Source organism: Mixta hanseatica (genome assembly GCF_023517775.1).
Classification (GTDB): Bacteria; Pseudomonadota; Gammaproteobacteria; order Enterobacterales; family Enterobacteriaceae; genus Mixta; species Mixta hanseatica.
In genome coordinates this window covers 1-57,671 of the sequence record NZ_CP082905.1, presented here as the reverse complement: position 1 = coordinate 57,671, position 57,671 = coordinate 1, and the positions used below count along the sequence as shown (strand labels likewise).

The following is a 57,671-nucleotide window of genomic DNA, read 5'->3' as shown; positions in this document are numbered from 1 at the left end:
CTTCTGCGCCAGCTTCGCGAGCGCGGCGATCGCGTCATCGTGTACGACAAAGGCAATAACTTTATCCCGACGTTTTACCGTCAGGATAAAGATCTCATTCTCAACCCGTTCGATGCGCGCTGCGCACCGTGGGACCTCTGGGAAGAGTGCCGGACGGTGGGCGACTTTGAAAACTTCGCCACCTCGCTGTTGCCCGACAGCAGCGGCAGCAGTGATCCGTTCTGGGTGCTGTCGGCCCGTTCGCTGTTTGTGGCCACCGCCCGGCGCATGGCTCGCGAAAAGAACCGCAGCATCGGTGAGCTGCTGAAAAAGCTGATGTCCATCAGCCTGGCGGACCTGCGCCAGTTCCTGGAAGGCACAGACGCGGCGAACCTGGTGGACGGCAGCATCGAGAAAACCGCGATGACCATCCGCACCATTCTCACCACCTACGTTCGCTCGCTGCGTTACCTGCAGGGGCTCGATCAGGGCGGGCGCCGTCCGTTTAACATCCGCGACTGGCTGCACACCGAAGACGCAAGCGGCGTCAATCCGTGGATTTTTATCTCCAGCGACGGCCAGAACCACAATGCGCTGAAGCCGCTACTGAGCGCGTGGCTCTATATGACCATGTCCGGCATTCTCGGCCTGAAGGCCGACCGCAATCGTCGCATCTGGATCTTCCTGGACGAGCTGCCGTCCCTGCACAAACTGCCCATTCTGCCGGAGTTCTGCGCCGAGGGCCGTAAGTTCGGCGGCTGTACCGTCGCCGGCCTGCAGAACTTCCCGCAGCTGGAAGAGACGTACGGTACCAATGCGGCTAAATCGATCTGGGACCTGCTGAACACCCGCGTCTTTTACCGTGCGCCCAGTGGCTCGATTGCGGACTGGGTACAGAAGGAGATTGGCGAGCAGCGCCATAAGAAGTTCAAGGACCAGTACAGCTACGGCATCGACATCATTCGCGACGGCGTGCAGTTCTCCAAAGACGAGGTGAACGAGTTCCTGGTCAGCTATTCCGACGTGCAGAGCCTTAATGACCTTGAGTGCTACATCACTCTGCCGGGCGAGTGGCCGGTGGTGCGCATGAAGCTAACCTGGAGAGCCTACCGCGAAATCGCTGAGGGGCGTATTCCCCGCGATGTGGAAGATGTGTTTGACCCGGACATCGAGGCGACGCTGGCGGGCGAAACCAGCGATGACCAGGCGGGCCAGATTGTGGGCAGGCTGTTTGGCGACGCGGCAGCAACCGCTGCAGACGAGCAGGGAGCCGAAAGCGCTCAGGCCGCAGCGGGAGCGCAGAGCGCAGCGGCGCCGGCTGAAAGCGCGACAAACGCCGCCGAAACGGCCTCAGCGCAGTCAGCGCCGGACGAGAAGGGCGGCCGGGTTACCGCCTTACCGCCGCCTGTTGCTGATCCCACACGTGCTCCTGCAGCCGACAGCCCTGCGCCAGCACCGGTTTCAGAGCGCGAAACTGAGCGGCCGCTGCAGGTTATGGATGTGGTTAAACATAAACACGCGGATTTTGGTCTGGACCGCAACTGAGGTGAATCATGCTGTCAGTCTCTTCAGTCAAAAACGCCGGCAAGGCCGGCGCCTACTATACCAGTGAAGATAACTATTACTTTCTCGGCGAGCAGTCCACGGAGTGGTACGGCACCGGTGCGGAAAACCTGGGCCTGGAAGGCCCGGTAAACCGCGATACTTTCGTGGCGGTGCTGGAAGGTCAGCTGCCGGACGGCACTGACATGCGTCGCATGGAGGGCGGGATTAATAAACACCGCCCGGGCTATGACCTGACGTTCTCGGCGCCCAAAAGCGCGTCGGTACTGGCGCTGGTAACCGGCGATACCTTCCTGGTGGATGCCCATAAAGAGGCGGTGCGGCGCACGCTGGACGAGGTGGAGAAGCTGGCCACCACGCGCACCATGACCGACGGCATCACCGAAATGGAGAAAACCGGCAATCTGGTAATTGCCACCTTCATGCACGATACCAGCCGCAACCTGGACCCGGCGATGCACACGCACGCGGTCATTGCCAACGCCACGCTCTCGGAAAACGGCTGGAAAACCCTTTCCACCGATATCAACGGCAAACAGGGCTTTACCGACGTGGTGTGGAACGAGCAGGTCAGCATCGGCGCGCTCTATCGCGGCCATTTCCGTTCCATTATTGAGCCGGCGGGCTACCAGACGGAAGACACCGGCCCGCGCGGCGAATGGGACATCACCGGCGTGCCGGTAAAGCCGTTTTCCTCGCGCCGCCAAGAGATAGTCGATCTGGTCGGCGAGAACGCCACGGCGAAGCAAAAGAGCATGGCTGCGCTCGACTCCCGGCAGGCCAAACATTTTGAAGATCCCGAAACGCTGCGCGAACACTGGCAGTCAGTGCTGAAGGGTACCGGTTTTGATGCGGAGACGTTCAGGCAGGAAGTGGCGGCGCGCCGCCAGACGCTGGAGGCAAAAAGCGCCAATGAAGAGAAAAAGGTGGCCACACCTTCCTTGCTGGACGGTGCGGTGCGCGAGGCGATTGATCGCCTGTCCTCAAAAAGCGTGCGCGTGACCTACGACGACGTGATGACGAGCGTGCTGAATCACGTCCCGGTTGAGCCGGGTGTGTACGGTCAGGCCCGCAGTGCCATTGATAATGCCATCGGGCGCGGTCAGCTGATCGCCGTGGACAAGAACCAGACGCTGTTCACCACCGCAGCCCACGTCCGCGACGAGGCGCGCCTGGCGCAGCTGGCCGCAGGTCTTGCGGAGAAACGCGGCGGGCTTCTGGCACTGGCGGGAGAAAAGGGCGTGCTGGTGCAGGTGGCTGACGGCGATCGTGCCGTGTCGCTCATCGATGTGCGCGGCGGCACGCAGTTCATCAGCGATCTGAACCGCAGCATCATGGCGATGGCCGGCGAAAACAAACGTCCGTTAATCGTGGTGGCGGCCGACGGAGCTGCGCGAAAGCGCCAGCAGGCCACCTTCGGGGATAAACCCGGTGTGATGCTTATGACGGCGGAGGAGATGAAAACCGCTGAGCTGCCGGCACGTCCGCTGGTGCTGGTCGCGGAGGCTGAGCGGTTTAATACCTCCGGGCTGCACGACGTGCTGAAAGCGGCCGCGCAGCAGGAGGGCACCACGCTTGTGACCGACACGCACGCCAGGCGAACGGCGGGCTTTGCGTCCGAAGTGCTGAGCAGCGCGGGCGTGAAGCAGTTCACCGCCACCCCGAAAACCGAAAACGTACGCGTGACGATGGTGCAGAAGGACACGGTAGAAGACCGGCTCAGCGTGGCGGCGCGCTACTACGCCCAGGAAAAGGCGCTGGGGCGTCCGGTATCGCTGCAGGCGGGCAACGCGCGCACGCGCGACCAGCTCACGGCCCGCACCCGGGAAATCCTGACCGATGAGGGCCAGCTCGGACGGGTACTGGGTGAGGCCACGGTACGGGTGCCGGTGTGGCTGGACGCCACCAACCGCAACGACCGCAGCGTGTACCGCGCGGGCATGGTGCTGGAGCAGCACGAGGGGCCGGGGCAGAAGTCGGTTTTTACCATTACCGGCGTCAGCGAGCGTCACAACCTGCTGACGGTGTCGGACGAAAAGGGCCAGAAACATGGGATCAGCATCAGCAGCATTGACAGCCATTACCGGCTGTTCCGGGAGAAAAAGCTGGAGCTGCGAGAGGGCGAGCAGCTGCGCGCCACGGCTGAGCTCGGCAGCCGTGCCGGCAGCGGCGAGCGGCTGACCGTCACCGGTGTGAAAGAGGGACGCTGGCTGTTTAAGGACGTCATCCTGATGGAAAACGCAAAAGGCGAGCGCGTGAAGCTGGACCGCAACGCGCCGCTGTACGCCGATTACGCCTATACAGAGTCCTTTGGTGCCACGCGGCGCACGGAGGGCAGCGTGGTGGCGGTGCTGGCGGGCAAAGAAGTGAACGACGCGACCGTCAACATGCTGCGCCGCAGCGGCTCAAATGTCATCGCCTTCACCCCGCTGGACGAGGTCACCATCGGCCGCCGGCTGGAGGAAAACCGCCCGGTGGTGAGCGTGACGCAGGGCATTAAGTCGCTCTCGGGCGAAAGCGACCTGACCGACGCGCTGCGCGAGCTGGAATCGCGCAGGATGTCGCAGCCGGAGCGCGTAATGCGCCTGGCCATTGAGAAAGCCGCCGGCACGGACGTCACGTTCACGGGGGTCCGGGTGCTGGCTAACGTTATCAGTACAGACCGCAGCATAACCCCCGATCGTGCGCAGGAGGAGCTGTCACGCCTGGTGCAGCGCGGCGAGATTTTTGAACTCAGCGCGGAGCAGGGCGCGGCAGGCAGATACATCTCGCGCGAAAACTTTGAAAACGAAGTATCTATCCTGCGCCACGTCGCCGAAGGAAAAAACAGCGTGAAGCCGCTGCTGACAGGGGGGCTGAGTGAGGAGAACGCGGCTGGCCTGACGGAGGGGCAGCGCGGGGCGGGCAACCTTATCCTGACCACGCGCGACCGCTTCACCGCCATCCAGGGTTACGCCGGGGTGGGGAAAACCACGCAGTACCGCACCGTGGCGGCGGCGCTGGCAGCCGTGGCGGACGGCCCGGAAATTCGCGGCCTGGCACCCACGCACCGCGCCGTCAGTGAACTTTCCGACGCGGGCATTCCTTCGCAGACCATCGCCAGCTTTCTCAGCGAAAGCAGCCAGTGGCAGGCCGCCGGGCAGGCGCGTGACTTCCGAAACACCCTCTTTGTCATCGATGAATCGTCCATGAACGGCAACGCCCAGATGGCCTCGCTGATGAACGTGATCGCCGAAGGCGGCGGCCGCGCCGTTCTGAGCGGTGACCAGGACCAGCTGAAATCGCTGGAGTCCGGTGCGCCCTTTGCACTGGCGCTTGAACGCAGCGCGGCCGATGTCGCGGTGATGAAGGAAATCGTGCGTCAGATCCCCGCGCTGAAGCCTGCCGTGGAGGCCGTTATTGCCGGCAACGTGCGTGAGGCGGTACGGATAACGGCCGAAACCAGCCCGCAGAGCGTGCCGCGCCAGCCGGGCGCCTACGTGCCGGAAAGCAGCACGATGGACGGCAGCAAAATGGAAAAAGAGGAGACCGGTCCGGATGAGAAAACGGGCCCGGACCTCATCGGCCTTATTGCGGACGATTACAGCGGGCGCACGGCGGAGGCGCGTGACAACACGCTTATCGTGACGGAGCTCAATGCCGATCGCCAGGCCATAAATGAGGCGGTGCATGCGCGCCTTCGGGAGCAGGGCACGCTGGGTGACGGTGTCACGCTGCCGCTGCTGATGCGCATTAATAACAGTAATGCCGACCTCGGGCGGCAGGCGTTCTGGGAAGAGCAGGAGGGGAAAGTGGTTAAGCGGGGCGAACAGTATTACCGGATCGGCAAAACAGACGCAGAAAGCGGCGTGGTGCGCATGGCCGGGCTTGACGGAGCCGCTGACCGCTGGGTCAGACCTGCCGAACTGCGCAAGGAAGAGGTGGCGGTATTTGAGGAGGTGACGAGGGAAATCAGCCCCGGTGAAAAAATCCGCCTGACGGCCACCGACCGCGACCGCAACCTGCGCGCCAGCGACATGGCCGTGGTGTCAGGCATTGCGGCGGACGGAAAAATCACGCTTGATACCGGCGACCGTCAGCTGTCATTTGAGCCGGCCGCGCGTTACGCCGACCGTCATCTGGACTACGGCTACGGCGTCACCACCTACAGCTCGCAGGGCGCGTCAGTAAAATACCTGATTGGCCTGTTCGGGGAAGAGGGGGCGCGCAAAATGATGGCCGCCCTGGACAGCACCTATGTGCAGCTCTCAAGGGCAAAAGAACACGTTCAGACCTACTTCGACAACCTGTCCGGCTGGGCCGACCGGGTTGAAAGCAAAAGCGGGCGGCGCCAGACGGTGCACGACGTGCTGATGCGGGCGGAGGACGTGCGTGCGGGACGGGAGGTGCAGGCATGGGAGAAAAGCCTGCCGGTGTCCGGGACGCGACTGGCGGACCGGGTTGACCAGGACCTGACGGCGGATGCGCGGTTTATGGCGGGTAAAACGCCGGAGATGCTCTGGCCGGTTATTAACGAGCACGGAAGACAGCGGGGCAACTGGCACGTTCCCGTTTCGCCCTCAAGCGGGGAAGTGGATTTTTCTGCCGCTCACTATGAAGGGGCAGCGGACGGCAGCCGCATCGTGCTGCAGCGTGGGGAAAAGCACGGAAAGGTGCTGGAAGCCGCGGATATTGCTGAGGCGCTGCAGCTGATGAAGGACAACCCGGACAGCCCGGTGGTGCTCGCGGCTGAACACAGTGAGCGTCACGATGACAGGAATGCGCCGGCAGCTGCAGAGTCGGGGGGTGAGGAGCTGGATCGTCGCGAGGCCGAGGCGCTGGAGAAAGCCGTTAAAGCGGCACAGGAGCAGGAGGAGAAAGAGCCGGAACCCGTCATGCCCGATGAGGCGCGGAGCGCACCGGATGACAGGGACAGCGAACGCGAGGCTGCGCTTGCGGCGGCACTGGAAGAGCTGCGTGAAGAGGAGGCATTCGATTACCGCGACTATCACCTGTCGCCGGAGCGGGAAGACCGCGCCACGATGATGAACGATGGAGTAAACGTCATGCGCCATGAGCGCAGCGAACCCGAGCCGGAGTTTGGCCATAAACCCCAAAAAACGCTGGAGTAGACCCTATGACATTACTGCTGATTGCGGCCACTGCGGCCGTTTCCCTGATGATGCTGATGGCCTGGCTGCCTGAATTCAGGGCTAAAGGCGCGCTGCTTCGACGCTGGAGTAAGGGGGGGGCGAGCCCCGCTGCAGTGAGGTCGTGCAGAGCGTGGTGGAGGCATTTATTCAGGACTTTTCAGGTATACATAACCTGACGGACGCCGAAACGGCACGTATCCGGGAAATGAAAAGCCGCCCCGGGATGATGCCCGTGACCCTTCTGCTGCACCCGCAGCTGGTGAGACGTGAAAAAGGACGCTTTGCTCGCGGACGAAACCTGACTGCTGTGTTTGTGGCCACGGGTGTGAGCGCGCTTATCATGCCACCGCTGGCCGGCATGGCCATGCACAACATGAGCCTGTGGCTGCTGCCCTTTCTGAACACGGCAGTGTTCTTTGCCGGCCTGCAGCTGCTGCGCTACGCGTATTCAGATTTAGGGCTGATGAACGTGCTTGTAACCGGCAAAGCAGAATGAACAAACGGCCTGCCGCCCTGCGGTTGGCCGGTCCCTCACGGTCAGGATTGAAAATCCTGACCATTCACGACCATTTTAAAAGAATAAATTCTTTACTCCGTAAGCTCATCCTGTCCAGACGCCAGTGGATAGCTGGGCAAAATTATGTAAACCCACTTTTTTAAAGCTGTGTTATCCTGCAGAAAATCTCATTCTGGAGGTAGCGCTAATGCCGCGTGATCAAACGGTTACTTCCTCTAAAAAAGTCAGACGGATGACGGATTCTGAAAAGCAGCTTGCCGCTGTGGCCAGGAAACGGCTAACGCATAAAGAAATAAAGGTTTTTGTGCGTAACCCGTTAAAAGATCTGATGATAAATGAGTGTAAACGGGAAGGCGTTAATCAGGCTCAGTTTGTTGAAAAACTTATAGAGGACGAGCTCAGAAAGCGAGGCCTTTTAGAGTAAAGCCTTTACTGAACTGAGTTTGAAGTGGTAGATTACGGATAAGCAGGATTTACTGGTTGGCCACGCCGTAAGGTGGCAGGGAACTGGTTTAACAGCATTTTAGCTGAGCCAGAAAAGCAAAAACCCCGATAATCTTCATGTTTCTTGGCGGAGACGAAAGATTAACGGGGTCCACTTAACTGTATAGAAGCTGTTGCTCTATACGGGGAGTATAGTTTCATGCTCAGAAAAAGACAACACCTTCTGTGCTCACTCCTTCTGTGCAACATAAGCGCAGGAAGGAATGGCTGACGCGCAAAATTCATTCTGGAATTCCGTCCAGAAAAACACCCCTTCTCTACGTTTCATCGGTTCTGCCAGGCGTGAAGGAATTCTGAATCGATTTCTTTCCGATCATGATGTCGTTCGTCACTATGCTCAGCATGGTAAGGAGCGGCTAAATGGCTGATAAAAATCACGCCTCTGTGCACTGGAGTCAGCTTGATGAAGAAGCGCAGGTACGTTTCTGGCAACGCGTAGATGCCGGAGAAATTACCTCCTTTCTGGTTTCTGAAAGCGGCGATTCCGTTCACTTACCGCTGAAAAAACCAACGAAGCGCCGGCGGGGTAATCATTCCACGAAGCCAAAGTGTGAAAATCCACGCTGGTTCCGGCCATCTCATTACCGCACGCTGGGTGGTCAGCTGGGTTACGCCTATAACCGGCTCGTAAAAACGGATAAAGCGACCGGTACCACGCAGATTCGCATTCATATGTCCCGCCATCCAATCTATGTTCAGGGTCGCATTGAAGCGGGGCGTAAATACGCATTCCGTCCCGAAAAACAGCGCCTGCTGGATGCTATGTGGCCTGTTCTCATCAGTTTCTGTGATGCCGGTAAGCATTCTGTCGGTATGTGTGTTTCGCGACTGGCCAGAGAACTCAGCCCAAAAGACAGTAAGGGTAATGTGATTAAAGATCAGGAGATCACGGTTCCCCGGATTTCACGCCTTCTCAAAGAGCAAATCAGGTTTGGTCTGCTTGATGTATCGCGTGAGCTGGAATGGGACCGTGCAGCTAAACAATGGTTACCAAAATACGTCTGGATCACAGAAAAAGGTTTCCGTGCACTCGGCGTCGATCTGGTCAAACTGGCAAAAGAGCAGGAAAAAGCACTGAGAAGAAGCGAAGAACGACATCAGCTGATTGAAATGGGCCTAATGACGGAGGATGAAGACATTTCTCCACAGGCTGCACGCCGGCGCTGGGCAGAAAAAATGACGTCTCAGGCACTCAAACGCCGGCGCGAGCTGGCTGCAAAGCGTAAACGGGCCAACAGACTGGCGAAGTTACCGTGGGACGCTCAGGTCCATGAGATGGCCACACATATTCTTAAATCCATGTCGGCAGATGAAGCCTATTATTGCTCATCCGATCGGCTGGAAAAGCTGGCCATTCAACAGCTGTACCAGATGGAGCTTTTCCAGTCAGGCGTACCGCCAGCGTAGCTGTTCACTAAAGACTTTGTCTAAATCATGCCCCTCTTTGGGGCTTTTGGCGTTGGTTCTGGTTCATAAAAATGGCTGTATTTTGAGCTTACGAATGTTTCACAGTAGTAAAAAAGGAAATACGGGACGCGACAGCGTCTTTTTTTAGGCCTCCATTCCGGTTATCCACATAAATCCGCAATCTAATAACTGGACAAAGCTGGAAACAGAGAACACATAACCCGCAAAACCTTCCTAAACCCTGTAGTTAATCCCCTGCTTACTTACGTAGCATGGTGATCCTTTATCTTCGGTAAGATTGTGAATAAAAAAAAGTAGCCTTCGCTTGCAGTGGCCTGACGGCCGCGCCGCTCAGATATTAAGTTCCTCCCACCGCTTCGCGTTGGGCATGATATTAGTTACAACATAAGAAGAGAAGCCTGTTAACTGGATCGGAAATATCGGTAACATCAGCGTATCCCTACCCATTAAAAGCCCCGCCCGCCCGGGCCTTCGGCCCGGAACAGGAGTGGCTTTAATGAATGATGTAACTAAGCCTCTAGCCTCTGACGGCCTTAAACGCCGTCAGAGGACAAGACCCCGGAAATCACGCCCTTAACGTCGCTCTGCGCCGTTAAGCCCGCTCACCGGGGCTAAAGGGCTTAGATAACCTGATTTATCGCGATAAGCCCGTCAGGCTTTGCAGGGAGTGGTGGGAGTTGTGCAATTTATAGCTTTGTGGCGCCTGCGGCGCGTCTCCAGGGACGTTCGACATCAGCGTGACATGAAACAGCCTTTGTCCCTTCCCATGCGCTACGCGCATAAGGTAAAGCCTGTCAGAAACGTAAAAAATAGCGACATGCACAAGAACCAGGCGCTCGATCAAATTCTAAAGTTTTTTTTTCAAACAATTGACTTAGTTAGCTGGCTTTATGAAACGTGGACTTAGGGAATTAACCACCTTGCGATCACGAATTCTTTGCGAAAATCAAGGCTTGTTTAGACGCGATTAATTACTAGAATACTCACTATGTTGTTATTTTATAAACAACAAGCACAACATATAGCGCTTATGCCCGGAGTGGTTATCAACAAAGCAACCTTATACGTATAAAAAAACCCGCCGTAGCGGGTTTAGTTCAAAGCCTGGCTGGGGAACCGGCTTTGTTTTAGACATCCCATCAATCAGGTGTGACGTCTGTAGGTGCATTAAAGGATAACGAATCGCAAACTGGCTTTCAAGAAAGGCAAAATAACGCGTAAGGCTTCCGGAAGAAACCTGCTGATATTACTAGGGTAAATAAATTTTTTTGTTATTAGGAATAAATCCCAGAACAGGTAACTGGTGGGGACCGGTGAACTGTTCCAGCCTGAACCAGGTATGTCAGGTGTGACGTCTGTAGGTCCGTTGCACCAGGCGCGAAGGGTAACCCAGAGGCACTCGCGCAAGGACCTTACCCGGCAAGAGATGAAAAAATGCTCAATAAGCTTTTATTCTTCTTTAAGCTGATCCATCCGATAATGGCCATCATCATTATCGTTCTGGAACGCTTAAAATAAGCCCCGTCTCACGTGCCTGTGAAACGCTGGTGATTCATGAGGTAGCCTGAACTGGTCTTAGTTAAATAATATCCACTGTACCGGGTATTACGCCCGGTATAGTGGATATCCATTATACCGGGTGCTTTATAATTTTGTGTTACGTTTGAGAATGTTCAGAACGTAATCTTTTCCTTCTTTCTCGACCGTATATTCCAGAAAACCAATTTCATTAAGTTGCTGCAGCGCTTTGCGAACCGTTGCGTTCTGGTTACCCAGGTGAGAGGTCAGTTGCAGACGCTCACGTAGGCGATCAAAGCCAATCCGGTAGAACGTTGGTGGCAGTTCAGCCAGATACAAGTACAGTGCCTGGGCTGACTCTTTGCGCGAAAGCTTTTGTAGGGCCTTCAGATACAGTCTGGTTTTACCGTCCACCCTGTACAGTGTATTAAGCCTTGAGTTAGGAACAATGACTATCTGTCCCGTGCTACTGTCAAAATAAGTGTTTTCGACCAGATGCATGTTAATGGTTATTCGATCATCTGTACCGGGTATGGGCTTCACAAAGCTTATGTTGGTGCGGGATATCCGCGTCAGAGATGCATCGAAACGCATTTTAAGCTGCCGATCGATACGTTTGGTATCGAAGCCACAATATTTTGCAAAATCAGCAAAATTAACCATGAGCTGGTTTTCACTGTCGACTTTTAGCGTAGACAGCGCATAGATTATGCCGACCCAGACCTTAAAATCGGTATCCATATCGAGGCGTGGACCATAAATCTGGATCTGCTCATAACCTTCACCCTCTACAATGGACAGGCGTGAAAGTGATTCTGTTGCGTCAATGCTGTGGTTTTTTCTGCCACCCTTTCCAGTAGATTTAAGTGTTGGAACAAACACACCTAAGCGCAACAGGACTTTGGGCTGGATAGTCTGACGTAGTGTAGGTATCAGGTGAATAACTTCGCCTGTATCTTTAGTTTTTTCTTCTATAACCAAAGCTAACTTATTGTTATCCATATATTTATTCAACATTAGCGCCGGTGTGGACAGTATTATCATACTACCCGTGACAGTGGAGCAGTTCCACCCGGTATAGTGGACTATCTACCCTGTACAGTGGATGTATTACCCTTTCCAGTGTATCGGTCACCCGCTATAGTGTATTGAGTTCCCCTGAGAGGGGCATTCCTGCTGGGTTCAGTCAGATCTTATTCTTTGTTGATCTACACTTATGCCTATATGATCCTGTTGTTATTCTATCCAGTGGATAACGAAACGGCTGTATAACTGTAAGGGGACATTGTGAGCTCAAAATTTTCCCGTAAAAATTTGGCACTGCTTAACCAACAGTTAGAAAAGGACCACATAGCTGGCGTGGTAGGATTTGCGCTGTTTGATACGGAAAGACGCTCCTTTATTGCCTTAAATGAGACCGAAAGACGAGAGCCTATCTATTCATCTGATGCTGAATATGCTGAAGAGTTTGCTAACCGAACGGAGGCGTATCAGGCTATGCTGGATCTGGGGCTGGATACTAATATAACTCATATTATTCCACTGGTTTACAACGATTTTTTTGGCTTATTCCCTTTACCTGGTGCCCTTGATGGCAGAACGGATAGAGTTGGTTTTTTTAATATCAATGAAGACGCAAAATCATGAACCGTACTGAAACTGGCCATAATCTTGCCGCCCGTACCAGTGAAGAACGGGATAAAATCAATGTTGACCTGGCAGCCTCCGGAGTGGCTTATAAAGAACGTCTGAATTTGCCGGTAATTCCACAGCAGACAGAAATGGAACAGCCTGCTGGACTGCGAGAATATTTCCGTGAAAGGCTGCAGCACTACCGATCTGTCGCGCTGCAGTTCCCAAAAGGTACCGATTCGGTCTATCAGAAAGAAGAGAGTAAATAAGCCCGGGGATTTGAATGAAATTCCCCTGCCACGGGCTGACTTATTTTATGAGCTGGCTATCAGGAAACGGCGGGATGTTATTAGCAGCACCTGCCGTGTAAGCGTCCCAGCACCACCAGTTCCCCTCGCCATATTCTTCGCGATAATGTGCAAGCTTGACCGCCTTACGCGCGAGATAATCAGGCGTGTTCATACCAAATACTTCGAGCGGCACAATCTCCCTGCCCGGCACATCTTTCAGCAAAAAATCAGGGAAAACGTCCGCCTCGCCGTCATAACGCAGAGGCTTGATGAAATGCCGCTTCTCCTGCCAGAGTTTTTCTTCGATCACGCCCTCCCAGGAGGAGTCGAGAGGAATAAACCGGGCACTGACGGTCATCAGGGCCGCATCGATAACCCTGCAGGTGCTGTACGGCACAGGTTTCCCGTCACGCTGTCTGAATTTTTTCACCGGCGGATCGGTTTCGGCAATCAACATGACTTTCTGTCCGCGCCGCCAGTCGCCAAGCTCACGGGCAAAACTCCGGTTCAGGCGACTGATTAAATCTGCCGGTACGTCCAGAGCCGGAAAACCTGCGGCCTGACCGAGCGGCAGCGTGCCGCTGAGGTGACCTTCCTGGGGTCCGCTTGGAAAACGGAAATTATCCTACGCTAAGCCTGTTTTTTGTACACATTACTATTCACTGAGCGTAATGCGCGGTATTTACCCTGTCCCAGTTTGAGGTTCGTTCTCCAGACGTAATCCCCGCTCAGGTTGATATGTTCCCATCCCAGTGGTGACAGATGGGTAATCAGTTGCTCATTAATCGGGATCCCTTTTCGTCTCAAAGAATCTATCGCTCTTTCTATATATACCGTATTCCACAGTGAGATCGCCGCAGTCAGCAACGTCAGACCGCTGGCTCGATAGCTCTGATTCTCCAGCCCCCGATCTCTGATTTCACCCAGCCGATGCATAAAGACCGCTCGCGCAAGGGCATTGCGAGCCTCACCTTTATTCAGCCCCGCCTGTACGCGTCGACGCAGTAAAGGATCCCTGAACCAGTCCAGCATAAACAATGACCTTTCGATGCGGCCAATCTCTCTCAGCGCCTTTGCCAGACCATTCTGCTTCGGATAGCTTGCCAGCTTTTTCATCATCAGTGATGCTGTTACCGTTCCCTGCTTTATGGGGGCCGCTTGGAAAACGGAAAATATCCTACGTTAAGCCTATTTTTTGAGCTGGCATGACGGGCAGCTATGAGCGAAGTATAGTCATTCGCTCTATCTCTTTTGTCGCACTTTCAACAAGGGGGTCGCTTGGAAAGCGGAACGAGGTCAGTCTCCGCCCGGACTGGTCAGCTCTTTAAACAGCAAAAGAGAGGCATCTTATGAGAAGGGATTGTTCAGTATGTCAGGGCAGACTGCTTTTTCATCCGCAGGTACTGAGGGTAAATGCTCAATTCCGGTACGATTCTTACTCTATAGCCAGACAGAATTCAGCATTGTGCTGAACCCGAATCTTTTTTTACTCTGACAGGCCTGTTCATCAGAACCCTGAAAAAACAATTTTCCCGTTCACATTTTTATTTTCCATGTCCTCATGAGCCCGGCGAAGTGCTTTAGCATTCAGCCTGCCATACTCTGCCAGCAACGGAGGTTTGAGCTTACCGGAATCCAGCATGCATGAGAGTTTGTTAAGAATATCATGCTGTTTAGACATGTCCGCAGTAGCATGCATTGGGCGGGTAAACATTGCCTCCCAGTGAACAGAAACGCTTTTAAATTTGATCAAACGCAGATCCAGTGGTTCAGGATCGTCGATGAGTCCGATACGGCCTTGTGGGGCAATGATTTCTGCCATATTTTCCCAGGCAGATGACGTAGTATGCGTCGAGAAAATCCGGGTAATGGGAGGGAGTCCAGCAAGGCTGGCAACCTGTGGCGCAAGCGCGCGAGAATGGTCCAGAACATAATGCGCACCAAATCCGCGAACTGCTCTGGCGCTCTCCTGCCGTGACGCTGTCCCGATGATGTTCACCCGACTCAGGATGCGCGCAAGTTGTATAGCCATACAAGAGACACCGCCCGCACCACCAAGCATCAATAGTGTCTGATCAGCCTCGCCGTTCACTGACAACTGCAGACGATCAAATAACATTTCCCAGGCTGTCAGACCGGTCAGGGGAATTGACGCGGCAGTTTCAAAACTCAGTGCTGCCGGCTTGATCCCCGTAATACGTTCGTCAACCAGCTGAAACTCTGCGTTGGCTCCCTGACGATCGAGCACACCGGCATAGAAAATGTGATCACCAGGCCTGAACAACGTTACATCCGGGCCGGTTGCTTCGACAACACCGGAAGCGTCGTATCCCATAACTACCGGGTTGCCTGCAACAGGGCTTATGTTTCGCCGGCTTTTCAGATCACGTGGATTAACCGCGACCGCTCTGACTCTGACCAAAAGATCACGCCCCACGGGCATGGATGGGTTGGGAAGCCTCAAATCTTCAATTAGGGGTCAGTTTGGATATCGAAAATTACTGTACGTTAGGCTCATTTTTTGACCATCAAAGAGAGCCAATATCTGGCGAAATTTAACAGAACTGTCTACGCACCAAATTCCGTATCCGTAGATATCATTTTAGTAGCAACTTTCCTTCCGACCGGATCACAGCCAGTAATTAACTAACAATATGATTTATATCATAAATAAAAAACGCTCAGTGTTTTTTCTCTGCCCCACCCTTTATACTATGGTGGGGTATATGTTGACGAAAAGCACATACCCCACTATAGTATCTAAGATCAAAAAAGATGAGGTAAACAATGCCCAGTACTCCTGAAGAGAAAAAAAAGGTCCTTACCCGGGTTCGCCGCATTCGGGGTCAGATTGATGCTCTGGAAAGAGCGCTTGAAAATGGCACTGAATGCCGTTCCGTTCTTCAGCAGATAGCTGCCGTTCGCGGAGCAGCTAACGGTCTTATGGCAGAGGTGCTGGAGAGCCACATACGGGAAACCTTTGACCAGAATGACAGCTACAGCCATGAAATCAGTAAATCCGTTGACGATACGATTGAACTGGTTCGTGCCTATCTTAAATAGCTAAGACATCACATTGAGGAGAAATTACATATGAAATCACGTGCTGCCGTTGCATTTGCACCAGGGAAGCCCCTGGAGATTGTTGAAATTGATGTCGCACCACCTAAAAAAGGCGAGGTGCTGATTAAAAACACCCACACCGGTGTCTGCCATACTGATGCCTTTACCCTCTCCGGGAACGATCCTGAGGGCGTTTTCCCGGTGGTTCTCGGCCACGAAGGGGCCGGTATCGTCGTGGAGGTCGGTGAAGGCGTGACCAGCGTGAAGCCGGGAGACCATGTTATTCCGCTTTACACCGCCGAATGCGGGGAGTGTGAATTCTGTCAGTCCGGTAAAACCAACCTCTGTGTATCTGTTCGCGAGACTCAGGGCAAAGGACTGATGCCTGACGGAACCACCCGCTTTTCTTACAACGGCCAGCCTCTTTACCACTACATGGGATGCTCCACGTTCAGTGAGTACACGGTAGTGGCCGAGGTTTCTCTGGCAAAAATTAACCCGGAGGCAAACCATGAACACGTCTGCCTGCTGGGCTGTGGCGTAACCACAGGGATTGGCGCTGTTCACAACACAGCGAAAGTACAGCCTGGAGATTCTGTCGCTATTTTTGGTCTTGGCGCAATCGGTCTGGCTGCCGTTCAGGGGGCTCGCCAGGCAAAAGCAGGACGCATTATCGCTATCGACACCAACCCGGCCAAATTCGAACTTGCCCGTCAGTTCGGTGCAACCGACTGTATCAACCCGAACGACCATGACAAACCGATTAAAGATGTGCTGCTTGAAATCAACAAGTGGGGCATTGACCACACCTTTGAATGTATCGGTAACGTCGACGTTATGCGTGCGGCGCTGGAAAGTGCTCACCGTGGCTGGGGCCAGTCCATTGTCATCGGCGTGGCCGGCGCCGGGAAGGAGATTTCCACCCGTCCATTCCAGCTCGTTACCGGGCGCGTATGGAAAGGTTCTGCTTTCGGCGGAGTGAAAGGCCGTACGCAGCTTCCGGCCATGGTCGAAGATGCCATGAAGGGCGAGATTGAACTGGAGCCATTTGTTACCCACACCATGACGCTGGATGAAATCAATGATGCCTTTGACCTTATGCATGAAGGTAAATCTATCCGGACGGTGGTTCATTACTGATCCCGCCCTGACCTTAACAAATACAAACTGAAGGAAATGAATCATGGCAACACCTGTAATTTCTGGTAATGACATCTTTTCTCACGTGTTCATCGGTGCATCCGATGTCGAAACATCTGCTGCTTTTTACGATGCTGTACTCGGAACGCTTGGCATCAACAACCTCGGCCCGTTTGGCAACGGCTGGGTACTCTATGGTCGCGAAAAGCCAGCCTTTATTATTGCACGTCCGGGCAATGGCGAAGCGCCATCGGCCAACGGCGTGACTGTTGGATTTGCAGCTGCAAGTCCGGAAGAGGTTGATGCTTTCCACGCAGCCGGCCTTGCCGCCGGAGGGAAAGATGAAGGCCAGCCTGGCCCGCGCAACCATCTCCTTGGAGCCTATGCAGCCTACCTGCGAGACCCTGCGGGTAACAAAATCACGGCTTATACGTTCATCTGACGTCCGGCTATAAAGATACTTCCCCTGACTCCCTGTCAGGGGAAATAACCATGAGACTGAACCGCCCCGGTAATCCTGGAGACTACACTCTTTGAGAGAGGTAACCAGGATGACAAAACATAACCGATTTCCCCCTGAAGTTCGTCAACGCGCTATTCGTATGGTTCTGGAAAACCAGAATACCTACAACTCACAATGGGCCGCTATCTGCTCCATTGCCCCTAAGATCGGCTGCACTCCCGAGACATTGCGTATCTGGATCCGTCAGCAGGAGCCCGTTGATGATGAGCAGAATGCGCTGACTGCCAGCGAACGCCAGCGTCTGAAAGAACTGGAGCGGGAAGTCCGCGAGCTGCGCCGCAGCAATGATATTCTGCGTCAGGCTTCAGCGTATTTTGCCCAGGCGGAGCTCGACCGCCACTGGAAAAAATAATGCCGCTTCTGGAAAATCTGAGCGGTGAACACGGGGTCGGGCCAGTCTGTCATGAGCTGGATATTGCTCCGTCAACGTACTACTGGCATCAGCAACGCCGGAAGTGTCCTGAACGACGCAGTAGTCGGGATAAACGCGATGCCGTGCTGATACCTGAGATACAGCGCGTATACGAAGAAAACTACAGCGTTTACGGTGTGCGTAAGGTCTGGCGACAGCTAAAACGTGAAGGTGTCGGCGTTGCCCGCTGCACCATTGAGCGCCTGATGAAAGCCCTGCAGCTACGTGGGGTGACACGCGGCAAAAGTGTCAGAACCACCCGCAGCAACAAAGCCGAAACACCGCAGGATCGGGTGAACCGGCAGTTCGTGGCTGAACGGCCCGATAGTCTTTGGGTGGCCGATTTTACCTACGTCAGCACCTGGCAGGGGTTCGCATATGTGGCCTTCATCATTGATGTGTTCGCCGGTGTTATCGTGAGCTGGCGGGTCTCATCCACGATGGAAACGTCGTTCGTGCTGGATGCACTGGAGCAGGCGCTGTGGGCCAGACGCCCGAGCGGTACCATCCATCACAGCGACAAAGGTTCGCAATATGTGTCACTGGCGTACACGCAACGGCTGCAGGACGCGGAGCTGCTGGCTTCAACAGGCAGCACGGGCGACTCATATGACAATGCGATGGCAGAAAGTATCAACGGGTTGTACAAAGCGGAGGTGATCCACAGGCAAAGCTGGAAAACCCGACAGGATGTTGAGCTGGCTACGCTGAAATGGGTGGACTGGTACAATAATCACCGATTGATGGAACGGACCGGATATATCCCGCCAGTGGAGGCAGAAAAAGCCTATTACGCTTCGCTGAATGACCGGGATGTGGCAGCCTGATCACTCAGGCAAAATACTCTCCAGGAAAACCGGAGCGGTTCAACCCATATCCAGGGTGCCAGGCTCAGCGAGGCCAGGGTTTTAGCGACCTCTGTATCTAACGGGAAGTGCCTCTCTGAGAAGGTTCTGGCAGTGAATCAGGCAAAAACTGGCCGGGTGTAAGGTAAATCATCTTTCTGATAAATCGGGTCTTTACCTTCAGGCTGCGTCTGAGATTGCTGCCGATAATTGATAACTGTTTTACGCAAATATTCCCGCAACGCTACCGGCTGCTGCCGCTCGGCTTGATGCGGCATGATCCTGACCTTTTCCCGGCTGTCTTTGACCGTCATCCCCGGCCAGCATTCCTCAACGTATCCGATAAGAAACCTCCCGATTGCCTTGCTGTCGATTGCGTTATCAATCATGGCAGCTAAACTTAGTTGACACTTACCCGGTAGGGCAGCCACACCTTTCCGGCCGCAAGCAGGAGAAGATCATGAAAGCAGTTATTTACAACGGTCCCTATGATGTAAAAGTTAAAGACGTGCCGGATGCAAAAATTGTTCGCCCCACCGATGTGCTTGTCCGCATTACCACCACCAATATTTGTGGATCGGATTTGCACATGTACGAGGGTCGGACCAGCTTTGAGCAGGGACGTATTTTGGGGCACGAAAACCTGGGTGAGGTGGTTGAAATTGGCTCAGGAGTGGAGCGTGTTAAGGTCGGTGACTATGTCTGTCTGCCATTTAATGTCGGATGCGGTTTTTGCGAGAATTGTGAAAAAGGTCTGACCGGTTTTTGCCTCACCACCAATCCCGGTGCTGTGGGCGCGGCCTATGGTTTTGCTGAAATGGGCTCCTGGGAGGGTGGTCAGGCGGAACTGCTTCGGGTCCCCTTTGCAGACTTTAACTGCCTGGTGCTTCCGCCTGACGCAGTAGAAAAAGAAGATGATTATGTGATGCTCTCTGACATTTTCCCTACCGGCTGGCATGCGACAGAACTCGCCGGATTAAAGCCTGGCGAAAGCGTAGCCATTTACGGCGCGGGGCCGGTGGGTCTGATGGCCGCACACTCAGCCATGATAAAAGGCGCTTCACAGGTATTTGTAGTGGATACACACCAGGACCGTTTAGCGCTGGCAGAGAAAATGGGGGCGACGGGCATCAATGCGACCGGCGATGAAGCCGTGCAACGAATTCTCGACTTAACTGACGGACGCGGCACTGACTGTGGCTGTGAATGCGTGGGCTATCAGTGCTGTAACAAACATGGCCATGAAGATAATTCGGTCACTATGAACAGCCTCGTTGCATCAACCAAAGCAACCGGGGGAATTGGTGTGGTTGGCGTGTTTATCCCGCAGGATCCGGGAGCTGCATCAGACCTTGCCAAAGAAGGTAAGATGCCGTTTGATTTCGGCAGTTTTTGGCTTAAAGGACAGTCAATCCGCACCGGCCAGGCGAACGCCAAAGCCTATAATCGTCAGCTGGCCCGTCTGATCCATCAGGGTAAAGCCAGCCCGGGCGGCATAATCTCACACCGTCTTTCACTTGCTGAGGCGCCTGAGGGATATAAGCACTTTGACGATCGCGATGAGGGATGGACGAAGGTTATCCTTAAGCCTTAACTGACGCTGATCGGTTATAAAAGTTAAATCGGAACAATTAAACCGGAACAATGTAGAAATATCGACGGGATACCATTGCGTATCCTGTCATAATATTTATCTTCTGCTGCCAGGCTCGCCCCTGTATCTATTGTGATGTTTAATGACGCATTATGAATATTATCAGGACCTGTGAATAGCGCCCGATCTTCTTCAGGCATAAACGAAATAAACGCTATTCATGTAATAACGATGAGAGTGGGTGAGAATGAAGTGCGATATTATAAGGATTCTATGTAACATCATGTCGGGATAGATCCAGAGTCAAAGCCACCTGAGTATTACAGGTGGCTTTTAAACGATTCTGAGCTGCGTTTTTACCTTAAGCTGGTTTTGAAAAACTGTTCAAACCTGGCAAAAGGGATCTTACCTGCAGCGTTGTCGTATAAGTCCACGTGGTTTGCGCCGGGGACGATCACAAGCTCTTTTTCAGTGCTGCCAACCGCTTTGTAGGCATCTTCTGCAAAATAGCGCGAGTGCGCTTTTTCACCTGTAACAATCAACACAGGAATAGTGATTTCATTTGCGTAGCTAAGCAGCGGCATATTCATAAACGACAAGGGCATCGTTGCATTCCATGCGCCATTAGAGTTAACAGAACGCCCATGGAAGCCGCGTGGCATTCTGTAATAATCAAAAAACTCTTTCAGTACCGGGTGTGGATTCGCGGGTAATGTTTCCGGCAGAATTCGCTCAGAAGCGCTTACGCTGCCATTCTTATCCACATTAATATCGTGACTACCGCGGGCGATAGTTCCGCTTTCAGCATCTTTCCAGCGCTGCTCGTTCAGGTACTGTAATACGGCACGGCGATCGGCTGTTGAATAACGGTCTTTGCCATCACCAACGCCATGTCCCATCGCCCGGCTCATGTCGTACATCACGCTGGTTGCAACTGCTTTTACGCGTGTATCCATCGCCGCCGCATTGAGTGCCATGCCTCCCCAGCCGCAAATACCGAGTAATCCAATACGATGGCGATCCACCTCTTTTTGTAATCCAAGGAAATCAACCGCCGCGCTAAAGTCCTCAGTGTTGATATCCGGAGAGGCGACATTACGCGGATAGCCACCACTTTCACCCGTGTAAGAAGGATCGAATGCCAGCGCAACAAATCCCTGTTCGGCCAGGGTCTGTGCATACAGGCCGCTTGATTGCTCTTTGACCGCACCGAAAGGACCACTTAATGCAATCGCAGCCAGTTTACGTTCGCCCCGGTTTTTGGGGATGTAAAGATCCCCTACTAATATGATCCCGTAACGGTTCTGGAATGCCACCTTGCGATGATCAACCTTATCGCTCTCTGCAAAGGTTTTATCCCATTTTTCTACCATTGAAACAGGCGAGTTCGGATTAGATGTGTCAGCATAACTCATTGTCGTAACTCCACTTAATGATACGCATAGCAGCGTAGCGGGTAGCGCGGCTGTCAGCTTTCTGGTGAAAACATTCATTTAAATTCCCCTGAAAAAGAAAAGTGAGGTACCGGTTTCATACGGAGAGTACTGCTGTGCTTTGATGCAATGCGCTCATTATAGGTAGCAGAAATAGTGCTGATTAGAGGGTAAAAATTGCTAGGATTAATAGCATATTGTTATAAATGAAGGGCCGCAGCAGACATCATTTGCGGCCAGATATTCTGAGGACGCGCAAATGGCAAAACGGGAAAACTATAATGAGCTCTACTTGTTTATGCAGGTGGTGCGGGAGGGCAGTTTCACTGCAGCGGCACATCGTCTTGGACTTGCACAATCAGGCGTTAGTCGTTCTGTCCGTGAACTTGAAGAAAGGCTGGGTATACAGCTTCTGGTTCGCACTACGCGCAGGCTGTCGTTAACACAGGCAGGTGAGCAACTGTATCAGACAACAGAATCCGGATTTGATGCTTTAGATACGGGTCTTGCCACGCTGGCGTATTACCGGAATACCCCGTCCGGTACGGTACGCATCAATGCCAGCCAGCATGCTATTGATAAAGTTCTTTTACCGAAGCTGGCGCTATTTAAGCACCGTTACCCCGATATCAGGCTTGAACTCATCAGTGAAAGCCGGTTCGTCGATATTATCGCTGAGCGGTTTGATGCCGGCGTGCGGCTGGGGCCGGAGGTAGGACAGGGCATGGTCGCGGTGCGTATTACACCTGACATGGAGATGGTTGTTGTAGCTACGCCCGAGCATTTTCGTCGCTATGGCTTTCCACAAACACCGGCTGATTTAGTGATTCATCCTTGTATAGCCTACCAGTTTGCCGATGGTAGCCTTTATCAGTGGGAACTCCTTCAGGACGGTAAAAAAATAACGCACCGACCACAAGGACAGTGGGCCTTTTCTGACAGCTACATGGAAGCAAAAGCAGCCAGACTGGGGCTGGGGCTGGCTTATGTCCCGGAGGAACTGGTCGCTGATGATTTAGAGCAAGGCAATCTTATCAGGGCGTTGCCACGTTACAGCCAGCGCCTGGAAGGTTCATTCCTGTATTATCCTCACCGCAATGTGTCGCCGGCACTGAGAGTCGTCATTGATATACTGAAAATCTGAAGTTTAGCTATTTATATTCTTCGTTGTTCCGCTCTTTGTTATCGGAATAACGTCCGCTTATGGCACAAAGCGGACATACGCAGAAAAGCAACTCATGAACGAGCATCAGCGTCTTCCATTATCGCTTTCACTCTTAAAATGGTCTGCCGTGTGGTGTCAAATTCGCGGGCGATCGCGCTGATACTCTTCCCTTCACTAAGACGCAAGAACACCGCTTTCTTTTGTTCGTCATCCAGAGCCGGCGGGCGGCCGAAACGCTTTCCGGATGCCTTAGCCCGCGCAATACCAGCATGTGTACGTTCAAGTAGCAGATCGCGCTCAAATTCAGCAACCGCCGAGATTACCTGCATTGTCATCTTTCCGGCCGGACTGGTGAGGTCTACCCCTCCCAGCGCCAGGCAGTGTACCCGTATTTCTGACGCAGAAAGTAGCTCAACGGTTTTTCTGATATCCATGGCGTTTCGCCCGAGGCGATCCAGCTTCGTTACGATTAAAACGTCCCCGTTTTCCATTCGATCAAGGAGACGCATAAATCCAGGGCGTTCAGCAGCCGCGACTGAACCACTTATGTACTCTTCAATCAGTCGCTGGGGTCTGATGGCAAAGCCGGCCGCTTCGATTTCACGACGCTGGTTTTCAGTGTTCTGTTCGAGGGTCGATACCCTGCAGTAGGCAAAGACTCGTGACATGTAGTTATTTTGTGTACGAAATAGGTGTACTTATTATAGCGCATGTCCGAAATTAAAAACACTAACTTTCGGACAGGCTATATTCTACATGTACGAAACCGACCGTATTAGTACATGTCATAAGGGCTCACCTGATAATCCTAATAGGATTAGTGCTTCTCGACATGATTCTGAAAAAAGACAAGAAGAAAAACTCCGCTGGCGGTAAATCGCATTCGGTTAAAGCCTCCGCTGCCGGAGTTTTACCGAACGGCGCAGCGGGAAAACCGGCGCGGCCTGCCCCGGCGATGACCGTCAGACCACTATATCTCGTATGTCTGCCAGCTGGGAAAAGCACAACATATAGTATTCAGCGCCGCAGCGGGGCGATTCGGTAATATAAGGGTTTTACCGAATGCCCGGAGAAGGGCGTAAAAAAACCGCCTGGCGGCGGTTACCGGTTGTTGTTTCAATTGGCTGCTTTCAGTTCTTTCAGGAGTTCATACTGCCAGTTACTCGTTGGGATAGTTATTAGCCCGGAGAGATCACCAGGTATTTCAACACCGTCACTTTTAAGGGCAGCCACGCGTTCTCTGCCAAGCTTACAGATTAAATACCCATGCTCAAAAACAACGTTCTGACGCGCACGGGATTTCAAATCAGCCTCTTTAAAAGATTTACCTTGATCACATGCTGTATATAAAATCACGGCGAACGAAACGTCTGCAATATTCTCTTCAAGCTTTTCAATGATGGTTGATCCCTTATTTGCCTGAAGATGGAGTATTATGGGTTCATAGCCTTCCTGACTCAGAAAAACATATACTTCATTTTTTAACAGCTCATCATGGCCATGAACTATAAACACCTTCTTTTTACTTTCCACGTCTGGGCTTCCGGCATTAGACATACCCAGCTTTAACTCTTCCTGACGAATGTTGTCACTTGTCGGTTGCTTAGATGGATAAGAGACATTACCCTGGTGTTCATAAGAGGATTTATGTGAATTTTCAGCATGCTGTGATAAAAGCAATGATCCCGCGTCTTGATAAGAAGGTGAATCAGACTTAGCTGCTTTAAAAGCATCAGCCATTGCTTGCGAAAAGTTAGATGATCCCGCGTCTTGATAAGAAGGTGGGGCAGACTTAGCTGCTTTAAAAGCATCAGCCATTGCCTGCGAAAAGTTAGATGCTACAGGATTTCTATAGGTTTGCAGAATGGTGTCCATTACTGAGTGGAGATAAGTTCGTCTCCTGGCCCAACTTCCCGCCCCCCCCTGAACATGTAAGTCAACATGAGACTTTAAAAGAGGAATACTTGCAGCGGCTAAAATCCAATTAGGGAGCATTAACTCGTTATCCAGCCCCAAGACTTGTTGCCGGGAAAATTGATAGGTTAGAACGTGCTTTTGATAATCTGAAGAATCTTCAGTCACAATTGCAATACAAAGAGTAAAATAATCGCTCAATATTTCTGCAACTTGTTCTTTTGATTTATGCATGGACACGTTTTGCTCTGTGTGTTGGCCTTAGGTAGATGAAGATAATCATATCAGTTTGTGGAGTTTTTCAAATTACTAAATGTAGCCCCGACAATAGCCTTGAAAAACAGAACCAACAGGCCGCAGCGGGAACCATCCGGCAGGATTGAGGTATTACCGAACGGCGGGAAAAGGGCGTAAAAAAACCGCCTGGCGGCGGTCAGATGGCAGAAACCCCGCTCTAGGGCAGGGTTTCTTACCGTTACGTCAGTTTCGCAGGCTGGCATAACGGTGTGGTTAACTTCATTCTTAGCTCTTTCAGTGTACGTCATATGACCTACCTTATCAAATCCCGCTTTGATAAGTCGTGCTTACGCTTTATACTTCCGCATCGCTAAGATGAATCCATATAGTGCTTCAGTAAAAAACCGCGCAACACTGCGGTAATCAGTCATTTTAATCTCCTAAGTTAGAACTGATTTTTTGGTAACAGAGGGAACGAGCTGTAAGGAAGGAGTCCCAGACGAAGGGGGTCGCATCCCTGGGCCGGGGGCAATATATGTGTGGTTAACTTCATTCTTAGCGAAAGCGGAGTTCCGAAACCTTCTGGGCGAATATACGGCGGGAGGTAGGTAAACGCCACGCATCAGCATGAGGATGCGGGTTATGATCGAGCTTATTACGGCAGTGATTAATCTGGTGACAGTTATACTGTCCCTAATCGAAAATTTTCTTTAATCGGAGATGAAGTCCCCCTGGGGACATAAAACAGCTTACCGTTTTAGGCCGTCCCACTGGGGCGGATTTTTTGTTTACATGGCAAATTCGGTTTTATAGGCGTTTTACCGAATGCCCGGAGAAGAGCGTAAAAAAACCGCCTCGCGGCGGCTTATCCCCAGATAACCCTTAGAACCATCGAGAGTCCACTCTTTAGGTTTGCTATGTGTAATATTGCCCCCAGCACGAACAGAAGCATCAATCGCGTTACGGCAGTCTTCGGTGCCACGCGGATTCGAGGCTTTCTTACACTCTTCAACTTTTGCGTTTCGCTCCTTATCATGCGCCTTATACCATTCAAGGCTCTGCGCGCCTGCATCGCAGCCGGTAAGCAGTACGGCGGCCAGCAAGCTCAGTGAAATTAATCCCGTTTTCAAGATTTGTTCCTTTTAGTGAATGAATCGCGACAGCAATTATAGCCGGCAGCGTGCGCCGTTTCACGGTTCGGCAGAATTGGCGTTTTACCGAATCCGGAGAGATAGGTCAGCTTTGGTAAAAGCTAAGCAGGCCATCCTGTCGTACAGTATAAACTGTAGGGTAAGAATACTTGCAGCATGGGCGAGGGTTTCAGTGGAAAAGGAAACATGGACATTACTGGGGGCTGCGGCTGCGATAGCAGTACCCCTGATTTTTAATGCAGTCAAAGAGCTTGTCTGGGAAACAAAAAAAGGAAAAAAAGAAGAGAGATATATTATTGTTCAGCTTGTTTTTATTCTTGATAAATATATTTCCGAGTGTGAGTTTCTTGCGAGCAATGATGGTATATATAGCCAAGAGTTGGAATATGTGTCAATGAAATATAATAAACCAGAGCTAAAACTCTCAGCGGTAAAAGGCGAATTTAAATACCTTAATACTAATATGCTGTACCGGCTGCACAGCATCGAATCTAAACATATTCAGGTCATCAACACACTCGACAATCTTGATGATGAGTATTTTGAAGATCCCCCAGATTTTTCGGCTTACTTCGCAAAGAGGCGGGAGTTGTATGCGAAGCATGGCCTTTATGTGGTCGAGTTGTCAGAAGATATTTGCCGGACGTTTAACATCAGGCATACCTCATGGGAAGAGGGGTTCAATCCGGCAGAGGCCATCAGAAAACGCTTAATAGAAATAAGAGCATCCGAATCGGCAGCAGCGATACGCCGTAAGGAAAGATACGCAAGCCGTGTTGCAGCACGGGCACGTAAATCAGCAGCTGAAGATCAGGCGTGATGAGACAGGCATTGTACAGTGCTGCGGTTCGGTAATATAGGCGTTTTACCGAACAAGGGCGAATAGGCATAAAGATCTCTTGACCGGTTTGGTTCATTCCCAATACCGGTATCGGATATCCTCCTGGCTCGGGCTGAAAGAAATAAGTTCTGATCCTGGCGGGATGGTCATCCAGCGGATTTCTGTTTCAGACCAGAACCCCGCACGGGATTCATCCTGTGTGAAGATAATACGAGTGCCATATCTCCCATTTTCCTCATCTTGCTGAAGCCATTGTTTACTTTTAGGATTATAAATCTTGAACCATTTCAATTGAATAAACCTCTCTGAGAGCCACCGGTGCAGGCTACCACATGGGCTATGTTAAAGACTCAGATAAAAGCTACCCGAAGGGACATGCTGCCGGAAAGGGCTTCGGTTTTATGGGCGTTTTACCGAATTGCGTATAAAAGCGTAAAGAGACGCTAAAAACCATCGGTGAAAATTAGGGGAATAAACAGAATGCGTATAGGATCTGAGTTGTGCCGGAAATGGCATCTTTGAGGCGAAAAAAAACCCGGTCTGGTAAACCGAGTTAATTTTCTGTACCGGACGCGGCTGGTGACCGCTGCCTGTACGGTGCTGCTTGTACCTGCTAACTGTGTTCAATATTAACGCTGATTGACGATATCGTCAACGTTGCGGCCCATGCTGCACGGCTTTATACTCGTCGCAGTTGGCAGCTCTACGCTGTTGCAGCCTCTCAGAAGTGGGTATGGGCTTAGTCGCGCAAGTTTTTACCCCGACCGGAAACAGGTGGTGCTGTCCGGTTTGCTTCCACTCAAAAGAGTGCTGCTTGTACCTGCTAACTACTGGTACGCGCCGTATGGGGAACCCATAAGCACGTACGGCGTGTGGCGCTCTCCTGATAAAAGGAGGCTGCCAAGTGATAAGTCTGACTACTATCCTTGTGGCGTTGAAGATAATTCACGTCACATTGCAGATTGTCGTTGTCATCAAGCAACTGACCGGACGCCCGTAAGGGTTGAAGGAACTTGAACAAAGGCGGGGGTTAACCACCCCGCCTTTTTTCGTTTTTGCGCGGCGGTCGGCAGAATGCGGGTTTTACCGAATTCGTACAGGCAGGCATAAAATAAAGAATTACTGTGATTCGTCACATTATTGCCAATGAATTACCGTGATTCGTCACATATAATATACTCATCATTATTCAGCTGGAGTATGTTATGAACGATACCGGCATAAAGCGGCAGCGTGGACGCCCCCGTACCGGAAATGCCCTGTCACCGGCAGAACGGGCGCGGCGCTATCGCGAAAACAAAAAAATCCGCGAGGCGGATCATCCCCAGCCTTCCAGGGCGGAGCTGCTTGCCCTGCTTGAGGCTGCACACAATCGTATTCGCCAGCTGGAATCACAGCTAATGTCATTCGTTGCACCAGATAACGACTCTGGAAAGCCCTGGGCAATACAGGATCGTAAGGGAAATGCCCGCTGGCAGACCGTACAGAGGGGACTGACAAAAGCAGATGCGGAAAAAATGCTCGACAAGCTGGCTGCCTCAAAGGGGACGGGGAATTACACGTACCGCATGATTGAAGAATAATAGTGATGAGTCACGATAATTTGTAACCAGCCATTCGGCAGAATGGGCGTTTTGCCGAATGCCCGGAGAAGGGCGTAAAAAAACCGCCAGGCGGCGGCTCGTCTGGTTTTCACCAACTCTTATTTGGGCTCTTTGTATAAGAGCCGCTACGGAAGCTGGCATCAATAAGCGTATTGCCGGTGACATCGGCTGGGCGCTGTAAGGTGACAGATTGTGCCAGGGCGGCTGGGTAAGTATCAGATGTTTTCCACATAAGCCATTCGCCGGAAAACAACACAATGGCTCCCAGTAATGCTATCGGAAATATAACTCTCAGTACGCGTGAGCGAAATTTCATTGTATGCCTGATCCTTGTCTGACAGAACAAGGTGCTGTTCTGCGTCCGCCAGCTACAGTGCCACATTAAACCTGCCAGCAAAAGTCTCAGAGCCATTTTCTTCGTTTTATCCATTCAACAGTTGCCATTGTTGTAATCATCCTAAGGCTCTGCTTAATAAAGACATTACGGGTGGTGCAGCGGACCGGATGCGGTAACAGGACGGTAGTAAAGAAGGTTAGAACTGAGATTATGGCGAGGTTTGCCAGCCGTATGCTTTCTTGACGACAAATGCTTACCGGTGCTTCATCATGAAACGAGCAAAATAGCCTGAAGTGGTTACCTGTTGTGCTTCGTACAAAAAAAGATAAAGACATATATGTGTTGCTTATACGTCATGTTTATAGGAATTAGATGATGCTTAACTCGTGTTTCGCTCATTTGGTTGTCTTTATGTGATATATATATGTCATTAAATTAGAGTGTAAGAGTCGGCATCTTTGCTTTACAGGTGGGTTTATACCTGGTACTATCGAGTTCGTGTTATATATATTTCAATTTCATGATACGTTGAAATCTCTGCTGAACTTTAACTTTTAACCACTTCTGTGAGGTTTGCGATGCGCATTTTTGTTGACGACGGCTCTACTAACATCAAGCTGGCGTGGAAAGAAAATGGTGAGGTTAAAACCTTCATCAGCCCTAACAGCTTTAAACCAGAATGGTCGTTGAATCTGTTTGATGATGGTCAGTCTGCAAACTATGAAATCGAAGGTGAAAAGTTCAGTTTTGATCCAGGCAGTGCCGACGCAGTCGTGACAACAGAAACACGCTATCAGTACAGCCAGGTAAATACGGTGGCAATCCATCACGCACTGCTGCAGTCAGGCATCGAACCACAGGTAGTAGATGTTGTGGTGACGCTACCGCTGTCTGAATATCTGAATGCTGATTTCCAGCCTAAGACTGAAAATATTACCCGCAAGAAAAAAAGCGTTAAGCGTGACGTTACTCTGCAGGGAAACAGGCAGGGTTTCACTATCGACAAAGTCACTGTTCTGCCTGAAAGCATTCCGGCAGGCTTCAACGTCCTGACCGGGCTGCAGGACGATGATTCACTGCTTATCGTGGATTTGGGCGGTACCACCCTGGACGTTTCACATGTTCGGAGCAAAATGTCCGGCATTACGAATACCTGGTGCGATCCTAAAATTGGCGTATCCATTATCACTAACGGTATTAAAAACGCACTCGCCGGGCATACGCGCATCAGTTCTCTTCAGGCAGATAACATCATCGTTCACCGTGAAGAAAAGGACTGGATTGAACATCGCCTTCCGGATGCCAGATTGCGTCAGGCCGTGATGAATACGATGGAAGAGAAAGAGCGCATTCTGACTAACCGCGTGGTGGATACGCTCGACCGTTTTACCGGCTATACGCATGTAATGTGCGTAGGCGGCGGTGCAAAGCTGATTGCCGATGCTGTAAAAAAAGCAACTAACGTGCCCTCAGATCGCTTTTTCACGAGCAACGATCCACAGTTTGATCTGGTGCTGGGCATGCTGGAAATGAAGGAAGGCAGCGCGAATGACTGACAAATCCTCACCACGCAAAATCGCGTTTAACCTGTATCCGGATGAGCAGGCCGGGGACAGGTTAGCGGTCGATTTGCTGGATGAAACGCGCCTCAAAGAGCGGGGGCGCGCCATGCGCGCCTTTCTCCTCACCGGTGCCGCACTGGCGTCCATTGATCGCCGGCTCCCCAATCTGATCGCTGAGCTGGCAACCGAAAACGTTACGCTGCAGGACATCCAGCGTATTATCAGCAGCGTGATCCCGGATGCATTCACGCCGGACGATTCGGTGATACGGGCATTACTGACCAGGCTTGGTCCGGCTGCCGGTGCGACAGATTCTGCTCAGGCAGAAAAACCGGTGCATCAGGAAGATAAAAACGTCGCCGATACCCGCGCAAACAGCTCCAGGATGTTTCCGGACGACGAATGATGGGCCTGTTTTTTTCCACATGATTAAAACAGGCGCCGGGCTGCACTCAAAGAAAATCTCCTTCACTGCAGTCCGGCAGCCTGACGCTTAATGTGAAAACTTTAACCTCTTCATGAACTGAGTGGCATCCCTTAAGATATCCAGTAAACATCCTTAACACACTTTTGCTACCGGTATATCTTTCCAGTTCGTCGTCCAGGCCTGACTTAGCATTTCGCGCTTCATCTTCCATTCTGGGTCAATGCCTTTGCCCGCAAAACCAATGCTGTAACGACCCGACCGGTTCATGGTATCCAGCAGGTTCATCAGGGCCTCGCTGCCGGCACGCGATGCCTCATCATCAAACAGGTTCAGCTGCGCCACGCCGTTCGGCCGCAGCTCGCTGAGCATGATGCCGGCTTTCGCATAGCGATAGCCCGGGCGCCAGATAGCGTCCAGGGACTTCACCGCCGCCTCAGTAATGTTTCGCGTGTCCTGCGTGCCCACGTGCAGCTTTACGAATGCTGTGTTGCTGTATCCGGCCTGGGTGGTGTCGAAGGGCGACGTACGGATAAAAACCGAGACGTGATGACAGAACTGGCGGTCCTCACGCAGCTTTTCCGCCACACGCTCGGCATAGGCGCAAATTGACTGACGCATCGCATCGTATTCCGTGATGCGCTCGCCAAAGCTGCGGCTGACCACTATCTGCTGCTTTGGTGGGGGCGCATCCTCCATCGGGATGCAGGATTCGCCATTGAGCTCACGTACCGTGCGCTCAAGCACCACGCCAAAGTTTTTACGGATAATGGAAGGGGAGCTACGCGCCAGATCGAGCGCCGTGGTCACACCAAGCAGCTGCAGGCGTTTTTCAAGCCGGGAACCCACGCCCCAGAGTTCCCCCACGGGCTGACGAGACAGTAGCTTTTCGGTCCGCCTCGGATTCCCCGGCGTGAGCGCCAGCACCCCGCCAAACTGCGGCCATTCCTTCCCGGCCCACTGCGCTGATTTCGCCAGCGTCTTCGTCGGGCCCAGCCCGACGCCGACCGTCAGCCCGGTGCAGGTTTTGACATGGCTTCGGATCATGCGACCAAAATCTTCATAAGGCATGGCCATCTCCATACCGCGGCAGTCGCAAAAGCCTTCGTCCACCGAGTAGACTTCCAGGCGTGGCACAACCTCCTCGATACAGGACATGATCCGGGTGCTCATCGAGTGGTTTATGTGGAATAGAAATTCAACACGAGACTTAAATCTTTCTGAGAGGATGTACACTACAAATTTGTACATTAATTATACAGGACTTATCCCCCGTTTTTGTGGATAAGGCAGAGGGCATATGTACCGACCGGCTGCAAAAACACGCCCGGGTTTTTACGATATTTAATACAGGGGGATGTCAGTTTAAAAAAGCCTGAACAGGGACGCGGCATTTCCCTTCTGGCTGTATAGCGGGCAGTCCGGATAAGAACGGTGATTTTTACCACCCTGACGCCGGGTGTATGTATCAAAAATCACCGGCTGGAATGAGACAGGCGGTACTTTCCGGAAGCTGCGACTGGACAGCTTCCATTTGCTGTCACGCTGCCATTTTCCGGCATTCTTCAGCACAGCGGTAACAGGCTTCAGCACATTTCTTACAGTGCTCGTGCTCATGTTTCGCGCACTCATCACCGCATTTCTGGCATGCTTCTGCGCAAACCTTACAAATCTGAGCAGCGAATTCACTGTCCATTGTCATCAGCTCAGCTGCCAGGCGGCAGATGCTGGCGCACTGCATGTCCGCCCGGATGCATTCGCGCATCATCTCAATATTTTCTTCTTTCAGGCAGGACGTTGCGCAGTAGTCACAGGTTGCAGCGCAGATATAACAGGCCTCAATGCAGTTGCGGTATTGTTCAGACATAATTTCTTCCCGTAATCGTTAAATGCAAAGAAGTGGTAAGCATGGAACAAAATGTTGATTGCTGCAAAAGCGTTTTATACAGACGGTAACAGGAGAGGGGTGAAACAGGGTTTTAAAAAGAAGCCCGCCACAGTCAGACGGGCCGGCTGATTACAGCCTCAACAAAGTTTTTCAGATAACTCAGTGTAATGAGGGTTAATGCACAACACATTCTGTAACAACAGTAACCAGGACAAAATCCGGGTGATTTTTGCCCGCGTTTTTTCAGCTAAGGCTACGGGCTGTCATCTGCGTTTATTTATCTTCCTGCATCATCTTGCGGTGCGTTTCAATAATGTTCTGATGTGCGGCAGAACTGCTGTTATTCATGCTCTGATGTGCCTGAATCGCCAGCTCATGTTCATTCATGGAGGCCGCCGGGGCTTTCTTGTTCATGCAGCAGGGCATGTCCATGGGGGCTGGTTGAGCCTGAGCGGCTGAAACGGACAGAAGGACCGCAGCGGCGGCAAGCATAATCTTTTTCATTCATAATTCCTTACGTTTAAAGGATAAAAATAGCAGTTAATTCTGGACCAGGACCTTACCGGCCTCAGTGACTTTCATCGTATCCGAAAAAAAACAACGTGAACGAAAATGACAAAAATGTAATTCAAAAACAGCAGGTTCTAACATGACATAAATGTAATCAAGTCGGGGTTCCTGTTGTGTTAGCTTGCCGGTAACAAAAATAAAGTTCCTGACCGGACTGCATTATTAATACTTCCGGTGTGGAGAAATTTTCTCCCGGGATGATCTGCATTTTTCCGGAGCACAGTTATGCAGCTTAAAAGTTCACGACGCAATTTTATCAAAGGGATCGCAGCAGCCAGCGTTGCTGGCGGTCTTGGTATAAAGACGTTCAATGCTTTCTCGGCGGTAAGTCTGGTACAGCCCCACATGCTTACCGGTAATGATTTCGACCTGTTTATCGCCGAAACGCCACTTAATATCACCGGCAACATCCGTTATGCCAAAACCATCAATAGCGGCCTGCCGGGGCCCCTGCTGCGCTGGAAAGAAGGTGATACTGTCACGCTGCGGGTTAAAAACCGTCTGAAAGAAACAACCTCCATTCACTGGCATGGCATTATTCTGCCAGCCAACATGGATGGCGTTCCCGGCCTCAGCTTTCACGGTATTGAACCCGATGATACTTACGTCTATTCATTTCGCGTAAAGCAGAATGGCACCTACTGGTATCACAGCCACTCCGGCCTGCAGGAGCAGGAGGGCGTTTACGGCCCGATTATCATTGATCCCGCTGAGCCCGAGCCATTTAAGTATGACCGGGAACACGTGGTAATGCTGACCGACTGGTCAGATGAAAATGCCTCTGCCATTCTTGCAAAACTGAAAAAGCAGTCCGACTACTACAACTTCGCCAAGCCTGCTGCTGGTGACTTTTTCCGTGATGCCCGGGATAAGGGACTGGGAAATACCCTGGCCGACCGGAAGATGTGGGCGGAAATGAAGATGAATCCGACTGACCTTGCAGACGTCAGCGGTGCGACTTACACCTATCTCATGAACGGTCAGGGCCCGGGTAAAAACTGGACCGGGTTGTTCCGTAAAGGCGAAAAAATCCGCCTACGCTTTATCAACGGCTCTGCCATGACCTACTTCGATGTGCGCATTCCCGGCGTAAAGATGACCGTGGTGGCTGCTGACGGCCAGTACGTCACCCCCGTCAGCGTGGATGAGTTCCGTATTGCCGTGGCTGAAACCTACGATGTCATTGTGGAGCCCGTCCAGGATGCCTGCACCATCTTTGCCCAGTCCATGGACAGAAGCGGCTATGCACGGGGCACGCTTGCCATTCGTGAAGGCATGACTGCCCCGGTTCCTTCCACCGATCCTCGTCCCTGGCTCACCATGGATGATATGGGAATGGGGGGTATGGATCACGGCAGCATGGGGGGTATGGATCACGGGCAGATGCAGGGTATGGACGGCGGTAGCATGCAGAGCATGGATGGTTCAGCTGTGGAAAGCGCCCCGGCAGGCAGTATGGCTGGCATGGATCACAGCAGCATGGGCGGCATGGGTGATATGCAGAAGCATCCGGCATCAGAAACGAACAACCCCCTGGTTGACATGCAGGCCATGATGCCCACCCCGAAGCTCAGCGATCCGGGTATCGGGCTGAGGAACAATGGCCGCAGGGTTCTGACCTACGCTGACCTGAAAAGCACTTTTGACGATCCAGACGGACGCGAACCCTCACGCACCATAGAACTGCATCTTACCGGCCATATGGAAAAATTTGCCTGGTCTTTCAATGGTATCAAGTTCTCCGATGCAGAGCCGGTCACGCTCCGCTATGGCGAGCGCGTCCGCATCGTGCTGGTTAACGATACCATGATGACGCATCCCATTCATCTGCACGGAATGTGGAGCGACCTTGAAGATGAAGAAGGGAATTTTCTGGTACGTAAACACACCATTGATATGCCGCCCGGCACGCGCCGCAGCTATCGTGTGACGGCCGATGCGCTGGGCCGCTGGGCTTACCACTGTCACCTGCTTTTTCATATGGAAACAGGCATGTTCCGTGAAGTCCGGGTTAATGAATGAGGTACTTCTGATGTCAGCTTCTGAGCGTGGTGATATGAAACATAACTTTTTCCGCCCGGCGGCCGGACTGCTGGTTTTCGCAGCCATTGCCGGCAGCGCACTTACGGCCGCCCCTGATGCACGGGCTGAAGCGGCGCACAACATGCAGGAGCATGACATAGGTGCAATGTCGGGCATGGACCACTCCGCTATGGGCAATATGGAACCCATGTCCGGGATGGAAGGCATGGAGTCTATGCAGCCTGCTGCCCCGACTGAAAGCAGAACGCCTGTTCCGGTGCTGACGGACGCCGACCGCCGGGCTGCGTTTCCGGACGTACACGGCCATAAGGTGCATGACAGCAACGTGAACTGGTATCTGCTGGCCGATCAGCTTGAGTGGCAGAAAAATAATGAGGCCGGAGGATTCAGCTGGGACGTCAGCGGCTGGGCAGGCGGGGATATTGATCGCCTCTGGCTGCGCAGCGAAGGGGAAACCAGCGACGGAAAAACCGAGTCGGCAGAGGTGCAGGCCCTGTGGGGGCACGCTGTCTCGCCCTGGTGGGACGTGGTTGCGGGCGCCCGACAGGATTTTAAACCTGGCAGGCCCCAGACATGGGCCGCCGCCGGCTTTCAGGGCATGCCGCTGTATAACCTCGAAACTGAACTCACCGCGTTTGCCGGTGAGCAGGGACGCACCGCGCTCCGGTTTGAAGCAGAGTATGACGTGCTGCTGACCAACCGGCTCATCCTGCAGCCGTCTTTTGAAGCTAATTTTTACGGAAAGGATGATGAGGTGCGTGAAACCGGAAAAGGGCTGTCCGGTACCGAGCTTTCCCTGCGCCTTCGTTACGAAATGAAGCGGGAGTTTGCGCCTTATGTGGGCGTATCGTGGAGCCAGCTTTATGGCAACACGGCCGATATGGCGACCCGTGAAGGAGAGAAAGACAACGAACTGCGCTTTCTTCTCGGTGCCCGCGTGTGGTTCTGATGCAGTTAATTCTAACAAACAAGACAGGTATGAATATGAAACGTAATTATGCTGGCTACGTCATCGCTGTTGCCGCCTCTGTTGCTGCTTTTGCCGCGCAGGCGCATCCGGAACTGGCTTCTTCTGTCCCTGCTGATAAAGCGCAGGTGGCAGCGCCTTCAAAAGTGGAGCTGCACTTTACTGAGAATCTGGTCACAAAATTTTCTGGTGCACGTCTCGTCATGACCGCTATGCCCGGCATGTCCTCTCATGCCCCGATGGCGGTTGCGGCAAAAGTGGCCGCCGGTGGCGATCCGAAAACCATGGTGATCACGCCAGCCAAACCTCTGGTGCCTGGCACATACAAGGTGGAGTGGCGTGCGGTGTCTTCTGATACACACCCGCGCACGGGTAACGTCAGCTTTAGCGTGAAATAATGCCATGAACGATCAGACTTTTATTGTTATCCGCTTTTTCCTTTACCTTGACCTTATGGTTCTGTTTGGGCTGCCTTTATTTGAACTGTATGCCGTGAAGGGAACGCTTAAAAAATCGGTGTCATTATTCAGTGTCTGGTCGTTCTTCTTTATTCTGATATCCGTCGGCATTGTTCTGTCGCTGGCGAATATGCTGCTGGTCGCGCAGGCGATGAGTGGCGTGACCGACGCAGGTGAAATCACGCTCCACATCATAGAGATGGTTATCGGTGAGACTGCGGTCGGCCTCAGCTGGGTTATCCGGCTTGCCGCACTCGTGCTGGCCTTCATCGGACTGGGCCTGCGCCTGCGCAATGCCGTTCTGTCGCGTTACGTTCTCACGCTTTCCGGAGGCACAGCGCTGGCCACCCTGGCATGGGGCGGTCATGCGGCCATGAACGACGGTATGAGCTACTATCTGCATCTGCTGAGCGATATCATCCACCTGTCGGCAGCCGGTGCATGGGTGGGCGCGCTCACGGCCTTTGCCATTCTGTTATGCATCAAAAAGGCGCAGACGGCCAGCCACGTCCGGCAGCTTGCGGAAGCCCTGACGGGCTTTTCCCGGGCCGGCACGGTGATTGTGCTGAGTATTGTCATCACCGCCGTCATTAACTTTTTCTTCATTGTGGAAGACCCGGTCAAATCTTTGCCGGGCAGCCACTACGGGCTGCTCCTGCTAATCAAGACAGGCTTGTTTTTCGTTATGCTGTTGCTGGCTGCCGCGAACCGCTTCCGGCTTGCACCCGCACTGGAAAATGCGCTCGGTCAGGGCCACTATAAGACGGGTATTGCGTTGATGCGCAAAAGTATTATTACAGAGTTCAGCGTGTCTATCCTGATTCTGGCGACCGTAGCCTGGCTTGGCACGCTGTCGCCCGGTAACGGTATGGCGTAACGACACTCAGCTGCAGGGCCCTTATACCATGACCACTCTTCTGATCGTCGAGGATGAAATTAAAACCGGGACTTACCTGAAACAGGGTCTTCAGGAGGCAGGGTATGACGTCACCCTTGTGAATGACGGCCGTCAGGGGCTGGAGCATATCCTTCAGCAGCGCTACGACCTGATTATTCTTGATGTGATGCTGCCCTCCCTGGACGGCTGGGACATTCTGCGGCAGATGAGAATGGCCCGCCACGAAGAGCCCGTGCTGTTTCTGACCGCAAGGGATAACGTCAGCGAAAAAATCAAAGGCCTGGACCTGGGAGCCGATGACTATCTTCTCAAGCCGTTCGATTTTGCCGAGCTTCTGGCCCGTATCCGGACCCAGCTCAGGCGTAACCGCTCTCTGGCATCCGGCATGTACGAAATAGCTGACCTGGTGATGGACATATCCCGCCGGAGCGTCAGCCGTTCCGGCAAAAAAATTCATCTGTCCACAAAAGAGTTTGTTCTGCTTGAGCTGCTGCTGCAGCGTCGCGGTGAAGTGCTGCCAAGAAATCTCATCTCCTCCCTGGTCTGGAATATTAATTTTGAGAGTGACACTAACGTGATTGATGTGGCTGTCCGGCGGCTGCGCAGCAAGGTGGATGATGACTTCAGCCCGAAGCTGATCCATACCGTGCGCGGCATTGGCTACGTGCTGGAGATACGTGAAGAATGAAGCGTAACTGGTCTCTGACTTCCAGACTTAGCCTGGTCTTTGCCGGTGTCATGATGTCCGTCTGGCTGCTTACCAGCGTTCTGCTGGTTGCCGCGCTGGGCAGTTACTTTCGCAGCCAGGACCTTACGCTGCTGACCGGTAAGCTTGAGCTGGCTACCGAACTGCTGGAAAGTGAAGTCCGTACAGGAAAGCTTGATACCGTCGGGCTTGCCCGCAAGCTTGCCGACGCCATGGTGGGCCATAGCGGACTTTATCTGTCGATCAGGACTGCTGATAATCAAATACTCGCCGACTATTTCTCTCCCGGCTTCCCGGTTCCGGCTGAGCGCTTTGCCGGTGAGGCTCTGAAGCTGAACACCCTGCAGACGGTGGAGGAAGACGGCTGGCGCTATAACGTCATGATTAAAAAAATCGGTGCAGAGAACGCGGGCAGGCACCGGGACGTGCTGATAACAGCCGCCTACGATACTGGCTTTCATGATGAATTTATCGGCCAGCTGAAAGAGTGGCTGATGTGGCTTAACGGGGGACTGATTTTTCTTTCTGTCTTGCTGGGCTGGCTTGCCACCCGCATCGGACTCCGGCCGCTGAATGAAATAAACCGGCTGGCTTCGGCTATTACCGTTAATAATCTCAGTGAGCGCCTGCCGGCCCGACACCTTCCTTCGGAGCTTATGCCTACCGTAGCCGAGTTTAACAGCATGCTGGAGAGACTGGAGGGCTCTTTCAGGCGCCTGTCAGAGTTTTCATCTGACATAGCCCATGAGCTGCGCACTCCCGTAAGTAACCTGATGATGCAGACGCAGGTTGCCCTGTCCCGGGAGCGTGACGCTGCCAGCTACCGGGAAGTGCTTTTCTCAAACCTGGAGGAGCTGGGCCGACTTGCCAGAATGAGCAGCGACATGCTGTTTCTGGCGAAGTCTGAAAACGGGCTGCTGGCGCTGGAAAATGAGATTTTTTCCGCAAAGGCAGAACTCGAAGAACTAATCGAATTTTTCGAGCCGCTGGCCGCTGAAAACGGTAAAACCCTGACGCTTGAAGGGGAGGCCAGCATGAAGGGCGATCGTCTGATGCTACGCCGGGCGCTGAGCAACCTGATAACCAATGCCATAAAGTACTCTTCAGACGGCGCGGCGATCCTGATCCGGGCAGAACAGCAGATCGGGATGGCGTTTGTTTATATATCTAACCGCACGGAAGCCATCACGCAGGAAAATCTGGACAGGCTTTTTGATCGCTTTTACCGGGGCGACTCGTCCCGGCAACATAACACGGACGGTGCTGGCCTGGGCCTTTCCATCACGCGAGCCGTTGTTCAGGCTCACAACGGTACATTGCAGGTTTTTTTGGACGAAGACATCGTTACGTTTACGGTAAAAATACCAGCAGCATGATTTACGTTGATGTGCGCTTTCTTCATGCTTTCGCCCGTAATAATTCTGAACTGCTTTAAATCAAGGATTTCTTTCCCGGTTTTGTGAAACGATCCCGGGTGCTTAACTAAACTTGAGTATCTTAGCCCAGTAAAGGAACGGATCATGAAAAAATTACAGACAGCCCTGGTTTCCCTGCTGGTTGTTCTGCCAGTTGCGGCTATGGCACAGAAGCCAGATATGAAGATGACGCAGGACATGCATATGTCCCCGGCCTCAAAAGAATACATGGCCGGCATGCAGAATATGCACCGCAGCATGATGGATGCGATGAAGGAGCAGGATGCAGACAGGGCTTTTGCCAGAGGCATGGCTGAGCACCATAAAGGCGCGATAGCCATGGCCGAAACAGAGCTGAAGTACGGAAAAGATCCTGAAATGAGAAATATGGCTGAAGATGTCATCAAAGCACAGAAGGCGGAGATTGAACATCTGGAAAAATGGCTGAATAAATAGTTTACAGCTGACATCAGAAGACTGATTTCAACCGACCGGCAGGGCCCCTGAGAGGGCCCTTATTTATCTTTTTTCAGGCAGAAAAAAGAAATAATCTAAACCGGAATGACTGCGGAAAAAAGAGGTATGGCTCAGTGAATCAGCTTTGACTGCTGACTTTCTGTTACGACGCAGAACTCACGCACTGTGCTGCTACTTACCTGAAATAATATGCTGTCCGGACAGATGTTTTACCGGATGAGAACCTTACTGCTTTTTCTCAGAGCAGCCTCCAGTTTTTCCGTATCTCCCTCCACGATGGCTCTCTCGTCAACCGTCAGCGGCACCTCCTCCAGATATCTTTTTACGGACGCCTTACTTTCGAGCAGAAGTCCTCTTGCACTCTGTTTTGGCAGATTAAAGTCACAACCGATGCACGCCATCCGGTGCGGGCAGTTGCTCCAGAAAGGATTCATACAGTACGAATCGCCGAGATCATAATATATTGCCGGACCGGTGAGGCTGACGGCAAGCGGATCATGGTCAATCAGCACGCTCATCATATGCGCGACCCGGTCCGCCTTCACAAAAGAGGCTGCCAGCTGTGTCGGCCGTATACGAATATAATGCATCGTAGACTGCGGCGAAGAGTGACCTGACCACTGCATCAGCTCGTATAGCGACATGCCCTGAGGAACACTGGCCAGTGCTGTCACGGCCGATGCTCGCCCCCGGTGGCTGGTAATGGGACCCCGGCTGTCTTCCTCCGGCATCCCCGCTCTGGCACAGAGAACCGGAATAACGGTGCGGTTTATTATATCTCTTCCCACGGCTTTGCCCCGGTACTGAAACAGGAAACGGACCTTTTCACCGGTGCGTTCATCCGTCAGCGCTGCCTGCTCTTCTGGTCGCTCTGCCAGCCAGATATCGACATACTTTTTCACTGCAGCAGAAACCGGTTTAACAAAGGCTTTAGAGGTCTTGCCAGCTGGCACATTAAGGTAGCAAAGGGTCCCGGCAGGAATGGTACTGCCGTCGTCCCGGTTAATATCTTCCGATTGTGGAATGATGCAGCCTGCGGTCAGGCGCATCAGCTCATTCTGGCGCAGCCCTGCATGCGTCCAGATGACCGCCATAGCCTGCAGCATAGACAGGGGATAATGAATTTCACTCAGCAAATCTTCCTGACGCAGGTTCAGACTTGCCCATACCAGTTTCAGCCAGACCGGATCATCAATAACCCGGGGGTTGACGCCCTGACGAAACAGCGGCGTATCAGGCGTGGAGAGATGGCGGGACGGACTGAATTTCAGCCGTCCCCATCCCCAGCTCTCGTAGTCAATCATAAAGCGGCGGACGGCATACACAAAACCGGCGCGGGAGTTTGGCAGCATGGGTTCTCCGGAACGGGAAGACCGGCGCATCCCCTGTGCCGTGCCCAGAGAAAGTTCATCGACTTTCATTCTTCCGACTGTTGCAATGAAGCTTGCGCAGATCTCCATTGTCCAGTCGGACGGCTCGCGTATTTCCGGATGCTCCCGGGCGAGCCACAGGCCGCAGCGGAGGATAAAACTGTACTGGCTCTCTCTGGATCGGGGACGAAGCACTGAGGTTTCCCTCCACCGCCGGCACCATGCTACCCAGGCCAGTGCGATGTCTTCTGTCGGTTTTTCGCGCCACTCCTGGTAATTGCGCATACGCACGGGGCTTTTGATGATGCCCATTGCGGCAAGCGCATGCGAAACTCTGCCCACTGTCTTTGCGATCCCGCGATCGTGATATTTCTGCGCGCGCCACAGGAGATCAGTCGTGAAGCTTTCGAGCTGAGGATTACTGTTCATCATCATCAGTATGCCCAGCAGGGCTGACAGCTGATTTTTCTGGTTCCTGCGTTTGTATCCCAGTGAAACCAGAGCTTCCGTCAGCCGGTTAAGTTCCTGTGTGAAAAATTCCCGGCCATAGATGGCACAGGCGTACAGCGACGGGGCACCATGATGCGGCAGATCGAACGGTGAGGGGAACGGGCCAAGATGGAAGGCAAAAGCCGCAATAAGGGGCCTGCCTGAACGGTGCTGCTGGCACAGCGTCAGCCACTTTTCTGATCCCCACAGCCAGCAGGGTTGCCCTGTCCGGTGTATTTCCGCCAGAACGGCAGAAATGATAATCCTGACGAGTCTGTCACTTGTGCCGCTGCGGTCGGCAATATCCTGAAGAGGCCGCAGTAAAGATGACAGCGGACCTTGCTGGCTCAGAGCAGAGGTACGTTTGTGCCCGGTGCTTAACGCCTCGCGCTCTTCAGTGTTTAACACATTATTCAGCTGATAGTCTGAACGACTGAAAGGGACATAAATGTTATGAATTCCTGTTTCTGCTTTCATCACACTGCCCCCGCCTGAAAGATAAGCTCTGCGATCTTCCGGTCGGTTTCAGCGACGGCAGCAGCCATGCGGGCAGCCATATCCGTTCCCGACAGATGAATATAAATTTGTGTGGTACGCGGGTCCCTGTGCCCTGCATACGTAGCCAGTTCATGCAGTTTCCATCCGGCCCGTGCCAGGTGCGTCAGCCGGAGGTGACGAAAAGTATGCGTGGTGATGTCTGGCTGATCAGTCTCTGTCGCCCATTTCCGCACGGTTTTACTCCAGCTCCAGAACGAGAGCGGAGCGCCGTAATTACGGTCAGAGGCGGAACGGAACAGAGCACCGCCTGACCAGCCTGCCAGCCGTAGCTGTTGGAAATGATTTGCCAGTACCCGCGCAACGTCAGCGCTGTAGCAGACCATTCTTTCCCGTCTGTTTTTCGTCGTCTCTGCGCGGATGCGTATCAGGCGGTGAGCCAGATCAATGTCCTCAAGCCTCAGAGCCGTCACTTCCGTACGCCGGAGCGCGCCATAATACGCCAGAGCAAGCATCAGCCGGTCACGCAGGGACGCGGCAGAAACGTGTTTCAGGAACCTGAGCCACTGCCCGTCATCGGGAATAACGGGGAGGCGGGTGATACGTGGGATCAGGCCTCGCCCGGTATAAATGGCACCAGGCAAACCCGAACGGGGTAACGGGTTGAGACGGCAAATATCCTGGTAGATCAGAAAGTCATACCAGAGGCGAAGAGCTGAAATGCGCAACTGGAGTGTGGCGCTGGCAACGGGTGACGGCATATCAGGGAGCTGAGGGCGGATATATCCTGCAATGTCTTCAAAGGAAGCCCTTTCAGGAGCAATATCGTGTATTTCACAGAAGGCAAAAAAATGCGTCAGGGCACTTCGATAGGCTTTAATAGTTGAGCTGGCTCTTCCTAAATTCGAAAGAATTTTAAGCCACTGCCCGGCCAGCAGCAAAGCCGAAGTGGAATGTGTTTTTGTGTTCACGGCCTTCCCCTTTCAGTTCAGGACAACTGGCTAAAGTCTATACCGCAAATGTTGCATTCCACTTAACTTACTAAAGCGCATAATTGCTTGAAAAGAAATGTATTTTCTCGGGGAATTGCTGATTTTTTATTTTAAACCACGGCTCGCCCATTTTCACATACTTCTTCGCTTCCCTGCTGCGGGCAATCACGCAGCCGTCATTGTATCTGAATGAAACTAACAATTAGTTATTAATAAGCTAATGATTTTAAGAAGTATTTAACAACTAACTTTTACTATGTGTTTTGTATCGGTTGCTTACTTAAGTTAGCGGCTAGCGTGTTAAGTGCTATGGCTGTCGCTGAGAGTTATATTGCCCCCTGGCGTTAGCAGTAAGCTGCAGACGCCAAGACTTAACGTCGCAAGCGCCGTAAAGCCCGTTCACCGTAGTTAAAAGGGTTTACCATAGCTGTTTTTTTGCTGGGAGTTGGTTTAAGCCGTTCAGAGAAAGGTATGATGCGGCAGCGATGTATGTGCCTGTAACCGGCTATGCCGGGCGCGCTGTGCCGTTTAACATCAGTGTCACTCTCAGCGGCATTCAGGGCTGATTGCGCACTGCACGCCAGACTCGTTCGCTTCAGGCAGGGAAGCTTAACCGGGCTGAATGTCCGCTGTGTGCCAGGAGCGGACATTGGTAGCTGGTAAACGCTGTAGTGATACTTCGCCGGGAAGAGTAGACCGGACCTGTCCGGTTTAGATATCGAATAATATTTATATGATTTCGTTTTTTGCAAAACTGCTGTTTAGGCTTTTCAGCACTTCATTGATTCCTCTGCTTACAATCCGGTCCTCCCGCATAACTGCCCCGAGAGTCCGGTGAAGAGAGGGCGTCACAGAGTAAAGATCGAGCCCCGATCTTTCCTCGATGCATGCAACGGACATTCGGGGAACAATGCTGTAGCCAAGACCTGCACGGACCATTCTTTTAATAGCCTCGATACTGCCAAGCTCCATGACCGGGCAGGCAATATGTCCCGTCTCCCGGAACCACTGGTCAATCAGGGCGCGTGTCCCGCTTCCCGGTTCAAAGATAATCAGCGGCAGCGGCAGCAAGGCGCCCGGAGTCCATATTTTCGCGCTCTGCTCTGATGCATCCTTTTCCATGATGACAACAAACTCATCCGTACCCTGCGGGATGATGTTCAGGTTTTTACCTGCGGCTGGCAGAGTCACCAGGCCAATATCTATACGATTTTCCTCCACGCCCCGCACAATATCGGAAGTGTTACCTGTGCGTACGTCCACCTTCAGCAGGGGATGGGCCTGCCGCAGTTGCTGCAGTAAGGGGGGCAGTAGATGAATACAGGCCGTTGCGCCTGTGCCGACAGTAACAGTGCCGGTTATCTCGTCGGAATGCAGGCACACCGATTCAACTGCTGTACTTACCACTGCATCAATTTTCATGCTGTGCTCAACGAGAGTCAGCCCGGCAGGCGTGGGCCTTACTCCCCGGCTGGTTCGCTCAATAAGCCGGACCTGAAGCGCCTGCTCCAGTTGTCTTATCTGCAGGCTCACTGCCGGCTGCGACAGGCTAAGTGCTTCAGCCGCGCCGGAGAAACTGCCCCGGCTGACGACCAGTCTGAAAGTAGCCAGGTAATCGAGGTTCAGGTTTGCCATACCAAAATTTTCCTTATGCCGCTGATAAGTCCTGCTGCCTGTCTGAAATTATTCATTCGGGTTAGTCTCTGCTTCTGACCGTAGAAGGAGCCGTACCGATGGAAATAACCGAAGCAGATGAACGACATATTCCTGCCATCCAGCAGATTTATGCTTATCACGTATTGCATGGCACCGCCACTTTTGAAACCGAACCGCCGGATTTGGCTGAAATGACAGCCCGTCTGAAAAAGGTGCGTGCAGCAGGACTGCCCTGGTTTGTGGCGGTTGAGGACGGCAATGTGCGCGGATACTGCTACCTGTCACTCTACCGGGAACGGTGCGCCTACAGATTCACCCTGGAGGACTCTGTATATATTGCCCCCAACTTTCAGGGCCAGGGGATCGGAAAAAAGCTGTTATCGAGTGCGGTCGCATGGGCAGAGGCCCGTAGCTTTCGCCAGCTCGTGGCCGTAGTCGGAAACAGCGAAAATACCGCCTCTCTTGCCCTGCATCGCGCGGCGGGCTTCAGCATTACAGGAACGCTCAAATCTGTGGGCTTCAAGCACGGACGCTGGCTTGATACGGTCATCCTGCAGCGTACGCTCGGGCAGGGCGACGCCACATTTCCGGAGAGCACAGGTTGACTGACGGGCATCTGACAGGCCGCACCATTTTCTGCATTGGCATGACGCAGCTAATCAACTGGGGTATCACATTCTATATGCCGGGAGTCTTCGGGACCGCCATCATGGCGGAGACAGGCTGGTCGCCGGCTGTGACATTCTCCGGGCTGACTACTGCCATGCTTGTTATGGGGCTTGTTTCGCCGCTTACCGGCCCCCTTATGTCCCGTACCGGCGTACATACGATGATGATGGCGGGAACCTTCGCCATAGTCCTCGGTTGTTTTCTGATGGCTTTTACCCATTCAACAGCATCGTGGGTTGCCGTCTGGCTCCTGATGGGAGCCGGCATGCGACTTGCTCTGTATGATGCCGCGTTTGCTCTGCTAGTAGAAACCGCAGGCGCAGGGGCCCGCCGGGCAGTCTCCCTGGTCACCCTGCTGGGTGGCCTCGCTTCAGCCGCGTTCTGGCCAGCTGGCGCAGCGCTACTGCACATTACCGACTGGCGGCATGCGATTATCGTTTACGGCTGTGCGGGCATTGTCAGCCTGCTTTTTCTGTCCACCGTTCCGGCAGGGCATCGGAGTCAACCTCCCGTTGCCGGGCAGCCCGCTCTTCCGGCGATCGGAACAGCAGAAGACCGAAAAGCATTCATCAGCGGCCTGTGGTACGCCACGCTAATAGCGCTGATAAGCTTTGTTTCCACCGGCATGTCCACTCATTTTCCTCAGATACTGGCCGCTTATGGTATGCCCGCTGTGGCGGGTATGTTGTGGGGAGTGGGACAGGTGAGCGCCAGACTGCTGGACGTGGCTTCTGGCGCACGTACCTCTGCGATCCGTCTGAGCCTGGTTACCGGCATTCTGCTGCCATTTTGCTTTCTGGCCGGCCTTGCAGGTAATGTTACCCCTGTGGCTACAGCCATCTTTATTCTGAGTTACGGAGCTGTGAACGGACTGAGTACGGTAGTTAAGGCCGTACTACCTCTTGTGCTGTTTGATCCGCAGCAGTATACCCGTAAAACAGGCGTACTGCTGTCACCAGCTTTTTTACTCGCGGCGCTCGCTCCGTCAGCTTACGCCATACTGCTGGAGCGATACGGCATACCCGGCACGCTGCTTTTATCTTCCATCCTTACCCTGTTCATCACGGCGATTTCCATAGTGATCTGGCGTCGCCATCCTTCCTCTGCTGGACAGAACCGGGATAAGAACGTGCCATCCATTCCGGGGAAAAATATTTGACGCTGTCTACATTTCCATTATTCTGGAAATATAGTTTAAGGAGGCCGCATGGATTTAAATACAGCAGCAAATGCGCTTCGGGAGCTGGGGCATCCGACCCGTCTCAGCGTGTACCGGGAGCTGGTGAGAGCGGGTCATGACGGCCTGCCGGTCGGCGTTCTGCAGAAGCGCCTCGGTATTCCGCCCTCCACGCTCAGTCATCATATTTCCGCGCTGATGTCCGCCGGGCTGGTCAGCCAGGAGCGGCAGAGCCGTACCCTGTTCTGCAAACCCTGCTATGTGCAGCTTGAACAGCTGATGGCCTTTCTGACAGAAGAATGCTGTGCAGGTGGCAGCTGCAGTCTGTCAACCGTGACGACTCATGAAGAGACCTCATTGTGAACAACATGAACGATACCCTGAAAAATATTGATACTTCACTCCTGGACGTGCCGCTGACTGAAGATAAGCTGAGGGCTGCAGAAGTAGCGCACCCGCCCCGCATCCTGATGCTGTACGGCTCGCTGCGGGAACGCTCATACAGCCGTCTCACAACGGAAGAGGCGGCCCGGCTGCTGACGGCAATGGGTGCCGAAGTGAAAATTTTTAACCCGTCCGGCCTGCCCCTGCCCGATGACGCCCCGGAGACGCATCCGAAAGTTGCAGAGCTGCGCGAGCTGGTTCTCTGGTCCGAAGGCATGGTCTGGTGCTCGCCGGAACGGCACGGCGCCATGACCGGCATCATGAAGGCGCAGATAGACTGGATACCCCTGACGTCGGGGGCGGTGCGGCCTTCTCAGGGCAAAACTCTCGCCGTTATGCAGGTCAGTGGCGGCTCGCAGTCGTTTAATGCCGTCAACCAGATGCGCATCCTCGGCCGCTGGATGCGTATGATCACTATCCCGAATCAGTCATCCGTGGCAAAAGCCTGGGCCGAATTTGATGAAGATGGTCGCATGAAGCCTTCGCCATACTACGACCGCATCGTGGACGTAATGGAGGAGCTGATGAAGTTCACTCTGCTGACGCGGGGTCGCAGTGACTACCTGACCGATCGCTACAGCGAAAGGAAAGAGAGTGCCGCGCAGCTGTCTGAGCGGGTTAATCAGCGCAGCATATGAAAAAAAGCCGGCATCTGCCGGCTTCTGTTTTTGCGTCTCCCTTCCTGCCGGCAGCGTACTGAAAAATCAGTGGCTGATCCGGTTTCCGTGTTCATCAATGACTTTTTCGCCGTCCTCTTTCGTAAATGCTTCCTTCTGCGGGTCAGGCAGAATGTCCAGAACCGCTTCAGACGGACGACAGAGCCTTGTGCCGAGTGGCGTCACAACCACCGGGCGGTTGATGAGGATGGGGTGAGCCAGCATCGCATTCAGCAGTTCATCATCGCTGAACCGGTCTTCTGCCAGCCCCAGATGCTCATACGGCTCTGTATTTTTGCGCAGCAGGGCGCGGGCGCTGATACCCATATCTGCTATCAGCTTTTTCAGCTCGTCGCGGGTTGGTGGCGTCTCCAGATACAAAATCACTGTTGGCTCCACGCCACTGTTGCGGATAAGTGCCAGGGTGTTACGCGACGTCCCGCAGGCCGGGTTGTGGTAAATAGTGATATCAGTCATAAACGGTACTCCGTTACGGAGCTGCGCAGACGCAGCCCCGGGGTTAAGGTTAAACAGACAGGCGCAGGGCCAGCGCGGCCAGCGTCACAAAAAGCACCGGCAGGGTCATCACAATGCCCACGCGGAAGTAGTAGCCCCAGCTGACGGTAATGTTTTTCTGCGCCAGCACGTGCAGCCACAGCAGGGTCGCCAGGCTGCCGATGGGTGTGATTTTGGGGCCGAGATCGCAGCCGATGATGTTGGCGTAAATCATCGCCTCCTTCACCGCGCCCTGAGCCGTGCTGCCATCAATGGACAGGGCACCGACCAGGACGGTAGGCATGTTGTTCATCACCGATGACAAAAAGGCCGTCAAAAAACCGGTACCGAGTGTGGCGCTCCAGACGCCGTGTTCTGCAAACCGGTTCAGGATGGCTGAGAGGTAATCCGTCAGTCCGGCGTTGCGCAGGCCATATACTACGAGATACATACCCAGCGAGAAGATGACGATCTGCCAGGGCGCGCCTTTCAGCACTTTACGGGTGTCAATTACGTGCCCTTTCCGGGCAACAAGCCACAGAATAAATGCCGCCACCGCTGCCACCAGACTGACCGGAACGCCGAGCGGCTCCAGGGCAAAAAAACCGGCCAGCAGCAGGAGCAGGACCAGCCATCCGGCTTTAAAGGTTCGCATGTCTCGAATGGCTTCCCGTGGCACCTTCAGTTTCGCCAGGTCATAAGTGATCGGGAGGTCTTTACGGAAAAAGAGGTGAAGCATAACCAGCGTGGCCGCCACGGACGCGATATTTACCGGCACCATGACAGACGCATATTCGCTGAACCCCAGCTTAAAAAAGTCCGCCGTCACGATGTTGACCAGGTTCGATACGATGAGCGGCAGGCTGGATGTGTCCGCGATAAAGCCTGCCGCCATCACAAACGCCAGTGTGGCGCCGGGGCTGAAGTCCAGCGCCAGTAGCATGGCGATGACAATAGGCGTCAGGATAAGTGCCGCCCCGTCATTGGCAAACAGGGCCGCCACTGCCGCACCCAGCAGAACAATATACGTGAACAGCAGCCTGCCTTTACCGCCTCCCCAGCGGGAAACGTGCAGTGCAGCCCACTCAAAAAAGCCAGACTCATCAAGCAGCAGGCTGATGATAATAACCGCGATAAACGTGGCCGTGGCGTTCCAGACAATCTGCCAGACGGCCGGAATATCACCGATATGCACCACGCCGGTCAGCAGCGCCAGCGCGGCCCCGATAACTGCACTCCAGCCAATACTGAGTCCCTTTGGCTGCCAGATAACCAGCACCAGTGTCAGGACGAATATAGCGCCTGCCAGAAACATACTTTCTCCTTTGGATATAAAGCCTGTAAACGGGACTAAAGACAGCCCTGCTAACAAGTATGTAAAATCATATGTGTTTGGGTAAATTTCAAATGCAGACAGGCTTGCCGTTGGTGGTCGCGTTATTCCTTTCAGCCTGCTGGCTGAGTTGCAGAATGTCATCGCGCTGACACAGGTAAGCCTGCTCAATTACCGCAGCAGCCCAGGCGGGCATGTGTGGTGACAACCGATAATAAACCCACTTGCCGTCTCGCCTGTCGATAAGCAGACCGGCGTCTCTGAGTAACGCCAGATGCCGGGAAATTTTAGGCTGACTTTCTTTCAGCATTGACGTGAGTTCACAGACGCAAAGCTCTCCTTTTTCGCGCAACAGCAGCACCAGACTGAGTCGTGTTTCATCAGAGAGATTTTTGAAAAGCTGAAGAGGCTGAAATTGAGGCATGATGACTCCTGAGTCCGGAATTGAAGACATTCTCACTGCCTGCAATTTGTGAGTCAATCATATATTCGTTAATTCAGATGTGTTTATCTGGCAGTAGCTCATTTTGTGACAATTCGTTTACGGTATGCCTGCACAGGTAAGCCAGAAGGATGCAATCAATCTTCGAGCACTCAATGTCCGCTTTTCGCTCATAGAAGACCAAAAAACTCTCTAGAGCTGCTGACATGAACAGCATCAAATTAACTAACTTTTCTCACCACTCAGATCATTATTCGACAGGATGGCCACTGGTGCATTTTTCAGGTCAGGCCGGAAGACCTTCTCTGCACTGGCGTAAAAGCTGTTCACGTCAATTAAACCGAACATGTCAGTTTCTCCTGCGCGCGGTATGAACGAAATGCACAACGACGCCGAAAATTTCCAGCGTATCCGGATCGGGAATGATAACGGGGTAGGCGGGGTTCATGGGCTGGAGTACGGGACCCTTCGGGGAAAGCAGCAGCCGCTTTACCGTGAATTCGCCGTAAAGCTCCGCGATGACAATGTCGCCGTGCTCTGGTCTGAGGGAACGATCGACAATAAGCAGGTCGCCGTCATAAAGGCCGATGTCCTGCATGCTGTTGCCCTGCGCGCGCAGGAAGAAGGTGCTTGCCCGGTGGGCTATAAGATATTCGTTCAGATCGAGCTCCTGTTCCGCATAGTCCTGGCAGGGAGAGGGAAACCCGCAGGGTACACGTTCCAGGAAAAGAGGCCTGAAGCTGGGCGGCGGATTGTCCGCCGGGTGCATCAACTCAAAGGCGTTAAACATAGCAAAAGTCCCTGTTAAATCGCTGTATGTATTTACAGTAGTATTAACTGGCTTTCAGGGCTGTGCAAGACACAGTGAATCACACCTGCATGGCGAAAAAAGAAGATCATTGATTTATAAAGTTTTACAGCGAAATGGCAGGTTATTTATTGACCAGTGCTTTTCAGGCGTCAGCGGGCAGGGGCTGCAGCTGTTTATCCACAGCTTTATGCGCCGGATGTGCAGCGTAGATGTGGATAAGGGCCCCCTCCGGCTCCCCTGTCGGGTCGTCAGCCCCACTCAGCTAACCGGCAGAGCCGGTAAGCTTCGCCGGACCGCCGGGGACGCGTTCCGGGCCTGTCGGCTGGGGTCTGAGGGCCGAAAGCAGAAATCGTGCTGGCGCTCCTCTGAAAACGCCGGCGCAGGGTTTTTAAGCGAAACCCGTTGTGTATGATCACTGTTCGTTTTCAGGGAGCTGTCGCATAAGGAATTTGTTCTGAAACTCTGTCACCCCGCTTTTCTCATTTACGTCTGCCCGCGCCCGCGGCGCGTGCGCCGGCATGGTGACGGCTGAACAACAGTCGTCCAAAACCACAGAAAAAACAGAGACTAAAACACAAACACCGCAGGGCAAAGCAGGGGCTGCAGCCAGCCCCAGGGCTGGCGCGAACCGCGACGGCCAGAATCCGCCGTCGCTCTGAGGCGCAACGCCGTTTCGCTGCCGCTCAGCCGTCGTTGCTGCTGCATCGTGCTGTGCTTTTCCTACGCCGTTCACCGGTTTAAGTCCTTTCGCCGGGGCTGAGACAAGCACAGGCGCCGTGGTCGTCCAGGGTGAAATGAACGCCGTGAAAATTTTTTTCCGGCCACTCCGTTAGACCAGAAATAAATTTCCCCGTCGCCCCGGACGTCTGCCGTCACCCGCGCTGGTTTACGCCCTCGCGGCGAAGGATCTCAAACGGGTGAAGTGAATACCGGAGAAAAAAACCAGCCGATTTCCACAAAACGTCAACACCGCGGCTCCCGAAACTCAACGGGTGACGTGGTTAAAAAACCAACTGCATGAGGAGAAACGTTATGGCTGCACGGGGCGTTAACAAGGTCATTCTGGTCGGCAATCTGGGGCAGGACCCCGAGGTGCGCTACATGCCGAACGGCGGCGCGGTCGCGAACATCACGCTGGCCACCTCTGAATCCTGGCGCGACAAGCAGACCGGGGAAACCAGAGAAAAAACGGAATGGCATCGCGTGGTGCTGTTCGGAAAGCTGGCTGAAGTGGCCGGTGAGTTTCTGCGTAAAGGCGCTCAGGTGTATATCGAGGGCGCGCTGCAGACACGGAAATGGCAGGACCAGAGTGGGCAGGATCGCTACACCACGGAAGTGGTGGTCAACGTCGGCGGCACTATGCAGATGCTGGGCGGGCGTGGCAGCGGAACAGGCGAACAGACCGGACAGCAGTTCAGCGGCCAGCCTCAGCAGCCGCCGGCAGCGTCAGGTAATGGTGGCAAAGGTGGCAAAGGTAGCCGGGGCGGACGCGGTGCGGCACAGCCGCAGCCTGACCCCCAGGCACCGCCGCAGGGCAACCAGCCGCCAGCAGATTTTGACGATGATATCCCGTTCTGAATGACACTGAGCCGCTGACCTGCGGCTGCAGGGCAGGCGTACTACCGGAGAATACCATGACCAGTCACACACCATTACTTCCGAACGGACCTTTTAGCCGGGAGCAGGCAGAAGCTGTCGCCCGTACATACAGCAATGTCACGATTGAAGACGATCAGGGCTCGCACTTTCGTCTGGTCGTACGCAGCAGAGGGGGAAATATGCTCTGGCAGGCATTCAATTTTGAGCCGGAGGCCGGGTTCTGGCTCGGACTTTATATCGAGCTGAACGGCACAAAAACGCATTAAGAAGGTGCCCTGAACGGAGCGGTAACTCCGCGCAGGGCGTGACAATCAAATTATGAGGAATCCGATATGTCAGCTATCCAGTCTAAAGAAAAAATCCGTAACGGCAAGACTCACGCGTACTACGGCCGCAGGTCGGTCGGTTTCCGCAGCTGCAGCGGCAGTGAGATGACGCGCGATGAGAGCGTGACGCTGCAACGGCTGCACGCCTTTTCGCCGGGCGATTTTGAGGCCTACAGCACACGCGGCGAGGAGTTCCGCCGCCGTCTGTGCGGCGCCGTACTCCATGCCTTACCGCTCAGTGACAGCTGGCTCACTGACTGCGAGTGCCGGGAGGAGTGGGGCGGGGTGTTCCCGGTTCACCTGCGCCTGACCCACCGGAAAAACCGTCACGTCACGCTCGATATCCTGAGCCCGGGCAACGAGTCTCCGTTCTGGCACGGCCTTATCTGGATAAATCCCGATCACACCGGGCTGTACGTTCTGAATACCGAACGGTTTGAGCCGGAAACCATCGGCCGGCTGCTGACGCGCATCGAGGAAATGGTGTCAGCGGGTATCACGCCGGCGGAAATCGTGGCGGTGCTGGGCAGAAAAGGGGGATGCGTATGAATACAGTAATGATGACGCCATTAATGGTTCCACCTGTTTACCCGCAGCCGCAAAAACGTTGCCATCTGTACGACGTGGCACGATGTCCTGTACATACGTTCGCGCCGGTTTTGAATTCAGGTAAAGCTGATAATGGTGATGTCAGCCCCGCGCCGACGCTCCCGGAGCCAGGTCTGTCTGACACAGTCCTGCGGCCCGGAGAAGCGATGCCCGGACGTTCTGCGCTGGCCCTGCAGCGCCAGGCTGAGGCGCAGGAAAAACTTATCCGGGAGGCAGAAACGGCACTGGCCAGCCAGTCAGTCAGCACATACCGGCGGTGGTATGCCCGCTGGCGACGCCGGGGAGTAAGGGTGAATGATCTGCTTGATATGACATGGGTCTGGCGCCAGCGCTGCAGTGAGTAAACGGGCGGGTCTGCCAGTGATATAACGATAAACTGAGCGTCTTTCACCAGGGATAAACATTGATAGTAAATTCGTTTTGACGATGCTTCGCCGCATCGTCTTTTTTTGTATATCAAAAATAAGCTGAATGAATAGTGTCCGGAAGCGATAACTTCAGGGGAAGCCGGGCGGAAAAGAGGGGGGAGGAATTTTCTCTCCCTGCATGGGGAATGGGGTTTTAATACGGTCTGTCCTCACGGTCTAAAAGAAAAGCCGGCAGTTGTACTAACAGGTACTGTTTAAATAACCAGATAAAATAATTCACTCTGGGTCAGATGAGTGATAGAGTTTCACTCATAAGACCCAATGGAGGCGTTATGTCTGAATTTGAACTACTGGCGCAGGATCTGCTTAATAAAGCGGAAGCAGAAGAAAAACAGCGGCAGGAAAATGATAAAAAACTGATTGCGCAGGTTCTGGAAATCTATGACCAGAAGTACGTGGCTGAGCTGCTGAGAAAAGTCGGCAAAAACGAGTGGAGCCGGGAAACGCTCAATCGCTGGATTAATGGTAAGTGCCCACCTAAATCGCTGACATCAGCTGAAGAAGCGCTTCTGCGGAAAATGCTGCCGGAACCGCCTGCGCATCACCCGGACTATGCTTTCCGGTTCATTGATCTGTTTGCCGGCATTGGCGGTATACGAAAAGGTTTTGAGGCGATTGGTGGACAGTGCGTTTTTACTAGCGAGTGGAATAAAGAGGCGGTGCGCACGTATAAAGCCAACTGGTTTAATGACGAGCAGGCGCACAAATTCAATCTCGATATCCGGGAAGTCACACTCAGTGACAAACCTGAAGTGTCAGAAACCGATGCCTATGCTTACATTGATGAGCACGTGCCGGATCATGATGTGCTTCTGGCCGGCTTTCCCTGCCAGCCGTTCAGCCTTGCTGGCGTAAGCAAGAAAAACTCGCTCGGTCGTGCGCATGGTTTTGAATGTGAGGCGCAGGGAACACTTTTCTTTGACGTGGCGCGTATTATTCGGGCCAAAAAGCCGGCCATTTTTGTGCTGGAAAACGTCAAAAACCTTAAAAGTCATGACAAGGGCAAAACCTTTAAAGTCATCATGGAAACGCTTGACGAGCTGGGCTATGAAGTTGCGGATGCGGCTGATGCAGGCAAAAGCGATCCCAAAGTCATCGACGGAAAGCACTTCCTGCCCCAGCACCGGGAACGTATCGTTCTGGTCGGTTTCCGCCGCGACCTGAATATTCACAAGGGCTTTACCCTGCGCGACGTCAGTCGTTTTTACCCGGCACAACGCCCGTCATTTGGCGAACTGCTGGAACCTGTGGTTGACAGTAAATATATCCTGACGCCGAAACTCTGGGAGTATCTCTATAACTATGCCAAAAAGCATGCGGCTAAGGGAAACGGCTTCGGTTTTGGCCTCGTTAATCCTGAAAACAAGGAAAGCGTTGCCCGTACGCTTTCTGCCCGCTATCACAAAGACGGATCTGAAATTCTGATAGACCGTGGCTGGGATATGGCTACGGGAGAAACAGACTTTGTGAACGAAGAAAACCAGGCGCGTCGTCCGCGCAGGCTGACCCCCCGTGAGTGTGCACGCCTGATGGGCTTTGAAAAGCCAGATGGCAAACCCTTCCGTATTCCGGTTTCTGACACGCAGTCATACCGGCAGTTCGGTAACTCTGTTGTGGTGCCGGTATTTGAAGCCGTTGCCAGACTGCTGGAACCTTACATCCTGAAAGCGGTTTCTGCCGAGGCTGATAAGGCTGAACAGGCCTGAGTGAAACTCCCGGCATCATATGCCGGGAGTTTACCTACGGAAGGTCTGCGTAAAGCCCTGTAAGCTCCGCAATGAACGCACCCAGCGTCATTAATTCAGCCCTTACCGCTTCCGGGTATTTTTTGTGCAGCGGTGACGGCACGACCAGCCTGACCCCCGCCTCCTGCATTTCCCTGTACTGTGTATGAGACACCCCTTCCTGCAGCGTAAACAAGTGCACCTGCGGGATTTTATCTGCTTCGTTCAGTATCTGGCGCCAGCGGTCTTTACAGGTGGTCTTGACCGCCAGCATGCGCAGGTTTTCCACGGGAAACTCAACGTCGTGGTAAGCCTCTGCTGAAGGGAACAGGAAATCTGGTTTTTTATTGCCTTCCGTGACTGCCTGCGTGGCAAAGTGCCGCAGCCCGTGCTCAATGAAGAGGTTCTCCAGGTGCAGCTCCAGTGACTTTCCGGCCCGGGATTTACGCCGGTTACTGACGGAGTTGGCCAGCGCAATAAACTCATCTACAGAGCCAAATCCCTTCCGGATGATGTCCAGAACATGTAATTCCTCTACCAGCAGAAAGATGTCGTACTCGACGCGCCGACGGTCAATAAGCTGCTCATCCGGGTCATCAGATTTTTTTACGTAATGGCCGGCGGCATACTGAATAATTTCATTTCCGGACGGAAAGCGTTGCTGCCAGTCTTCAGGAATAGCGTATTTATGATTTACAGGCGCATGCTGAAGAGTCAGGCCGCCCAGTATTTGCCCTGCGGCCCCGGAGATAAGCGTTCCGGGAATAACTTCGCCGATAACGGTCTCGATAACGTCCTCTTCATCAGGGCTGGCGCAGACCCAGATGTCCACCGCCGAACAGTCCTTGCCCTCTTCGTCGAGCCTGAAGGCCAGTATTGTCAGGGCGCCGGTATTTTCAGGATTCTGCAGCGGACTGCCTCTTCCCCAGCGTGTGATACGTTTTTCATTCCGGGTCCCGTCAAAAAAACGGTTGTTGTAATAGATGGCCCGGGCCTCACTGTCAGGACAATCATGGGAAGAAACATGCGCTGTGAGATAAACAGAAGGGTTCTGCTCCCGGGTATGGTTGATGGACGGAAACAGCTTTTCAACGATACCGGAAGGAATATAAAGCCCGACCTGATGACCGCCCGTTGCGCCTGTATCATTGGCGGAAAGGCGTTTGATGTAAACAAAATAATTACCGCCTGCGATCCCAGACAGCCAGTTATGAAAAACCGACATAATCATCCCTCCGTTACACAAATATTCCATTCGCCATTTTTCCATAGTTATACAGCAGCAGCCAGTCAGGCTTTTGCAGGCGATTAACAGGTAACTGAAGGAAAGCAGTCATAAAGTCCTCATGCTCCCCTGCAGGCTCTCCGGCCGGGCTATCAGCCCATACTGCTGACCGTGAAAGACAACGACCTGTTTTACTGGCTCTCACAGCGAACAAAAAAGGGGGATTGAGAAGCAGAATATGGATTCGTTTACAGACTACGGATTCCTTTATTTCTTCTGCTGTGCTGCAGCTGCTTCGCGAGCTTTATTCCTCTCAGGGTCATAAACGTCAACATCCTGATGGCCCCCTCCGGCTCCCCGGCGTTGCCGGGTCGTCAAGCCCCACTGCGCTAACCGGCTGAGCCGGTAAGCTTCGCCGGACCGCATGGCGCTCCGGGCCTGCCGGCTAGGGTCTGATGGCAACGGCCAGGTCAACCCCTGCAGCCGGCTGGCGCCGGCGCT

At 53.2% G+C, this 57,671-nt stretch carries 54 protein-coding genes, 4 pseudogenes and 1 other annotated feature (1 of these 59 running past the window's edge); of the genes and pseudogenes, 34 read left to right on the top strand and 24 right to left on the bottom strand.

Features of this window, described 5'->3' with window-relative positions:
* From traD to repA, 6 genes are all read left to right on the top strand, one after another.
* On the top strand, positions 1-1,524 hold the 3' portion of the coding sequence (gene traD, locus K6958_RS20625; protein WP_249894769.1) for a type IV conjugative transfer system coupling protein TraD. 636 nt of this gene lie to the left of the window's left edge; 1,524 of the gene's 2,160 nt are visible here — the last part of the coding sequence; its start codon lies beyond the left edge, outside the window; it ends in the stop codon at positions 1,522-1,524.
* Positions 1,525-1,532: 8 nt separating this feature from the next.
* Positions 1,533-6,653 carry a MobF family relaxase gene (mobF, locus tag K6958_RS20620; RefSeq protein WP_249894768.1) on the top strand — a complete coding sequence of 1,707 codons (5,121 nt, stop codon included), beginning with the start codon at positions 1,533-1,535 and terminating at the stop codon, positions 6,651-6,653.
* A 142-nt stretch (positions 6,654-6,795) separates the two neighbouring features.
* Positions 6,796-7,170 (top strand): hypothetical protein, encoded by a 375-nt coding sequence (locus tag K6958_RS20615; RefSeq protein ID WP_249894767.1) that lies wholly within the window; start codon positions 6,796-6,798, stop codon positions 7,168-7,170.
* A 208-nt stretch (positions 7,171-7,378) separates the two neighbouring features.
* Positions 7,379-7,615, top strand: coding sequence for a RepB family protein (locus K6958_RS20610; RefSeq protein WP_256470561.1), 237 nt, complete (start codon positions 7,379-7,381; stop codon positions 7,613-7,615).
* Between the two features lie 219 nt (positions 7,616-7,834).
* A complete protein-coding gene (tap, locus tag K6958_RS20605; protein WP_249894827.1) occupies positions 7,835-7,906 on the top strand; it encodes a RepA leader peptide Tap in 72 nt (23 codons plus the stop codon).
* Between the two features lie 149 nt (positions 7,907-8,055).
* The gene (gene repA / locus K6958_RS20600) at positions 8,056-9,102 is read left to right on the top strand and encodes a plasmid replication initiator RepA (protein ID WP_249894766.1); all 1,047 of its coding nucleotides are present in this window, start codon (positions 8,056-8,058) and stop codon (positions 9,100-9,102) included.
* Positions 9,103-10,767: 1,665 nt separating this feature from the next.
* On the opposite strand, the gene K6958_RS20595 is transcribed toward repA, so the two are convergent.
* On the bottom strand, positions 10,768-11,643 hold the full coding sequence (locus tag K6958_RS20595; RefSeq protein ID WP_249894822.1) for a RepB family plasmid replication initiator protein: 876 nt from the start codon (positions 11,641-11,643) through the stop codon (positions 10,768-10,770).
* Positions 11,644-11,928: 285 nt separating this feature from the next.
* Here K6958_RS20595 and K6958_RS20590 point away from each other — a divergent pair, with 285 nt between their 5' ends.
* Positions 11,929-12,288: a hypothetical protein gene (locus tag K6958_RS20590; protein ID WP_249894821.1), complete on the top strand. Its 360-nt coding sequence runs from the start codon at positions 11,929-11,931 to the stop codon at positions 12,286-12,288.
* Positions 12,285-12,542, top strand: a complete 258-nt coding sequence (locus tag K6958_RS20585) for a DNA polymerase III subunit theta (protein ID WP_249894820.1) — start codon at positions 12,285-12,287, stop codon at positions 12,540-12,542. Before K6958_RS20590 ends, K6958_RS20585 begins: the two co-directional genes overlap by 4 nt.
* A gap of 40 nt (positions 12,543-12,582) precedes the next feature.
* On the opposite strand, the gene K6958_RS20580 is transcribed toward K6958_RS20585, so the two are convergent.
* From K6958_RS20580 to K6958_RS20570, 3 genes and pseudogenes are all read right to left on the bottom strand, one after another.
* Positions 12,583-13,104 carry a DUF1173 family protein gene (locus K6958_RS20580; protein WP_256470562.1) on the bottom strand — a complete coding sequence of 174 codons (522 nt, stop codon included), beginning with the start codon at positions 13,102-13,104 and terminating at the stop codon, positions 12,583-12,585.
* Positions 13,105-13,193: 89 nt separating this feature from the next.
* Positions 13,194-13,721, bottom strand: a pseudogene (locus tag K6958_RS20575) (Tn3 family transposase); the annotation flags it as partial.
* 349 nt (positions 13,722-14,070) lie between these two features.
* Positions 14,071-15,036: a zinc-binding alcohol dehydrogenase family protein gene (locus K6958_RS20570; protein WP_249894825.1), complete on the bottom strand. Its 966-nt coding sequence runs from the start codon at positions 15,034-15,036 to the stop codon at positions 14,071-14,073.
* A gap of 314 nt (positions 15,037-15,350) precedes the next feature.
* Here K6958_RS20570 and frmR point away from each other — a divergent pair, with 314 nt between their 5' ends.
* The 4 genes from frmR (at position 15,351) to K6958_RS20550 (ending at position 18,528) form a co-directional block, all read left to right on the top strand.
* Positions 15,351-15,626 carry a formaldehyde-responsive transcriptional repressor FrmR gene (frmR, locus tag K6958_RS20565; protein ID WP_249894819.1) on the top strand — a complete coding sequence of 92 codons (276 nt, stop codon included), beginning with the start codon at positions 15,351-15,353 and terminating at the stop codon, positions 15,624-15,626.
* 30 nt (positions 15,627-15,656) lie between these two features.
* Positions 15,657-16,766 carry an S-(hydroxymethyl)glutathione dehydrogenase/class III alcohol dehydrogenase gene (locus K6958_RS20560; protein WP_249894818.1) on the top strand — a complete coding sequence of 370 codons (1,110 nt, stop codon included), beginning with the start codon at positions 15,657-15,659 and terminating at the stop codon, positions 16,764-16,766.
* 43 nt (positions 16,767-16,809) lie between these two features.
* Complete coding sequence (locus K6958_RS20555; RefSeq protein ID WP_249894817.1) at positions 16,810-17,208, top strand: VOC family protein; 399 nt, start codon at positions 16,810-16,812, stop codon at positions 17,206-17,208.
* A 109-nt stretch (positions 17,209-17,317) separates the two neighbouring features.
* Positions 17,318-18,528 (top strand): IS3 family transposase gene (locus K6958_RS20550; protein ID WP_434085232.1). Its coding sequence is split into 2 segments (ribosomal slippage): positions 17,318-17,603 and positions 17,603-18,528, totalling 1,212 coding nucleotides; the frame shifts between segments, so codons are not numbered across the junction.
* Positions 17,596-17,712 (top strand) — a sequence feature (AL1L pseudoknot). Its footprint overlaps the gene before it by 117 nt.
* 137 nt (positions 18,529-18,665) lie before the next feature.
* Here the strand turns inward: K6958_RS20550 and K6958_RS20545 are convergent.
* Positions 18,666-18,935: a hypothetical protein gene (locus K6958_RS20545; protein WP_133052070.1), complete on the bottom strand. Its 270-nt coding sequence runs from the start codon at positions 18,933-18,935 to the stop codon at positions 18,666-18,668.
* Between the two features lie 71 nt (positions 18,936-19,006).
* On the opposite strand from K6958_RS20545, the gene K6958_RS20540 reads away from it, so the two are divergent.
* Positions 19,007-20,140, top strand: coding sequence for a glutathione-independent formaldehyde dehydrogenase (locus tag K6958_RS20540; RefSeq protein ID WP_249894815.1), 1,134 nt, complete (start codon positions 19,007-19,009; stop codon positions 20,138-20,140).
* A gap of 356 nt (positions 20,141-20,496) precedes the next feature.
* Here K6958_RS20540 and K6958_RS20535 read toward each other — a convergent pair whose 3' ends face one another.
* Positions 20,497-21,633: an alpha/beta hydrolase gene (locus K6958_RS20535; RefSeq protein ID WP_084970549.1), complete on the bottom strand. Its 1,137-nt coding sequence runs from the start codon at positions 21,631-21,633 to the stop codon at positions 20,497-20,499.
* A 199-nt stretch (positions 21,634-21,832) separates the two neighbouring features.
* Between K6958_RS20535 and K6958_RS20530 the strand changes: the two genes are divergently transcribed.
* Positions 21,833-22,717, top strand: coding sequence for a LysR family transcriptional regulator (locus K6958_RS20530; RefSeq protein WP_038626483.1), 885 nt, complete (start codon positions 21,833-21,835; stop codon positions 22,715-22,717).
* Between the two features lie 92 nt (positions 22,718-22,809).
* On the opposite strand, the gene K6958_RS20525 is transcribed toward K6958_RS20530, so the two are convergent.
* The 4 genes from K6958_RS20525 to K6958_RS20510 form a co-directional block, all read right to left on the bottom strand.
* The gene (locus K6958_RS20525) at positions 22,810-23,406 is read right to left on the bottom strand and encodes a recombinase family protein (protein WP_033755777.1); all 597 of its coding nucleotides are present in this window, start codon (positions 23,404-23,406) and stop codon (positions 22,810-22,812) included.
* Positions 23,407-23,854: 448 nt separating this feature from the next.
* Complete coding sequence (locus K6958_RS20520; protein WP_249894814.1) at positions 23,855-24,886, bottom strand: TIR domain-containing protein; 1,032 nt, start codon at positions 24,884-24,886, stop codon at positions 23,855-23,857.
* A gap of 50 nt (positions 24,887-24,936) precedes the next feature.
* On the bottom strand, positions 24,937-25,197 hold the full coding sequence (locus K6958_RS20515; protein ID WP_249894813.1) for a hypothetical protein: 261 nt from the start codon (positions 25,195-25,197) through the stop codon (positions 24,937-24,939).
* A 510-nt stretch (positions 25,198-25,707) separates the two neighbouring features.
* Positions 25,708-26,019 (bottom strand): EexN family lipoprotein, encoded by a 312-nt coding sequence (locus tag K6958_RS20510; protein ID WP_249894812.1) that lies wholly within the window; start codon positions 26,017-26,019, stop codon positions 25,708-25,710.
* A 193-nt stretch (positions 26,020-26,212) separates the two neighbouring features.
* Between K6958_RS20510 and K6958_RS20505 the strand changes: the two genes are divergently transcribed.
* The 4 genes from K6958_RS20505 (at position 26,213) to K6958_RS20490 (ending at position 30,790) form a co-directional block, all read left to right on the top strand.
* Positions 26,213-26,860, top strand: coding sequence for a hypothetical protein (locus K6958_RS20505; protein ID WP_249894811.1), 648 nt, complete (start codon positions 26,213-26,215; stop codon positions 26,858-26,860).
* A gap of 1,226 nt (positions 26,861-28,086) precedes the next feature.
* Positions 28,087-28,464, top strand: coding sequence for a hypothetical protein (locus K6958_RS20500; RefSeq protein WP_249894810.1), 378 nt, complete (start codon positions 28,087-28,089; stop codon positions 28,462-28,464).
* Between the two features lie 936 nt (positions 28,465-29,400).
* Positions 29,401-30,378 carry a plasmid segregation protein ParM gene (locus K6958_RS20495; RefSeq protein WP_249894809.1) on the top strand — a complete coding sequence of 326 codons (978 nt, stop codon included), beginning with the start codon at positions 29,401-29,403 and terminating at the stop codon, positions 30,376-30,378.
* Positions 30,371-30,790, top strand: a complete 420-nt coding sequence (locus K6958_RS20490; protein ID WP_249894808.1) for a plasmid partitioning/stability family protein — start codon at positions 30,371-30,373, stop codon at positions 30,788-30,790. Before K6958_RS20495 ends, K6958_RS20490 begins: the two co-directional genes overlap by 8 nt.
* Positions 30,791-30,943: 153 nt before the next feature.
* Here K6958_RS20490 and umuC read toward each other — a convergent pair.
* The 4 genes and pseudogenes from umuC to K6958_RS20470 all read right to left on the bottom strand — a co-directional run.
* Positions 30,944-31,999: pseudogene (gene umuC, locus K6958_RS20485) on the bottom strand (translesion error-prone DNA polymerase V subunit UmuC); the annotation flags it as partial.
* A 174-nt stretch (positions 32,000-32,173) separates the two neighbouring features.
* Entirely contained in the window at positions 32,174-32,425 is a 252-nt protein-coding gene (locus K6958_RS20480; RefSeq protein ID WP_249894831.1) for a hypothetical protein, read from the bottom strand.
* Positions 32,349-32,675 carry a four-helix bundle copper-binding protein gene (locus K6958_RS20475; protein WP_033755879.1) on the bottom strand — a complete coding sequence of 109 codons (327 nt, stop codon included), beginning with the start codon at positions 32,673-32,675 and terminating at the stop codon, positions 32,349-32,351. Before K6958_RS20475 ends, K6958_RS20480 begins: the two co-directional genes overlap by 77 nt.
* A gap of 294 nt (positions 32,676-32,969) precedes the next feature.
* Positions 32,970-33,200: a hypothetical protein gene (locus tag K6958_RS20470; protein WP_052246553.1), complete on the bottom strand. Its 231-nt coding sequence runs from the start codon at positions 33,198-33,200 to the stop codon at positions 32,970-32,972.
* A 291-nt stretch (positions 33,201-33,491) separates the two neighbouring features.
* On the opposite strand from K6958_RS20470, the gene K6958_RS20465 reads away from it, so the two are divergent.
* From K6958_RS20465 to copM, 7 genes are all read left to right on the top strand, one after another.
* Positions 33,492-35,288, top strand: coding sequence for a copper resistance system multicopper oxidase (locus K6958_RS20465; protein ID WP_203025787.1), 1,797 nt, complete (start codon positions 33,492-33,494; stop codon positions 35,286-35,288).
* Positions 35,289-35,322: 34 nt separating this feature from the next.
* Complete coding sequence (locus K6958_RS20460; RefSeq protein ID WP_167429602.1) at positions 35,323-36,258, top strand: copper resistance protein B; 936 nt, start codon at positions 35,323-35,325, stop codon at positions 36,256-36,258.
* A gap of 35 nt (positions 36,259-36,293) precedes the next feature.
* Positions 36,294-36,674: a copper homeostasis periplasmic binding protein CopC gene (copC, locus tag K6958_RS20455; protein ID WP_103791066.1), complete on the top strand. Its 381-nt coding sequence runs from the start codon at positions 36,294-36,296 to the stop codon at positions 36,672-36,674.
* A gap of 4 nt (positions 36,675-36,678) precedes the next feature.
* A complete protein-coding gene (gene copD / locus K6958_RS20450; protein WP_038863463.1) occupies positions 36,679-37,611 on the top strand; it encodes a copper homeostasis membrane protein CopD in 933 nt (310 codons plus the stop codon).
* A 28-nt stretch (positions 37,612-37,639) separates the two neighbouring features.
* Positions 37,640-38,320: a heavy metal response regulator transcription factor gene (locus tag K6958_RS20445; RefSeq protein WP_007708057.1), complete on the top strand. Its 681-nt coding sequence runs from the start codon at positions 37,640-37,642 to the stop codon at positions 38,318-38,320.
* Positions 38,317-39,714 (top strand): heavy metal sensor histidine kinase, encoded by a 1,398-nt coding sequence (locus K6958_RS20440; RefSeq protein ID WP_249894807.1) that lies wholly within the window; start codon positions 38,317-38,319, stop codon positions 39,712-39,714. Before K6958_RS20445 ends, K6958_RS20440 begins: the two co-directional genes overlap by 4 nt.
* Before the next feature lie 144 nt (positions 39,715-39,858).
* Complete coding sequence (copM, locus tag K6958_RS20435; RefSeq protein WP_040113726.1) at positions 39,859-40,209, top strand: CopM family metallochaperone; 351 nt, start codon at positions 39,859-39,861, stop codon at positions 40,207-40,209.
* Between the two features lie 230 nt (positions 40,210-40,439).
* On the opposite strand, the gene K6958_RS20430 is transcribed toward copM, so the two are convergent.
* From K6958_RS20430 to K6958_RS20415, 4 genes and pseudogenes are all read right to left on the bottom strand, one after another.
* A complete protein-coding gene (locus K6958_RS20430; RefSeq protein WP_249894806.1) occupies positions 40,440-42,566 on the bottom strand; it encodes a tyrosine-type recombinase/integrase in 2,127 nt (708 codons plus the stop codon).
* Positions 42,566-43,555 carry a tyrosine-type recombinase/integrase gene (locus K6958_RS20425; RefSeq protein ID WP_040113722.1) on the bottom strand — a complete coding sequence of 330 codons (990 nt, stop codon included), beginning with the start codon at positions 43,553-43,555 and terminating at the stop codon, positions 42,566-42,568. The genes K6958_RS20430 and K6958_RS20425 overlap by 1 nt, the downstream gene beginning before the upstream one ends.
* A gap of 73 nt (positions 43,556-43,628) precedes the next feature.
* Positions 43,629-43,757: pseudogene (locus K6958_RS21185) on the bottom strand (DNA polymerase V subunit UmuC); the annotation flags it as partial.
* 548 nt (positions 43,758-44,305) lie between these two features.
* A complete protein-coding gene (locus tag K6958_RS20415) occupies positions 44,306-45,211 on the bottom strand; it encodes a LysR family transcriptional regulator (RefSeq protein WP_024966928.1) in 906 nt (301 codons plus the stop codon).
* Between the two features lie 98 nt (positions 45,212-45,309).
* On the opposite strand from K6958_RS20415, the gene K6958_RS20410 reads away from it, so the two are divergent.
* From K6958_RS20410 to arsH, 4 genes are read left to right on the top strand one after another with little or no spacing between them, the layout of a single operon-like run.
* On the top strand, positions 45,310-45,837 hold the full coding sequence (locus K6958_RS20410; protein WP_249894805.1) for a GNAT family N-acetyltransferase: 528 nt from the start codon (positions 45,310-45,312) through the stop codon (positions 45,835-45,837).
* Positions 45,834-47,060 (top strand): MFS transporter, encoded by a 1,227-nt coding sequence (locus K6958_RS20405; protein WP_024966930.1) that lies wholly within the window; start codon positions 45,834-45,836, stop codon positions 47,058-47,060. Before K6958_RS20410 ends, K6958_RS20405 begins: the two co-directional genes overlap by 4 nt.
* 48 nt (positions 47,061-47,108) lie before the next feature.
* Positions 47,109-47,441 (top strand): ArsR/SmtB family transcription factor, encoded by a 333-nt coding sequence (locus K6958_RS20400; protein WP_024966931.1) that lies wholly within the window; start codon positions 47,109-47,111, stop codon positions 47,439-47,441.
* Positions 47,442-47,446: 5 nt separating this feature from the next.
* Positions 47,447-48,160 carry an arsenical resistance protein ArsH gene (gene arsH, locus K6958_RS20395; RefSeq protein WP_249894824.1) on the top strand — a complete coding sequence of 238 codons (714 nt, stop codon included), beginning with the start codon at positions 47,447-47,449 and terminating at the stop codon, positions 48,158-48,160.
* A 66-nt stretch (positions 48,161-48,226) separates the two neighbouring features.
* On the opposite strand, the gene arsC is transcribed toward arsH, so the two are convergent.
* The 5 genes and pseudogenes from arsC to umuD all read right to left on the bottom strand — a co-directional run bounded on the left by arsC (position 48,227) and on the right by umuD (position 51,238).
* The gene (gene arsC, locus K6958_RS20390; protein ID WP_024966933.1) at positions 48,227-48,655 is read right to left on the bottom strand and encodes a glutaredoxin-dependent arsenate reductase; all 429 of its coding nucleotides are present in this window, start codon (positions 48,653-48,655) and stop codon (positions 48,227-48,229) included.
* A gap of 49 nt (positions 48,656-48,704) precedes the next feature.
* On the bottom strand, positions 48,705-49,988 hold the full coding sequence (locus K6958_RS20385; protein ID WP_193405544.1) for an arsenic transporter: 1,284 nt from the start codon (positions 49,986-49,988) through the stop codon (positions 48,705-48,707).
* An 88-nt stretch (positions 49,989-50,076) separates the two neighbouring features.
* Positions 50,077-50,430 (bottom strand): metalloregulator ArsR/SmtB family transcription factor, encoded by a 354-nt coding sequence (locus K6958_RS20380; RefSeq protein ID WP_024966935.1) that lies wholly within the window; start codon positions 50,428-50,430, stop codon positions 50,077-50,079.
* Between the two features lie 264 nt (positions 50,431-50,694).
* A pseudogene (locus K6958_RS20375) lies at positions 50,695-50,796 on the bottom strand (Y-family DNA polymerase); the annotation flags it as partial.
* Position 50,797: 1 nt separating this feature from the next.
* A complete protein-coding gene (gene umuD, locus K6958_RS20370; protein WP_193405546.1) occupies positions 50,798-51,238 on the bottom strand; it encodes a translesion error-prone DNA polymerase V autoproteolytic subunit in 441 nt (146 codons plus the stop codon).
* 1,053 nt (positions 51,239-52,291) lie between these two features.
* Between umuD and K6958_RS20365 the strand changes: the two genes are divergently transcribed.
* The 5 genes from K6958_RS20365 (at position 52,292) to K6958_RS20345 (ending at position 55,927) form a co-directional block, all read left to right on the top strand.
* On the top strand, positions 52,292-52,837 hold the full coding sequence (locus tag K6958_RS20365) for a single-stranded DNA-binding protein (RefSeq protein ID WP_249894804.1): 546 nt from the start codon (positions 52,292-52,294) through the stop codon (positions 52,835-52,837).
* Positions 52,838-52,893: 56 nt separating this feature from the next.
* On the top strand, positions 52,894-53,124 hold the full coding sequence (locus K6958_RS20360) for a DUF905 family protein (protein ID WP_249894803.1): 231 nt from the start codon (positions 52,894-52,896) through the stop codon (positions 53,122-53,124).
* Positions 53,125-53,190: 66 nt separating this feature from the next.
* Positions 53,191-53,733, top strand: a complete 543-nt coding sequence (locus K6958_RS20355; RefSeq protein ID WP_249894802.1) for a conjugation system SOS inhibitor PsiB family protein — start codon at positions 53,191-53,193, stop codon at positions 53,731-53,733.
* The gene (locus K6958_RS20350) at positions 53,730-54,137 is read left to right on the top strand and encodes a plasmid SOS inhibition protein A (protein WP_249894801.1); all 408 of its coding nucleotides are present in this window, start codon (positions 53,730-53,732) and stop codon (positions 54,135-54,137) included. The genes K6958_RS20355 and K6958_RS20350 overlap by 4 nt, the downstream gene beginning before the upstream one ends.
* Before the next feature lie 356 nt (positions 54,138-54,493).
* A complete protein-coding gene (locus K6958_RS20345; protein ID WP_249894823.1) occupies positions 54,494-55,927 on the top strand; it encodes a DNA cytosine methyltransferase in 1,434 nt (477 codons plus the stop codon).
* Positions 55,928-55,961: 34 nt separating this feature from the next.
* On the opposite strand, the gene K6958_RS20340 is transcribed toward K6958_RS20345, so the two are convergent.
* Positions 55,962-57,170, bottom strand: coding sequence for a type II restriction endonuclease (locus tag K6958_RS20340; RefSeq protein WP_491562435.1), 1,209 nt, complete (start codon positions 57,168-57,170; stop codon positions 55,962-55,964).
* Positions 57,171-57,671 lie beyond the last annotated feature (501 nt).

Bases quoted from the DNA above. Each gene is read 5' to 3' on its own strand.
- mobF (WP_249894768.1), top strand. From the start codon at position 1,533: ATGCTGTCAGTCTCTTCAGTCAAAAACGCCGGCAAGGCCGGCGCCTAC.
- K6958_RS20610 (WP_256470561.1), top strand. From the start codon at position 7,379: ATGCCGCGTGATCAAACGGTTACTTCCTCTAAAAAAGTCAGACGGATG.
- repA (WP_249894766.1), top strand. From the start codon at position 8,056: ATGGCTGATAAAAATCACGCCTCTGTGCACTGGAGTCAGCTTGATGAA.
- K6958_RS20595 (WP_249894822.1), bottom strand. From the start codon at position 11,643: ATGGATAACAATAAGTTAGCTTTGGTTATAGAAGAAAAAACTAAAGAT.
- K6958_RS20585 (WP_249894820.1), top strand. From the start codon at position 12,285: ATGAACCGTACTGAAACTGGCCATAATCTTGCCGCCCGTACCAGTGAA.
- frmR (WP_249894819.1), top strand. From the start codon at position 15,351: ATGCCCAGTACTCCTGAAGAGAAAAAAAAGGTCCTTACCCGGGTTCGC.
- K6958_RS20560 (WP_249894818.1), top strand. From the start codon at position 15,657: ATGAAATCACGTGCTGCCGTTGCATTTGCACCAGGGAAGCCCCTGGAG.
- K6958_RS20555 (WP_249894817.1), top strand. From the start codon at position 16,810: ATGGCAACACCTGTAATTTCTGGTAATGACATCTTTTCTCACGTGTTC.
- K6958_RS20545 (WP_133052070.1), bottom strand. From the start codon at position 18,935: ATGATTGATAACGCAATCGACAGCAAGGCAATCGGGAGGTTTCTTATC.
- K6958_RS20540 (WP_249894815.1), top strand. From the start codon at position 19,007: ATGAAAGCAGTTATTTACAACGGTCCCTATGATGTAAAAGTTAAAGAC.
- K6958_RS20535 (WP_084970549.1), bottom strand. From the start codon at position 21,633: ATGAATGTTTTCACCAGAAAGCTGACAGCCGCGCTACCCGCTACGCTG.
- K6958_RS20530 (WP_038626483.1), top strand. From the start codon at position 21,833: ATGGCAAAACGGGAAAACTATAATGAGCTCTACTTGTTTATGCAGGTG.
- K6958_RS20525 (WP_033755777.1), bottom strand. From the start codon at position 23,406: ATGTCACGAGTCTTTGCCTACTGCAGGGTATCGACCCTCGAACAGAAC.
- K6958_RS20520 (WP_249894814.1), bottom strand. From the start codon at position 24,886: ATGCATAAATCAAAAGAACAAGTTGCAGAAATATTGAGCGATTATTTT.
- K6958_RS20515 (WP_249894813.1), bottom strand. From the start codon at position 25,197: ATGACGTACACTGAAAGAGCTAAGAATGAAGTTAACCACACCGTTATG.
- K6958_RS20500 (WP_249894810.1), top strand. From the start codon at position 28,087: ATGAACGATACCGGCATAAAGCGGCAGCGTGGACGCCCCCGTACCGGA.
- K6958_RS20495 (WP_249894809.1), top strand. From the start codon at position 29,401: ATGCGCATTTTTGTTGACGACGGCTCTACTAACATCAAGCTGGCGTGG.
- K6958_RS20490 (WP_249894808.1), top strand. From the start codon at position 30,371: ATGACTGACAAATCCTCACCACGCAAAATCGCGTTTAACCTGTATCCG.
- K6958_RS20480 (WP_249894831.1), bottom strand. From the start codon at position 32,425: ATGAGCACGAGCACTGTAAGAAATGTGCTGAAGCCTGTTACCGCTGTG.
- K6958_RS20475 (WP_033755879.1), bottom strand. From the start codon at position 32,675: ATGTCTGAACAATACCGCAACTGCATTGAGGCCTGTTATATCTGCGCT.
- K6958_RS20470 (WP_052246553.1), bottom strand. From the start codon at position 33,200: ATGAAAAAGATTATGCTTGCCGCCGCTGCGGTCCTTCTGTCCGTTTCA.
- K6958_RS20465 (WP_203025787.1), top strand. From the start codon at position 33,492: ATGCAGCTTAAAAGTTCACGACGCAATTTTATCAAAGGGATCGCAGCA.
- K6958_RS20460 (WP_167429602.1), top strand. From the start codon at position 35,323: ATGAAACATAACTTTTTCCGCCCGGCGGCCGGACTGCTGGTTTTCGCA.
- copC (WP_103791066.1), top strand. From the start codon at position 36,294: ATGAAACGTAATTATGCTGGCTACGTCATCGCTGTTGCCGCCTCTGTT.
- copD (WP_038863463.1), top strand. From the start codon at position 36,679: ATGAACGATCAGACTTTTATTGTTATCCGCTTTTTCCTTTACCTTGAC.
- K6958_RS20445 (WP_007708057.1), top strand. From the start codon at position 37,640: ATGACCACTCTTCTGATCGTCGAGGATGAAATTAAAACCGGGACTTAC.
- K6958_RS20440 (WP_249894807.1), top strand. From the start codon at position 38,317: ATGAAGCGTAACTGGTCTCTGACTTCCAGACTTAGCCTGGTCTTTGCC.
- copM (WP_040113726.1), top strand. From the start codon at position 39,859: ATGAAAAAATTACAGACAGCCCTGGTTTCCCTGCTGGTTGTTCTGCCA.
- K6958_RS20430 (WP_249894806.1), bottom strand. From the start codon at position 42,566: ATGAAAGCAGAAACAGGAATTCATAACATTTATGTCCCTTTCAGTCGT.
- K6958_RS20415 (WP_024966928.1), bottom strand. From the start codon at position 45,211: ATGGCAAACCTGAACCTCGATTACCTGGCTACTTTCAGACTGGTCGTC.
- K6958_RS20410 (WP_249894805.1), top strand. From the start codon at position 45,310: ATGGAAATAACCGAAGCAGATGAACGACATATTCCTGCCATCCAGCAG.
- K6958_RS20400 (WP_024966931.1), top strand. From the start codon at position 47,109: ATGGATTTAAATACAGCAGCAAATGCGCTTCGGGAGCTGGGGCATCCG.
- arsH (WP_249894824.1), top strand. From the start codon at position 47,447: ATGAACGATACCCTGAAAAATATTGATACTTCACTCCTGGACGTGCCG.
- arsC (WP_024966933.1), bottom strand. From the start codon at position 48,655: ATGACTGATATCACTATTTACCACAACCCGGCCTGCGGGACGTCGCGT.
- K6958_RS20385 (WP_193405544.1), bottom strand. From the start codon at position 49,988: ATGTTTCTGGCAGGCGCTATATTCGTCCTGACACTGGTGCTGGTTATC.
- K6958_RS20380 (WP_024966935.1), bottom strand. From the start codon at position 50,430: ATGCCTCAATTTCAGCCTCTTCAGCTTTTCAAAAATCTCTCTGATGAA.
- umuD (WP_193405546.1), bottom strand. From the start codon at position 51,238: ATGTTTAACGCCTTTGAGTTGATGCACCCGGCGGACAATCCGCCGCCC.
- K6958_RS20365 (WP_249894804.1), top strand. From the start codon at position 52,292: ATGGCTGCACGGGGCGTTAACAAGGTCATTCTGGTCGGCAATCTGGGG.
- K6958_RS20360 (WP_249894803.1), top strand. From the start codon at position 52,894: ATGACCAGTCACACACCATTACTTCCGAACGGACCTTTTAGCCGGGAG.
- K6958_RS20355 (WP_249894802.1), top strand. From the start codon at position 53,191: ATGTCAGCTATCCAGTCTAAAGAAAAAATCCGTAACGGCAAGACTCAC.
- K6958_RS20350 (WP_249894801.1), top strand. From the start codon at position 53,730: ATGAATACAGTAATGATGACGCCATTAATGGTTCCACCTGTTTACCCG.
- K6958_RS20345 (WP_249894823.1), top strand. From the start codon at position 54,494: ATGTCTGAATTTGAACTACTGGCGCAGGATCTGCTTAATAAAGCGGAA.
- K6958_RS20340 (WP_491562435.1), bottom strand. From the start codon at position 57,170: ATGTCGGTTTTTCATAACTGGCTGTCTGGGATCGCAGGCGGTAATTAT.